At 70.6% G+C, this 56639-nt stretch carries 49 protein-coding genes and 2 pseudogenes; 22 read left to right on the top strand and 29 right to left on the bottom strand.

All coding sequences use genetic code 11. The features are described from left to right. From ACQKIP_RS03530 to ACQKIP_RS03550, 5 genes and pseudogenes are all read right to left on the bottom strand, one after another. Positions 1–793 (bottom strand): annotated as a pseudogene (locus ACQKIP_RS03530) (condensation protein); the annotation flags it as partial. Further along, positions 790–5331 (bottom strand): DUF3367 domain-containing protein, encoded by a 4542-nt coding sequence (locus ACQKIP_RS03535; RefSeq protein ID WP_365852189.1) that lies wholly within the window; start codon positions 5329–5331, stop codon positions 790–792. The pseudogene ACQKIP_RS03530 and the gene ACQKIP_RS03535, both read right to left, overlap by 4 nt. Then, a complete protein-coding gene (locus ACQKIP_RS03540) occupies positions 5328–6047 on the bottom strand; it encodes a class I SAM-dependent methyltransferase (RefSeq protein WP_365852190.1) in 720 nt (239 codons plus the stop codon). Before ACQKIP_RS03540 ends, ACQKIP_RS03535 begins: the two co-directional genes overlap by 4 nt. Further along, positions 6044–7222 carry a glycosyltransferase family 4 protein gene (locus ACQKIP_RS03545; protein WP_365852192.1) on the bottom strand — a complete coding sequence of 393 codons (1179 nt, stop codon included), beginning with the start codon at positions 7220–7222 and terminating at the stop codon, positions 6044–6046. The genes ACQKIP_RS03540 and ACQKIP_RS03545 overlap by 4 nt, the downstream gene beginning before the upstream one ends. 237 nt (positions 7223–7459) lie before the next feature. Next, on the bottom strand, positions 7460–8494 hold the full coding sequence (locus ACQKIP_RS03550; RefSeq protein ID WP_365852194.1) for a DUF3068 domain-containing protein: 1035 nt from the start codon (positions 8492–8494) through the stop codon (positions 7460–7462). A 201-nt stretch (positions 8495–8695) separates the two neighbouring features. Between ACQKIP_RS03550 and ACQKIP_RS03555 the strand changes: the two genes are divergently transcribed. The 4 genes from ACQKIP_RS03555 to ACQKIP_RS03570 all read left to right on the top strand — a co-directional run bounded on the left by ACQKIP_RS03555 (position 8696) and on the right by ACQKIP_RS03570 (position 11910). Continuing rightward, complete coding sequence (locus ACQKIP_RS03555; protein WP_365852196.1) at positions 8696–8848, top strand: hypothetical protein; 153 nt, start codon at positions 8696–8698, stop codon at positions 8846–8848. Between the two features lie 12 nt (positions 8849–8860). Then, entirely contained in the window at positions 8861–10165 is a 1305-nt protein-coding gene (locus tag ACQKIP_RS03560) for a helix-turn-helix domain-containing protein (RefSeq protein ID WP_365852198.1), read from the top strand. 27 nt (positions 10166–10192) lie between these two features. Next, entirely contained in the window at positions 10193–11041 is an 849-nt protein-coding gene (locus ACQKIP_RS03565) for an SMP-30/gluconolactonase/LRE family protein (RefSeq protein WP_365852200.1), read from the top strand. Between the two features lie 149 nt (positions 11042–11190). Next, entirely contained in the window at positions 11191–11910 is a 720-nt protein-coding gene (locus tag ACQKIP_RS03570) for an SCO2400 family protein (protein WP_365852202.1), read from the top strand. 64 nt (positions 11911–11974) lie between these two features. Here ACQKIP_RS03570 and ACQKIP_RS03575 read toward each other — a convergent pair whose 3' ends face one another. Beyond that, positions 11975–12433 (bottom strand): MarR family winged helix-turn-helix transcriptional regulator, encoded by a 459-nt coding sequence (locus ACQKIP_RS03575; RefSeq protein ID WP_365852204.1) that lies wholly within the window; start codon positions 12431–12433, stop codon positions 11975–11977. A 127-nt stretch (positions 12434–12560) separates the two neighbouring features. Between ACQKIP_RS03575 and ACQKIP_RS03580 the strand changes: the two genes are divergently transcribed. Both ACQKIP_RS03580 and ACQKIP_RS03585 read left to right on the top strand, forming a co-directional pair. Beyond that, a complete protein-coding gene (locus ACQKIP_RS03580; RefSeq protein WP_365852206.1) occupies positions 12561–13607 on the top strand; it encodes an NADP-dependent oxidoreductase in 1047 nt (348 codons plus the stop codon). 117 nt (positions 13608–13724) lie between these two features. After that, entirely contained in the window at positions 13725–14153 is a 429-nt protein-coding gene (locus ACQKIP_RS03585) for an organic hydroperoxide resistance protein (protein WP_365852208.1), read from the top strand. A 97-nt stretch (positions 14154–14250) separates the two neighbouring features. On the opposite strand, the gene ACQKIP_RS03590 is transcribed toward ACQKIP_RS03585, so the two are convergent. Both ACQKIP_RS03590 and ACQKIP_RS03595 read right to left on the bottom strand, forming a co-directional pair. Beyond that, positions 14251–15408 (bottom strand): serine hydrolase domain-containing protein, encoded by a 1158-nt coding sequence (locus ACQKIP_RS03590; RefSeq protein WP_365852210.1) that lies wholly within the window; start codon positions 15406–15408, stop codon positions 14251–14253. 274 nt (positions 15409–15682) lie between these two features. After that, entirely contained in the window at positions 15683–18286 is a 2604-nt protein-coding gene (locus tag ACQKIP_RS03595) for a M14 family zinc carboxypeptidase (protein ID WP_365852212.1), read from the bottom strand. 124 nt (positions 18287–18410) lie between these two features. Here ACQKIP_RS03595 and ACQKIP_RS03600 point away from each other — a divergent pair, with 124 nt between their 5' ends. Continuing rightward, positions 18411–19232 (top strand): EI24 domain-containing protein, encoded by an 822-nt coding sequence (locus ACQKIP_RS03600; protein ID WP_365852214.1) that lies wholly within the window; start codon positions 18411–18413, stop codon positions 19230–19232. On the opposite strand, the gene ACQKIP_RS03605 is transcribed toward ACQKIP_RS03600, so the two are convergent. Both ACQKIP_RS03605 and ACQKIP_RS03610 read right to left on the bottom strand, forming a co-directional pair. Continuing rightward, the gene (locus tag ACQKIP_RS03605) at positions 19213–20478 is read right to left on the bottom strand and encodes a pyroglutamyl peptidase (RefSeq protein WP_427742057.1); all 1266 of its coding nucleotides are present in this window, start codon (positions 20476–20478) and stop codon (positions 19213–19215) included. The genes ACQKIP_RS03600 and ACQKIP_RS03605 overlap by 20 nt on opposite strands. Positions 20479–20545: 67 nt before the next feature. After that, positions 20546–21550: a LysR family transcriptional regulator gene (locus tag ACQKIP_RS03610; protein WP_427742059.1), complete on the bottom strand. Its 1005-nt coding sequence runs from the start codon at positions 21548–21550 to the stop codon at positions 20546–20548. 49 nt (positions 21551–21599) lie between these two features. Between ACQKIP_RS03610 and ACQKIP_RS03615 the strand changes: the two genes are divergently transcribed. Then, entirely contained in the window at positions 21600–22412 is an 813-nt protein-coding gene (locus ACQKIP_RS03615; RefSeq protein WP_365852219.1) for an NAD(P)-dependent oxidoreductase, read from the top strand. Positions 22413–22440: 28 nt separating this feature from the next. Continuing rightward, complete coding sequence (locus tag ACQKIP_RS03620) at positions 22441–22824, top strand: RidA family protein (protein ID WP_365852221.1); 384 nt, start codon at positions 22441–22443, stop codon at positions 22822–22824. Here ACQKIP_RS03620 and ACQKIP_RS03625 read toward each other — a convergent pair whose 3' ends face one another. Continuing rightward, positions 22825–23430: a TetR/AcrR family transcriptional regulator gene (locus ACQKIP_RS03625; protein WP_365852223.1), complete on the bottom strand. Its 606-nt coding sequence runs from the start codon at positions 23428–23430 to the stop codon at positions 22825–22827. Between the two features lie 158 nt (positions 23431–23588). Between ACQKIP_RS03625 and ACQKIP_RS03630 the strand changes: the two genes are divergently transcribed. Next, positions 23589–26042: a beta-glucosidase family protein gene (locus ACQKIP_RS03630; RefSeq protein ID WP_365852225.1), complete on the top strand. Its 2454-nt coding sequence runs from the start codon at positions 23589–23591 to the stop codon at positions 26040–26042. 57 nt (positions 26043–26099) lie between these two features. Here ACQKIP_RS03630 and ACQKIP_RS03635 read toward each other — a convergent pair whose 3' ends face one another. Both ACQKIP_RS03635 and ACQKIP_RS03640 read right to left on the bottom strand, forming a co-directional pair. Further along, entirely contained in the window at positions 26100–27089 is a 990-nt protein-coding gene (locus ACQKIP_RS03635; protein ID WP_365852227.1) for an aldose epimerase family protein, read from the bottom strand. A 44-nt stretch (positions 27090–27133) separates the two neighbouring features. Beyond that, a complete protein-coding gene (locus ACQKIP_RS03640) occupies positions 27134–28042 on the bottom strand; it encodes an SGNH/GDSL hydrolase family protein (protein WP_365852229.1) in 909 nt (302 codons plus the stop codon). 320 nt (positions 28043–28362) lie between these two features. On the opposite strand from ACQKIP_RS03640, the gene ACQKIP_RS03645 reads away from it, so the two are divergent. Then, positions 28363–28857, top strand: a complete 495-nt coding sequence (locus tag ACQKIP_RS03645; RefSeq protein ID WP_365852231.1) for a DUF3145 domain-containing protein — start codon at positions 28363–28365, stop codon at positions 28855–28857. Between the two features lie 87 nt (positions 28858–28944). Here ACQKIP_RS03645 and fabF read toward each other — a convergent pair whose 3' ends face one another. The 5 genes from fabF to fasR form a co-directional block, all read right to left on the bottom strand. Further along, complete coding sequence (gene fabF / locus ACQKIP_RS03650) at positions 28945–30207, bottom strand: beta-ketoacyl-ACP synthase II (RefSeq protein WP_365852233.1); 1263 nt, start codon at positions 30205–30207, stop codon at positions 28945–28947. 101 nt (positions 30208–30308) lie between these two features. Further along, a complete protein-coding gene (locus ACQKIP_RS03655; RefSeq protein WP_055531551.1) occupies positions 30309–30557 on the bottom strand; it encodes an acyl carrier protein in 249 nt (82 codons plus the stop codon). Between the two features lie 98 nt (positions 30558–30655). Next, complete coding sequence (locus ACQKIP_RS03660; RefSeq protein WP_365852235.1) at positions 30656–31657, bottom strand: ketoacyl-ACP synthase III; 1002 nt, start codon at positions 31655–31657, stop codon at positions 30656–30658. Positions 31658–31674: 17 nt separating this feature from the next. Then, positions 31675–32622, bottom strand: a complete 948-nt coding sequence (locus ACQKIP_RS03665; RefSeq protein ID WP_365852237.1) for an ACP S-malonyltransferase — start codon at positions 32620–32622, stop codon at positions 31675–31677. Positions 32623–32711: 89 nt separating this feature from the next. After that, positions 32712–33851, bottom strand: coding sequence for a fatty acid biosynthesis transcriptional regulator FasR (gene fasR, locus ACQKIP_RS03670; RefSeq protein WP_361189739.1), 1140 nt, complete (start codon positions 33849–33851; stop codon positions 32712–32714). A 185-nt stretch (positions 33852–34036) separates the two neighbouring features. Between fasR and ACQKIP_RS03675 the strand changes: the two genes are divergently transcribed. Beyond that, complete coding sequence (locus ACQKIP_RS03675; protein ID WP_365852240.1) at positions 34037–34705, top strand: pirin family protein; 669 nt, start codon at positions 34037–34039, stop codon at positions 34703–34705. A gap of 73 nt (positions 34706–34778) precedes the next feature. Here the strand turns inward: ACQKIP_RS03675 and ACQKIP_RS03680 are convergent, their stop codons facing one another. Together ACQKIP_RS03680 and ACQKIP_RS03685 are read right to left on the bottom strand one after the other, a co-directional pair. After that, a complete protein-coding gene (locus ACQKIP_RS03680; protein WP_365852242.1) occupies positions 34779–35594 on the bottom strand; it encodes a serine hydrolase domain-containing protein in 816 nt (271 codons plus the stop codon). 19 nt (positions 35595–35613) lie between these two features. Beyond that, positions 35614–36102 (bottom strand): GNAT family N-acetyltransferase, encoded by a 489-nt coding sequence (locus ACQKIP_RS03685; protein ID WP_365852244.1) that lies wholly within the window; start codon positions 36100–36102, stop codon positions 35614–35616. Between the two features lie 174 nt (positions 36103–36276). Here ACQKIP_RS03685 and ACQKIP_RS03690 point away from each other — a divergent pair, with 174 nt between their 5' ends. Next, the gene (locus ACQKIP_RS03690; RefSeq protein ID WP_427742071.1) at positions 36277–36843 is read left to right on the top strand and encodes a MerR family transcriptional regulator; all 567 of its coding nucleotides are present in this window, start codon (positions 36277–36279) and stop codon (positions 36841–36843) included. A 218-nt stretch (positions 36844–37061) separates the two neighbouring features. Next, positions 37062–38003, top strand: coding sequence for an aldo/keto reductase (locus tag ACQKIP_RS03695; RefSeq protein WP_365853400.1), 942 nt, complete (start codon positions 37062–37064; stop codon positions 38001–38003). Positions 38004–38111: 108 nt separating this feature from the next. Here the strand turns inward: ACQKIP_RS03695 and ACQKIP_RS03700 are convergent, their stop codons facing one another. The 7 genes from ACQKIP_RS03700 to ACQKIP_RS03730 all read right to left on the bottom strand — a co-directional run bounded on the left by ACQKIP_RS03700 (position 38112) and on the right by ACQKIP_RS03730 (position 45978). Then, complete coding sequence (locus ACQKIP_RS03700) at positions 38112–39341, bottom strand: acyltransferase family protein (protein WP_365852248.1); 1230 nt, start codon at positions 39339–39341, stop codon at positions 38112–38114. Then, on the bottom strand, positions 39338–40561 hold the full coding sequence (locus ACQKIP_RS03705) for an alpha/beta hydrolase (RefSeq protein ID WP_365852250.1): 1224 nt from the start codon (positions 40559–40561) through the stop codon (positions 39338–39340). Before ACQKIP_RS03705 ends, ACQKIP_RS03700 begins: the two co-directional genes overlap by 4 nt. 149 nt (positions 40562–40710) lie before the next feature. Further along, positions 40711–41382: a response regulator transcription factor gene (locus ACQKIP_RS03710; protein ID WP_365852252.1), complete on the bottom strand. Its 672-nt coding sequence runs from the start codon at positions 41380–41382 to the stop codon at positions 40711–40713. Continuing rightward, positions 41379–42743, bottom strand: a complete 1365-nt coding sequence (locus tag ACQKIP_RS03715) for a sensor histidine kinase (RefSeq protein ID WP_365852254.1) — start codon at positions 42741–42743, stop codon at positions 41379–41381. The genes ACQKIP_RS03710 and ACQKIP_RS03715 overlap by 4 nt, the downstream gene beginning before the upstream one ends. Positions 42744–42859: 116 nt before the next feature. Beyond that, positions 42860–43744, bottom strand: coding sequence for a DUF4429 domain-containing protein (locus ACQKIP_RS03720; protein ID WP_365852256.1), 885 nt, complete (start codon positions 43742–43744; stop codon positions 42860–42862). A 75-nt stretch (positions 43745–43819) separates the two neighbouring features. Next, positions 43820–45031, bottom strand: a complete 1212-nt coding sequence (locus tag ACQKIP_RS03725; protein ID WP_365852258.1) for an alpha/beta hydrolase — start codon at positions 45029–45031, stop codon at positions 43820–43822. Positions 45032–45273: 242 nt separating this feature from the next. Next, positions 45274–45978, bottom strand: coding sequence for a TetR/AcrR family transcriptional regulator (locus ACQKIP_RS03730; protein ID WP_427742068.1), 705 nt, complete (start codon positions 45976–45978; stop codon positions 45274–45276). Between the two features lie 116 nt (positions 45979–46094). On the opposite strand from ACQKIP_RS03730, the gene ACQKIP_RS03735 reads away from it, so the two are divergent. Then, complete coding sequence (locus ACQKIP_RS03735; RefSeq protein WP_365852260.1) at positions 46095–47705, top strand: MFS transporter; 1611 nt, start codon at positions 46095–46097, stop codon at positions 47703–47705. 222 nt (positions 47706–47927) lie between these two features. Then, entirely contained in the window at positions 47928–48344 is a 417-nt protein-coding gene (locus ACQKIP_RS03740) for a peptidase inhibitor family I36 protein (protein WP_427742074.1), read from the top strand. Positions 48345–48441: 97 nt separating this feature from the next. Here the strand turns inward: ACQKIP_RS03740 and aceE are convergent, their stop codons facing one another. Then, positions 48442–51174, bottom strand: a complete 2733-nt coding sequence (gene aceE, locus ACQKIP_RS03745) for a pyruvate dehydrogenase (acetyl-transferring), homodimeric type (protein WP_365852262.1) — start codon at positions 51172–51174, stop codon at positions 48442–48444. A 413-nt stretch (positions 51175–51587) separates the two neighbouring features. Between aceE and ACQKIP_RS03750 the strand changes: the two genes are divergently transcribed. The 6 genes from ACQKIP_RS03750 (at position 51588) to ACQKIP_RS03775 (ending at position 56226) form a co-directional block, all read left to right on the top strand. Beyond that, positions 51588–52025: a DUF3052 domain-containing protein gene (locus tag ACQKIP_RS03750; RefSeq protein WP_361827694.1), complete on the top strand. Its 438-nt coding sequence runs from the start codon at positions 51588–51590 to the stop codon at positions 52023–52025. A 187-nt stretch (positions 52026–52212) separates the two neighbouring features. Further along, a complete protein-coding gene (locus ACQKIP_RS03755) occupies positions 52213–52680 on the top strand; it encodes a peroxiredoxin (protein ID WP_365852265.1) in 468 nt (155 codons plus the stop codon). A gap of 153 nt (positions 52681–52833) precedes the next feature. Then, entirely contained in the window at positions 52834–53409 is a 576-nt protein-coding gene (locus tag ACQKIP_RS03760) for a TerD family protein (protein ID WP_190081432.1), read from the top strand. A gap of 145 nt (positions 53410–53554) precedes the next feature. Further along, positions 53555–54130, top strand: a complete 576-nt coding sequence (locus tag ACQKIP_RS03765; RefSeq protein ID WP_365852267.1) for a TerD family protein — start codon at positions 53555–53557, stop codon at positions 54128–54130. Between the two features lie 64 nt (positions 54131–54194). Next, complete coding sequence (locus tag ACQKIP_RS03770; protein ID WP_365852269.1) at positions 54195–55343, top strand: DUF475 domain-containing protein; 1149 nt, start codon at positions 54195–54197, stop codon at positions 55341–55343. 148 nt (positions 55344–55491) lie between these two features. Further along, positions 55492–56226, top strand: a complete 735-nt coding sequence (locus ACQKIP_RS03775) for a TerD family protein (protein ID WP_361189506.1) — start codon at positions 55492–55494, stop codon at positions 56224–56226. 30 nt (positions 56227–56256) lie between these two features. On the opposite strand, the pseudogene ACQKIP_RS03780 reads toward ACQKIP_RS03775, so the two are convergent. Next, positions 56257–56639 (bottom strand): annotated as a pseudogene (locus ACQKIP_RS03780) (TerD family protein); the annotation flags it as partial.

Genomic DNA, 56639 nt, shown 5'->3' on the forward strand with positions numbered 1-56639 from the left:
CGCCCGACCCGGCGGTTGCGTCACCGCCGTTCGGGGTTGGTGCGGCGCCGGTGGCTGTCGTGCCGGTGGTGGGTGCGTCGCCCGGGCTGATGCTCGCGCCCGACCCGGCGGTTGACTCGCCGCCGTTCGGGGTTGGTGTGCCGCCGGTGACGGGTGGGGCGCTGTTGGTGGCCCCCGCCCCCTCGTCCCCCGGGGTGGCTGGCGCGCCGCCCCGGCTGGCGCCCTCGTCGGACCGGGCGTCTGCGTCAGCGCTGCCGGGGGCCACTGTCCCTTCCCGGCCGGGGGCGGGGCCCCTACCGGCCGCCCCGCCGAGAGCCGCGTTCGCGTGGCCGTTCTGGGAGGTGGCTGCTCCTACCGCGCCGGAGGCGACCGTGCCGGAGGCGTCCTCGGCGGCGATCACCTCCAGGCGGATCGGTGGGGAAGCCGACAAGGGCGGGGCCTGGGACAGGGAGCGGGTGCGGGCCTTCTTCAAGGCGTCCCGTTCCGCGGGCGGGAACGTCACCACCTCCACGTCAGGCTCCGCCGTCAGCTCCCACTCGTAGCGCCGCCGGTACCAGGGGCCCCGCGCCTCCCGCATCAGGATGCGCGGGTGGCGGCGCAGGGCCTCGGCGAACGCGGCCTTCAGGCGGGCCGGGTCCGGGGTGCCGGGCAGGTGGACCTCGATGTGTACCGTCTCCGGCTCCTCCTCCTGGAGGCAGTGCCGGGAGACCTCGTCGACGACGGGGAACGGCACGCGCTCCGGGGGCTGCTCGGGTCCGTCCGCGTGACGTGCCGGGTGATCGAGTGCGGTCATCGGTTGGTGTCCTCCCCGGGGGCGGACGGCGCCGAGGTTCCCGCGAGCCCCTCCGTCGTCCTTGGCCTGCGCCGCCTGAAGCGCGTGGTCCGCGAGGGCCGCGCGCCCGGCGGCGGAAGTTCCGGCTGCGCAGCCGCGGGACCCCTGGCGGAGATGGTCGAACTCGCGGCCCGCGGCGCGCCACCCGCGTCCATGCTGCCGCCACCGCCCGCGTCCGCACCCGGCCCGCTCTCCCCGCGTTTGCGGCGGGGCAGCGGAGTCGTACCCGGGTCCACGTCCGGCCCGGGGCGCGGCGCGGTGGGCGGCATCACCGGGGGCGCGGCAGGCGGCGGCTGATGCGGAGGCGGTTCCCAAGCGGCGGTCCCGCCACTTTCACCGGAGCCCCCGGCATCGGTGCGTGCCCCCGCAGCGGCACCCCGCACGCTCACGAGCGCCGCGAACAGCGCGATGAGGGCCAGGAGTTGAGCGGCGGGACTGAACGCGCCCGCGTCCGACGTGGTCGGCTCACCGGCATTCACCGCCGCCACGATCCCCGCCGCCGCCATCGAAAGGAAGGCCAGCGGGACGAGCAGCGCGTGACGGCGCCAGGCCAGCAGCGCGAGCGCGGGCACAAGGAGCGCGAACCAGCCCGCGATCACGACACCCACCAGCGTCAGCGCCACCGTGCCCAGGATCAGCCCCGGCGCGGGCGGCGCCACGTCCGGACCGTCCGGGTTCGGCTCGCGGCGCCGGATCAGGACCAGGGCGATCAGGGCGAGGACGCCGATACCGCCGCCGATCAGGCCGATCTCGTAGATCCGCGAGGGCTCGTACGACAGCTTGACCGTGCCGCCCTCGCCCTCGGGGATCAGGAAGCCCTGCTGCCAGCCGTCGAGCCGTACGGACGACAGCTCCTTGCCGTTCAGCGTGGCCTTCCAGCCGTCGTTGATGTTCTCGTACGTCGTGAGGTACGAGGCCGCGCCCGAGCCCACCGACAGCTCGCGCCGGTCGCCCAGCCAGTCCTTGATGTCCAGGGACCGGGACTCCTTGTCGACCGACCCCGGCGCCCCCTGCGTCAGCGAGACGTCCATCAGGGAGAGCGGGCCCGCGTCACCGGCCTCGACGGTGTGCTCGCCGGAGCCGAGCGACATCGTCGTGTTCTTTGAGCCGCGCGAGCAGAGCGTCACCTCGACGGGCCGCCGCTCGACCAGATCCCGTACGGAACCCTTCGCGCTCGTCGCGTGCAGCTTGCCGTCGACGGCGAGATCCGGGCCCTCCCCGCAGGCGAGCTCGAACTTCTCCGAGGCCGGCGGCTGCTCCGTGCGGAACTTGTCCAGGACCGGGACATAGACCTCGGTGAGGCCCACCGGCAGCTGCAACTGGGCGTCCGCCACCGGGTTGTGGACCGTGAGCGGCGCGGTCTGCGTGATGGTGATGGTCAGCTCGTCCGTGGTGATCGGCGTGAACCGCGCGTTGCCGTTCTCGTCGACACCGGCGACCGCCGCGCCGTCCGGCGAGCTGATCTCGATCTTCTCGGGGCGGGTCGAGAGACCGCCCGCCGCAGGCAGGACGATCTCGCCGATCGGCTGCTTGCCCTTCCACTTCAGATGGACCACCGGACTGTCGCCGGCGATCCACGCCGTCGTCAGGTCGCCGTCCGTGAGATTGCGCGGGGACAGACCGCCGCCGAGCTTCGACGTGGAGTCGGCGCTCGCGATGATCTGGTCCTTCTGCTCCGGAGCCACCTTGTACAGCAGTTCGTCGAGCTCGGACCCCGGCACGGCGAGCGCGCTCGCCTTCACCTCGTACTCGCCGTCGGCGGGCGTCGTGAAGCGGCGGTGCAGCCCCGACTCCGCGTTCACCGCGTTCAGCGCGCCCGGGTCGGACGAACGGTGCATCGAGTACGTCGTCGCGTCGGCGCCCGCCGCGGCGTCGCGGCCCGCGTCGGCCCCGGTGTCCTTCGGCAGCTGAAGCAGCTTCGTCACACGCACACCCGGAACGGTGATCTCCGAGAACCCGGCGCCGGTCAGACCCTCCTTGCCGATCTGCGCGTCCAGGATCGTGACCTTCAGCCAACTCGACTCACCGGCGGGCGCCTTGATGCGCTGCCGCATGCCGTTGGGCTGGAGGAAACTCGTGCGGCTGCCCTGCTCCGTCTCCACCCGCACCCGCGTCGGCGCGGCCCGCATGCCCTCCTGCGGCAGCGGTATGACCCGGATCGAGGACGGGATCGACTCCTTCGACCTGAACTCCGCCTTGATCCAGGCGCCCTTCGGCTTTCCGGGGCTGCCCTCGGCCCAGGCGGTGGCCGGGTTGCCGTCGAAGGCGTTCACGGGGTCGTACTGCGGCAGGTGGAAGAGCCAGTTGCCGTAGCTCGACGCCGTCACGGACTTCGCGCCGCGCAGCACCGCCGTCGTCTGGTGCTCGATCCCGTCGGTGGGCAGGATCTGGTGCGGCTTCTTGCCGGGCTCCTGGAGGGCGCCGCTCGCGTTGCGTTCGCCGGGTGTGTACGTATAGGAGGTGTTGGAGCTGACCAGGCCGAAGCGTGTGTCGGCGCGGCGCAGACCGTCACCGACCGCCTGGAGCGCGGGAGTTCCGACTCCGGGGTGGTTGTCGCCCGTCAGGACGGAGGGGCGGTCCCGCATCGAGGGGTCGGCGGAGAGCTGGAGCAGCGACTCGGGGCCGCCGCTCACCACGGCGGTGTTCGAGACCGGCTTGATCCCGGCCTGGCCGGGCCGCACGGCGCCCGACTTCGGGGCGTAGATCTCCACCGCGCGCTCGCGCGGGTAGAGGCCCTCGACCTGGAGGGGCGTGTCATCGGGGATGATCCCGCCGGTCTCGGTCGGACCGAGGCCTTTGACGCGGTCGTAGCCCGACTCCTCAAGGGTCCGCTTCACGGTCGAGGTCGGCACGTTGCCGATCTGGTCGGGGTCGAGGTCGTTGCGTACGACGACGTAGTAGAGGCCCGCGCGCGTCAGGTAGTCCTGGAGGCCGGGGACGGCGCCACCCGTGGCGAGCGCCTGCTCCACCGCGTCCATCGCGCGCCGGTTGCCGGGCGTGCCGAACGGCACGTAGTCCCGCTGCGCCCAGCGCGAGTCGGCGAGCACGTCCAGGGGCTGGTCGATGGGCGAGCCCCAGGTGTAGATGCCGTGCGCGGTGGCGGGCACCACGAGCGCGCGCGAGTCCGGGGAGTACTTCTGAAGCCAGTCGGCCGTCGCCTGCCAGTACGTCGGCAGCTTCTTGAACGAGCCGGGCTGGAGGATCGAGCCGTTCAGATAGGGGAAGGCGAGGCCCGGAAGCACGAGCAGGGCCGCGATCAGCGGGGCGTAGCGCCGCCCGCGCACCGGCCGTGCCCCGCGCGACTGCGCGGCCACGCCCACGAGGTGCATCAGGCCGAAGACCAGGGCGAGCGCGAGGCCCGTCTGGAACTTGTAGATGTTGCGGAAGGGGACGAGCCCGCCGTTCAGCCACGACTGCACGGTCTCGTGGAAGGGCGCGCCGAACGCGCCGCCGTACCCGGCGAGCGTGACGAGCACGACCGAGAGCACGGTCAGGACGAGCCAGCGCCGCTCGGGCAGATCGCGCCGCGCGAGCCCGGCAAGTCCGAGGGCGGCGGCGAACGCCGAGCAGATCACGACGATCGCGGACGTGGCGACCGCCCACCCGGCGGGCAGCCACGCCTCGCCGAAGTTCAGGTACGCGACCCAGTTACCGGCGCCGCGCAGTGTCTCCGTGGCCGACATGGTGCCGGTCGTGGTGGCCGAGGTCTCGATGAACGGAAGGAAGTTCTCGCCGTAGATGCCGAGCATCAACAACGGCACCACCCACCAGGCGGTGGCGAGGATGACGCCGGGCACCCACCAGAGGATCAGCTTCCGCTTGCGCGGTCCGTTGGGTCTCGACAGGAGGTACAGGCCCACCGGGAGGAGGGACGCCAGCGTCGCGGCCGCGTTCACGCCGCCCATGAAGGGGATGAAGAGCGCGGAGCGCAGGGCGGCAGAGCGCGCGCTGACGCGGTCGTTCGTCAGCGGGAGCAGCACCCACGGAAGCAGCGCGCCGGGCAGCGCCGCCGCCGACGTCGACCCGACGACCACGGTGAACGTCGGCCACAGGGCGTACGCCGTCGCGCCGAGCAGCCGGCTCGCGCTGCTGCCCATCCGCAGACGCTCGGAGAGCCGGAGCACACCCCAGAACGCGGTGGCCACGATCAGCGACAGCCAGAGCCGCTCCGCGAGCCACACCGGCAGCTGGACGAGGTCCGCGAGGCCGTAGAACGGCAGCATCGGCCACGCGTATCCGACGTACTGGTCCTGGATCCCGCCGAAGCCGCCCCGGTCGTGCCAGAGCTGGCCAAGGTCGGAGAGGAACTGCCAGGGGTCGACGGCCACACCCAGCTTGGTGTCGAACGTCATCCGCCCCGGCTGCACGACCAGGAAGAGGACGAACACCACGGCCCAGAACCCGAACAGCCAGCGCTTGGAGCGCGGCCCCCGTCCGGGCTCGGGGGCGTCAGCCGTGGGCCGGACCGACGCCGGGGGTGGGGCCTGCACCGTGGTCATGGACACCGCCTGAGGATGAGGAGGAGATTCCAGGTGGCGAACTCGCGTACACCCGGCACTTTGGTGATGGCACCGGCCAGGAAGGGCCAGTAGCGGGACCGTGCGGACACGACGGACACGTCGTCCCTGGCCCGCACCTGGCGCAGGGTCGGGCCGACGTGGTGGGCGAAGAGGTTCGCGCCGAGCGTGTGTTTGGCTGGTTTTCCGGTACGCCGTTCATAGCGGGCCCGCCCGCGGGCGCCGCCCAGGTAGTGCCAGGGCGCCCACTCGTGGCCGCCCCACGGCGAGTACCAGTTGGTGAAGGAGACATAGATCAGGCCGCCGGGCCTGGTCACCCGCACCATCTCGCTGAGGAACGTCTGCGGATCGTCCACGTGCTCGAGGACGTTGGAGGAGAACGTGACGTCGGCGACGCCGTCCGCCAGCGGCAGGAGGTACCCGTCGGCGACGACGGAGCCCTCCGGCGGCTTGGCGCCCAGCTCGGCCGGGTCCGGCTCGAAGAGGAAGCTGTGCGCGCCGCGCCGCCGGAACTCCTCGGTGAAGTAGCCCCCGCCGCCGCCGATGTCGACGACGACGCGGTCCCTGACCGGTCCGTAGGCCTCGACCTGGTCGGCGGCGTCACGTGCGAGCAGGGTGTAACACCGCTCGGGCTCCTGCTGCTCGCGCAGGAAGGCCCGGAAGAGGGTGACGGAACGGCGCAGGGACGGGTCCTTCACACGGACCCCTGGGGTGCCTGCTGTGTGGCCTGGTGCGTGGCGATCGCCTCGTTGGCCACCGCCTGGAACTCGCGTACGGAGTTGGCCCACCGGTAGCCGGTGGCCCGCTCACCGGCGGCCTTGCCGAAGGCCCTGCGGCGCTCGGTGCTCAGCGCCAGCGTGCACCAGGCGGCGGCGAAGGAACTCTCGCCGCGGGCGAGCAGCCCCGTCACGCCGTCCTCGATGGAGTCGCGTACGCCCGGTACGTCGAAACCGATGGCCGGCGTCGAACGGGTCGCCGCCTCGGTGATCACCAGGCCCCAGCCCTCCACGGCCGAGGGATGGAGCAGCATCCACGCCTCGCAGAGCAGCCGGTGCTTCTCGGCCTCGGAGACATGGCCCCTGAACTCCACGCCGGGACCGGCGAGTTGTTCCAGACGCTCCCGTTCGGGACCGTCGCCCACGATCACCAGACGGCCTCCGGTGACGGGTCTGACGCGCTCCCAGAGGCGCAGGAGCAGATCGATGCGCTTGTACTCGACGAGGCGTCCCATGGCCAGGAACAGCGGCTCGTCCGAGCGGGGGTGCAGTGTCCCCGGCTCCTCGACGCCGTTGTGGACTATCCGTATGCGCTCGCGCTCGACGCCTATCGCGCGCAGGGCGGTGGCCGTCGACGGCGAGACGGCCACCAGGAGATTGCCGCGCTGGGCGCCGGAGAGCGACCAGTGTTCGAGTCTTCGGCCGAGCCGGGCCGCTGGGGCGAGCGCGCCCTGGAAGCGCATCCCCCACAGATCGGTGTGGACGTGGTTGACCAGGCACAGCGTGGGCCCGCGGTGCCACAGCGGCGCCAGGTAGGGCATGCCGTTGCAGACCTCGACGAGGAGGTCGCAGTCGCCGACCTGCCGGGTGAAGGCGGAACGCGAGCGCAGATAGTGCCCGAGGTCGCCGCCCGCCGACACGACGCGGTAGTCGCGGAACGCGGCAGGGCCCCCGCACAGGAGGGTGACCTGGTGGCCGAGCTTGCTCAGGCCGTCGGCCAGTCGGTCGACGAGCAGTTCGGACCCGCCCGCGGCCGGGTTCGCGAGATCGCGGCGGGCGAGAAAAACGATCCGGCGCGGCTGCGGGGGAAGTGCCGGAAGCCGTTGCGCGACCCGCGGGGCGGCGGCGCGCAGCGGAGAAGGCACGTGCTGGGGCATGCGTGCTCCAACTCGTCAGGGTGCGGAACCGTGAGGCGCTTATGGGGGGTTGCACCGTTCGGGGGTCGCTTGCGGACGTGCTGTGCTCGGGCTGTGCGCGGTGCTGTGACTGTGCGGGGGCGGTGCGGGGGTGGTGCGGGGACTGTGCTCGGGTGGGAACGTTAGTTTTCGCCGCAGTCTTCGACGCGGCTACTCACCGAAGTGACAAGTTCTGGGCTTTCAACGGCTGACGTCTCATCACATCGTGCTGGGTTGCAGGGTGGTTGGGGACGTATCGCCATTCGGACCGTTCGGCTCCGCGGCATTGCCCGGCCCGTTCGTCCCTTGTGTCCCGCTGTCGGACCGCCGTCCCCGCAGTACCAGAACGCCTCCGGCGATCGCGAGCAGCCCGCCCAGCACGGCCGCCCCCACCGGAAGCGTCCCGCCGACCAGCGCGAGCCGGCTGCTGTCGTCGTCGGCGAGTTCGACCTGCGCCTTCTGCGTCTTGGTCGTGAACGCGATGCGCTTGCTGTCGAGCAGCACCGTGGCGTCCTTGTCCGAGCCGGGGGCGCGCAGCGTCTTGCGGGGGCCGATGGCCGCGTAGATGATCCGGCCCGTGCGCTTGTCGGCGACCAGCTCGACGCCGTGGTTGGCGTACCACTCCTCGGCGAGCACGTTGCTGCGCTTGGGCTGTCCCACCAGACGGCCGGGGACGAGGCGTGTTCCGGTCTTGGCGGGCTTCACCTTCGCGGTGAAGCGGTAGCCCTCGTACCCCTGGATCTTCTTGGTGCCCCGGAAGGTCAGCGGGACGGTCGCGCCCAGGGTGTTGTCCCACCAGATGTAGGAGCGTTTCTGCACGTCGAAGGGGAACTTGAGGTAGGCCTCGCCCTCGAAGTACGGCTTCTCGCCGCAGCAGTGGACCGGCCGGTTCGTCTCGCGGTCGGTGACCCAGCGCTCCGTCGTGAACTGGAGCGAATCGTGCGGGTCGGAGGCCGGAAGCGACGAGTCCGGGTCGACGGACGTGACCACGTCCCAGACCGCGTGCTCGTCGTTGCTGTCGGCCACGTCACCGCGCACCTGACGCGTGATCGTCAGGTTCTTGCCGTGCACGGTCTTGATCTTCTCGGTGTCGAAATAACTGCCTTTGCCCTTGAAGACCGTGGTGGTGTCGATGTCGACGGGAGTGCGTTTCGCTTGCGGTGCGACGTACCAGGCAAGCATCGGGGCCAGGACGAGCAGAAACACGCCCAGACCGAGGAGGATCAGCGAGAGGGGTGAAGCTGTGCGGCGCATCCGGCACTCCTGGGGGCGGGTGAGAAGTGTTACCGAGCCGTATGGGGCCGTGACGCTAGGCGGACCCTTGACGAAGTGTCAATGCCGTGATGAGACTGTGCACTTGCCGGGCGGGGCCGGTAGGGGGCTGTGCGCCAGACGTCAACTGACATCCGTACGACCAGGGTGGGGACGACCTCCAGCAGAGAGGCTGACCCTGACATGCACCGATTGCTAGCCGCCGGTCTGACCGTCGTGGCCGCAGCGGCACTCGCCGTGGGCGCCGCGTTCGGCATCGTCGCCCTCCTGAACGCGACACCGGACCAGCCCAACACACCACTCGTGCACTATGAAACTGCCCCTCGGGGACAGTGAGTGGCCGTACCCGTGACCGAGAGCCAGGGTTCGCTGTCCGTCCGCTCGGCCTGGCGCGACGTGCCGCCCGTCCTCGTCCGCCGGTTCGCGGCGCTCGCCCTGGACGAAGTGCCCGCCCTGGCCCAGGACATACTCCGCGAGATCCGCGCCGAATACCCCGGCCTGCCGGTCGTCCTCGACGACTCCGGCGAGCCCATGGCGCTCATCGGCATACGCCGTGCCCTGGAGGGGTTCGTCCAGCAGATCGCGTCCGCCGAGGGGCGGCCCCGCTATCCGCTGGAGGTCTTCCAGGAATTCGGCAGGGGCGAGGGCCTGCACGGCCGCAGCCTCGACTCGCTCCAGGCGATCTACCGCCTCGGCGTACGGCTGGCCTGGCGCCGCCTGGCCGAGATCGGCCAGCAGATCGAGATCCCGCCACCGGCCATGTACGAACTCGCCGAGTCGGGCTTCGAGTATCTGGACGGCCTGGTCGACCAGTCCGTCCGCGGATACGCCGAGGCCGCGGCCCGGCAGGCGGGTGAACGCCTGCGCCTGCAACGGAAGTTGATGGAGCTGCTGCTCTCCGAGCGGCGCGGCGAATCGGGGTCGGGAGCGCCGGCCGATTCCGGTCCCGGTCCGGGTTCCGGTTCGCACTCCGGGCAGCGGCGGCCCGGTGTCCGCAGCGCGCTCGACGAACGGGCCGCCCGCGTCGGCTGGCAGCTGCCCGAGCGGGTCGCCGTCGGCGTACTGCTGCGCCCGGCGAGGGAAGCCGTGGCGCCCGCCGTGGGCCAGGGCGTCCTGCTCGACATGGAGACCGAACAGCCCCGCATGGTCGTCCCCGACCCGGAAGCGGCGGGCCGTCCCGAGCTGCTCCGGCGCACCATGGCGGGCTGGTCCGGCGCGATCGGTCCGCCCGTGCCGCTCGCGGACGCCGCGAAGTCGCTGCGCTGGGCCGAGGCCGCGGTCCGCCTGATGGAACGCGGACTGCTGCCCTCCGGTGAGGTGCTGCACTGCACCGAGCACACCGAGGCCCTGGTCCTGCTCCAGCCGGAGGAACTCATCGAGGACCTGGCCCGCCGCTGCCTGGCCCCGCTCGCGCACTGCGGCCCCGCACACGGCCGCCGCCTCGCCGAGACGCTGCTCGCCTGGCTGGAGACGCGGGGCGGAGCGCCGGAGGTCGCGGCCCGCCTCGGGGTGCATCCGCAGACGGTGCGCTACCGCCTGCGGCAGATCAGGGAGCTGTGGGGCGACGAGGTCGACGATCCCGACCGCCGCTTCGAGCTGGAACTGGTGCTCAGGGCCCGGCGGTTGCGCGGCGAACTCGGGCGGGTGGGCTGAGCGGGGGTGTGCGGGTAGCCTGCGGCAATGGACATAGCGGTACGCGCGCAGGCAGCACTCGGCGAGGGCCCCACCTGGGATCATGCCGCCCGGCGGCTGATCTGGGTCGACATCCTCAGCTCCCGCGTGCACACGTACGACCCGTCGACCGGGCGCCGCTCGGTCATGGCCACCGAGCAGCACGTCGGCGCCGCGAAGCCGCGCGCGGGCGGCGGCCTGGTGGTCAACCTCCGGGACGGCGTGGCTCTGTACGACTCCATGGCCGACGGCGGCGCGTTCCGTTGGCTGCACCACGAGCCCGTGCCGGGCCGCCGGGGCAACGACGCGGCGGTCGCCCCCGACGGCTCGCTCTGGGCGGGCACGATGCGCTACGACGAGGCGACGGGCGGCGGCAACCTGATCCGGCTGACCGGCGACGGCACCGTGACCGAGGTCTTCGACGACGTGTCGGTCAGCAACGGCACGGGCTGGAGCCCGGACGGCCGCTCCATGTACTACATCGACACCCTCACCCGGCGCATCGACGTACTGGAGGTGGGCGAGGACCAACTCCCGGTATCGCGGCGCCCCTTGGTGGCCGTAGAGCCCGTGGCCGGATACCCCGACGGGCTCGCCGTCGACGCCGACGGCTGTATCTGGGTCGCCCTGTGGGACGGAGCGGCCGTGCGCCGCTACACCCCCTCCGGCGCCCTGGACCGGGTGATCGAGCTCCCGGTGGCCCGCCCGACCGCGTGCGCGTTCGGCGGTGCGGGACTGCGCGACCTCTACATCACCTCCGCCCGTACGGGACTTGAGGCACCGCACCCCTTGTCCGGATCCGTACTCGTGGTGCCGGACGCGGGACAGGGCGTGGAACAGGCGGCGTTCGCGGGCTAGGCCCGAGCAGGCAGACGTCCGTGACCGGCGCGGAACAGGCGGATCGCCCCATAGCGGAAGCGGGCGCCGCTGGAACATTCGATTCCGCACACAACCTTCACGGCAGCGGCTTCCTCTGTTACCCGCGCCTCACTTAGCCTCCATGCCTCATGGACTACTGCCACCCGTGCCACAGGCACCTCAACGGCGCCCTGGCCTGCCCGGGGTGCGGAACCCCGGCCGAAGCCTGCCGTGAGTACGCGGAGGCGGTCGCCGCACAGAACGAACCGGGCGGTTCCGAGGGCGCGTACGACGACGAGGCGCCGCGCGGCAGAGGCAGAGGCCGCCGCCGGGAGCGCGGTCGCCGGGCGCACCGCCGCAGACGCCGCAAGGTCCTGCTGATCACCGCGGGGCTCGCGCTGGCGGCCGGCGGGCTGAGCCTGGCCGAACTCGGCATCGAGGGCCCTTCGGACGAACCCACGGCGTCCTCGTCGCCGGACGGCGCCGCGGACGGGTCCGCGTCACGGACACCGGGCGACTCCCCGAGCGGCGCGGCGGCGGACGCCGAGGCCGCCGCGGACCAGTCGGCCGACCCCTCGGCATCGGCTTCGGCGTCCGGGTCCCCCAAAGACAAGGCAGGCAAGGCGGACAAGGGGGACAAGGAGACGCGCAACGCCAAGGGCGGCAAGCAGACGGAGGCGACGGACGAGTCCGGCGAGTCCGCCGGTTCGACCGCCCCGGCCACGACCTCCGCACCCGGCACCCCGGACTCACCGGACGCTCCGGACACCCCCGGAACCACGCCCCCGCCGACCACACAGCGACCGGACCCGACGCCCGATCCGGAGCCCTCGGAGACCTGCGACCGCTTCCTGTGGTGGTGCACCTGACGGTCGGCTGAGGCCGCCTGCCCGGAGCGGTCGGCCAAGGCGGGGCGAGGGTCAGGCCCGAGGGTCAGGTCCCGTCCCCGCCGCCCTCGCCGATCATCCTGCGCAGCAGCGCGCGCAGCGAGAGCCGCTCCTCGCGGGAGAGCTCGGCGAGCGGCTCCCTGGCGAAGTCCAGCGACTCGCGCAGGCTGCGGGCGACCGCGAGGCCCTCGTCCGTCGGCGCGGCGAGCTTCACGCGGCGGTCGGCCGGATCGGGCCGCCGCTCGACGAGTCCGCGCGCCTCCAGACGGTCGATGATCCCCGTGATGTTCGACGGCTCGCACTTCAGCTTCTGGGCTATGCGCCGCATGGGCAGCGGTTCGAGGGAAAGCAGCCCGAGGACGCGTGCCTGCGCGCCGGTGAGGGCGTGCTTGCCCGCCGCGGCGTCGTACTCCTCGTAGTAACGCGCGACGACCGTGCCGATGAGCTCGACGACTTCGAGCGTCAGGGGGTCGGTGCGCGGGGTGCGGGAGCTGGTGGTGGCCATGAGCTCCAGGCTACCCGGTTACTTGACATCATGAAATATGTAGGAGCATGGTTGTTTCATAACCTGAAGCATTTTCGAGACACCAGCCTGCCGGCGACGGCAGCCTGAGCAGGAGGAGGACGCCCGCATGTCCGTCACCCCCGAGGCCCCCGGGTCCGCGCAGCTCCCCGACGTCAGCCGCGAATGGCACCTCGTGCGCCGCCCGCACGGCTGGCCGGTCCCGGAGGACTTCGCGCTGCGCGAGGCCCCTGTCTCCGCCCCGGCCGACGGCCAGATCCTGGTCCGCAACCTGCACTTCTCCGTGGACCCGTACATGCGCGGCCGGATGAACGACGTGAAGTCGTACACCCCGCCGTTCAAGCTGGACGAGCCCATGCAGGGCGGTGCGGTCGGCGAGGTCGTCGCGTCGAACGCCGAGGGGATCGCGGCGGGCGACCACGTCCTGCACTTCGCCGGCTGGCGCGAGTACGCGACCGTCCCGGCCAAGCACGCCGTCAAGGTGGACGCGCAGGCCGCGCCGCTCTCGGCGTACCTCGGCGTGCTCGGCATGCCCGGTCTGACCGCCTACGCGGGCCTCTTCGAGGTCGCCTCCTTCAAGGAGGGCGACGCCGTGTTCGTCTCCGGCGCCGCGGGTGCCGTCGGCTCGCAGGTCGGCCAGATGGCCAAGCTCAAGGGCGCCTCGCGCGTCATCGGCTCGGCGGGCTCCGACGAGAAGGTGAAGCACCTCGTCGAGGAGCTCGGCTTCGACGCCGCGTTCAACTACAAGGACCCGCGTCCGGTCGTCGAGCAGCTGAAGGAGGCGGCCCCCGACGGCATCGACGTCTACTTCGACAACGTCGGCGGCGAGCACCTCGAAGCGGCCATCAGCCGCATGAACGTGCACGGCCGCGCCACGATCTGCGGCATGATCGCCGGCTACAACGACACCGAGCCGACGCCGGGCCCGCGCAACATGGCCATGATCATCGGCAAGCGCCTGCGCCTCCAGGGCATCCTCGTCGGCGACCACGAGAACCTCCAGCCGCAGTTCGTCAGCGAGGTCGGCGCCTGGATCCGCTCCGGCGAGCTCAAGTACAACGAGACGTTCGTCGAGGGCGTCGAGAACGGCGTGGAGGCCTTCCTCGGCATGCTGCGCGGCGAGAACACCGGAAAGATGGTCGTTTCCCTGGCCTGAGGCGAGGGCACGCGAGACGCACCGCCGGAAGTTACTTTCCGGCATCCGATAAAGTGATTCCACATTGTCGCGACTGTGGGCGCGCATCGCGGAACATCTCAGGAGGAACCGGCACTTATGTCCATCCAGCAGATCGACGTCAAGTACACCGCCGTCGCCACCGCCGAGAACGGCCGTGACGGCCGCGTCGCCACCGATGACGGCAAGCTCGACGTGGTCGTGAACCCGCCGAAGGAGATGGGCGGCAGCGGCGCGGGCACCAACCCCGAGCAGCTCTTCGCGGCCGGCTACAGCGCCTGCTTCCAGGGCGCGCTCGGCGTGGTCGCCCGCAAGGAGAACGTCGACATCACGGGCTCGACCGTCACCGCCAAGGTCGGCATCGGCTCGACCGAGGCCGGCGGCTTCGGCCTGGAGGTCGCGATCAGCGCCTCCATCCCGAACGTGGACGCGGCCACCGCGCAGTCCCTGGTCGAGAAGGCGCACCAGGTGTGCCCGTACTCGAACGCCACGCGCGGCAACATCAAGGTGGAGCTGGCCGTCGCCTGACGCTCTCCCCTGGATCCGCACGCAGGGCCGCACCCCGGAACGCCGGGGTGCGGCCCTGCGTCGTGCGGTCCTGCGACCCTGCGGTCCGTCGTGCGGATCAGCGGCTGACGGTCGCCGTGTGGATGGCCCGCACCAGGGGCTCGTCCTCCGGGACCGGACCGGCGGGGAAGGGGAAGCGGCGCCGCGTGTAGCCATAGGCGAGCCCGCTGCGCGGATCGGCGAACGCCTGCGAGCCGCCCACGCCCTTGTGCCCGATGGAACCCGCGCCGAGGAAGGGATACCAGGCCTCGGCGACGTTCTGGAACCCCACGCCGAACGATTTGCGGGCCCTGGCCACCAGGTCGAACCCATGGGAATGGATCTGCCCGAACTCGGCCACGGTGTCCGGCTTCAGCAGAGGCTCCCGGCCGTCGAGCCCGGTGACCGCCGCCGCGTACATCCCGGCGAGGCCGCGCGCCGAGCCGACACCGCCCGCGGACGCGGGCCCCTTGGCACGCACCAGGCGCGAGTTGGGGAACGCCTCCAGGTCGGTGGGGTGCGCGCCGTTGCGGTTGAAGGCGATGGAGGCCAGGGTGCCGGGCTGCGGCGGCTGCGCGTCCAATGCGGCTTGTTCCGCGGGGGTCGGGATCATCGGAAGGACGGACCGGAACCGGGGCTCCAGTTCCTCGGGGAGCCCGAGGTAGAGGTCGAGCCCGAGCGGGGCCCGGACCCGCTCCTCGTACAGCTCGTGCAGGGTCTGCCCGGTGGCGCGCAGGACGACCTCGCCGGCCAGGGCGCCGATGGCGAGGGCGTGGTAGCCGAAGGCGGTACCGGGGCGCCAGTAGGGGCGCTGGCCCGCCAGGCGCGCGGCGACGGCGCGGTCGTCGGCGACCTCCTCCGGCGTGAACCCGGAGTCGGCGCCGACGATGCCCGCGCGGTGCGAGAGCAGTTCCCTGAGGGTGATGTCTGCCTTGCCCTCGGCGGCGAACTCCGGCCAGTAGTGGGCCACTTTTTGATCCAGGTCCAGGACGCCGTCCTGGACGAGGAGGGCGATGACGAGGTAGGCGGCGCCCTTCGTGGAGGAGTAGACGCCGAACAGCGTCTCGGGCCCGGTGTCCGGCCCGACCCAGAGGTCGACGACGTGCTTTCCCTGCACGTACGCGGAAAGCTGCGCGGCGTGATCGGGCTTCTCCGCGGCGAGCAGCGCGGTGAACGCGTCCCGGACGGCTTCGTATCCGGCTGCGGTGGTGCCTTGCACCTTGATCTCGCGGGTCATGGGTTCTCGGTACCTCCCTGCGTGGTGCAACTGCGTGCAAAGCCAGGAGAATTCCCCAACCCCGCCCCTTCCCGAAAACCGGCTGCGCCGGGGCGTCCTCAAACGCCGGACGGCTGAAAGATTTCAGCCCGGCCCGGCAGGAATTTCAGCCCGTCCGGCGTTTGAGGACGAACTCGGCGCAGCCGGTGATGACGGTACGTACAAGGCCCCCGCGCCGAGCGGGTTTTCGGGAAGGGGCGGGATTGGGGAGAGCCCCGCAGGGACCGCCCGGACCTCAGCCCCGGCCCACGCTCAGCAGCGCCCGCCCCACCTGCGGGAACACCCCCTTGGGGTGGTCACGGAACAGGGGCTCGGTGCCGAACAGGACCACACGGGACTTCGCGGCGGCGCCGCTGACGACGGAGGCCTGACCTGCGGCGTCAGAGGGGCCACCGGCGCCACCCTCCACCGCACGCCAGTGGCCGGACAGCAGCGGATTCCCGCCCCCGTACGACTGCTCGACCCGCACCCCACTACCCAGCCCGGTGAACCACATGGGCGCGTAGACGAACGAGTGCTCCGGCGCACCACCGGTGACAGGACCACCGGAGTTGACGACCCGCACCACACCGTTGGCATCCCCGTTCCCGGAAACCGCCCGCACGGAGAGCAACTTCGCGTCGGAGTTCAACGCGGCCCCCTCCGAACCCCGCCCGACAAGACCACCGCCCCCGGCGAGAAACGCGTCGAGCCCGGCCTTCGCCCCCGCGTTCAGCTCCCCGTACGAAAGCCCAGCCGACACGAACAGCGCGCTCGCCCCCGACTTCTTCCAGTCGAACCCGGCGTTGAGGACATCCGTCGACACCGGCACCACGTCGAAGTTCATCTCCCGCAGCGCGAACAGTTCACCCGGAGTGACGGCGGCAGCGACCCGCGTCGAGCGGACGGCAGGACCGCCCTTCGCCTTCGTCGCGTCGAAAGCGACGTCGTACCTCTTCGCCGCCGCGGCCGCGGCGCCCCGCGCGGACGACGGCAGGATCACGCTCCCGTCATCGGCCCGGCGCACGGAAGTACCGCGCGCGAGAAGCCAGTTGAGGGCGGCCACCTCCCGCGCGTCATCGAGCCGCAGCCGCAGATCCCCGCGCGACGCGACATACCCGACCCGCGACGCGGAGTCCACGGCACGCGACCGCACCCCGGACAGCGAGCCGCCCTTCACGGAGTCCACCGTCGCGCCCCACAGCCGCCCGAGGCTCCACCCCGAGATGTCGTACATGGTGGACACCTTGTCGCTGATGTCGCGCCCGTCGGCGAGCATCACATTGGCGAGCCCGCGCTTGGGCTGGCGCATGTCGACGACGTACGAACCCTCGGCGTACGAGGCCCCGCCCAGTCTGAAGTCACGCGTCGCCCTGCGGACACGGACGTCGTTGTCGAGCAGGTGCTCCACGAGCCGCGAGGCGGCCGCCGCCGAACGCTGGCCGCGCTCGCCCTTCTCCTTGCCCCGCGGAATCACGTACGCGCGGGGGAAGTCGGTCGTATAGACGTCCTCCGGACCGATGCCGGGCACCCCGGGCACGGTCTCCGGCGACACCGGCACCTGCTTCGCGCCCGCCGCGCCGCGCCGGAACGTCTCGATCTGGTCGGCGATCACCGAGGTCCGGTGCTCCTGCGTGTAGGCGAGGGTCGCCGACATCGCCGCTCCCGCGATGTCCACGTTGATCGCGGAACGGCGTCGCAGCTCGGGCACCGGGAGTTCGTCGTACTCGTCGTTGTTGACGGTCATCGGGAACTCGATGGTGTGCGCGGCGACCGCGCCGTGGAACGGCATGTACTGCGGGGTGAAGATCGGCGGCCAGTCGTCCCAGCCCTCTTCCTGGTCGCGGAAGGGGATGATCGCGGGCTCCACGCCGTCCTTCTCGGGGGTGTAGCCGAGGCCGTTGACCGCGGCCTCCATGCCCAGGGCGTTGGCGTAGGTGTTCTTGAGGAAGAGGTCGTACTCGTAGTTCTCGCCGTGCGGGGGAGTCGTCGGCTCGATCAGGGTGCCGTTGACGTACCCGTGCAGGTCGATCATGACCGCGGGCTGCTTGTCGACGGCTATCTGCCGCATCGCGCGGACCTCGGGCTGCGAGGCGGTGATGAAGTCGCGGTTGAGGTCGAAGCCGTTGGCGTTGGCGCGGGTGCCCGCGATCCGTCCGTCGGGGTTGGCCGTGACGTTGAAGTACAGCCGGTTGTGCGCGAGGAGGTCCTTGGTCTTGCCGTCCTTGGCCTTCGCGAGCTTCTCGATGAGCTTGAGGGCGGCGTCCGTGCCCTCCCACTCGTTGCCGTGGATGTTGTTGTTGACGAAGACCGGTGTCTTGTACGAGGACTTGACCGCCGGGTCCTTCGCGGCGGTGCCGGGCGCGTTCTCGATGAGGTCGCGCATCCGCTCCTGGCGTGCGGTCTCCTCGGCGGACTCGGGGGAGGTGACCGTCACCAGGTAGAGCTGGTGGCCGCCCGCCGAACGGCCCGCGATCTCGACGCTGACCCGGTCGCCGATGCCTTGGATGTCATTCAGCTTCGGGGCTATGGAGTGATAGGGCGCCAGGCCCAGTTTTATCGACTTGTCGTCAGGGTTGGCCGGCGGCGGAGTGAGCTTCTGCTCGCGGGGATAGCCGCGGTTCTTGCCGCTCGCGAGGCCGGCCCCGGCGGATGCTCCCAGCGCACGGTCGGCGGCGCTCTCCGGGTTCCTGGCGGCCCGTTCCGTGCTGCTGAGCGGCGAGCCCTCGCGCAGGATGTCGCGCCCGCCGGGACGGGGGTCGGCCGTCGCGCTGCCGGGGGCGAGCGTGGTGAAAAGGAGCGCTCCCGCCGAGGCGAGGGTGGTGAGCAGAACGGGTCTTGATGGCCGGGATATCCCCATACGTACCTCCGGTTGAGAATCAGTACGCGTGGTCTACCGTCTCAACCCCCGCGCAACAAGAGGGCCTTCGGCCCCACGCGTCCCGTGGACCGCGGGCCCGCGACCGGCGGATAGGCTGTGCCGCATGCGTGATCTGGGACGAGGCTTCGGCTACTTGATGAAGGGCCAGCGCTGGGTCGCCCAGCACGGCAAGCAGTACGGAGTCGGCCTGCTGCCCGGCTTGATCACCCTGCTCCTGTACGCGGCGGCGCTCGTGGCGCTCGCCCTGTGGGGCGCGGACTTCGTCGGCTGGGCGACGCCCTTCGCGGACGACTGGTCATCGCCCTGGGGCGGCCTGTTCCGAGGTTTCCTCACCGCGCTGCTCTTCGCGCTCGCCCTCCTCCTCTCGGTGATCACGTTCACGGCCGTCACGCTCCTGATCGGCCAGCCCTTCTACGAGTCGCTGTCCGAGAAGGTCGACATCTCCGTCGCCGGGTACGCCCCCGAGTCGGGCCTGCCGCTCTGGCGCGAGCTGTGGATCTCCGCGCGCGACAGTCTGCGCATCGTCGTACGGGCCGTGATCTGGGGCATCCTGCTCTTCGCCCTCGGCTTCATCCCGGTCGTCGGCCAGACCGTGGTGCCGGTGCTCGGCTTCATGGTGACCGGCTTCTTCCTGGTCGAGGAGCTCACCGCGGTGGCGTTGCAGCGCCGGAACGTCCAACTCCGCGAGCGGCTCACGCTGCTGCGCGGCCGCAAGATGCTGGCCTGGGGCTTCGGAACGCCGCTCGCCGTGGCCTTCCTCGTGCCGTTCGTCGCGGTGTTCCTGATGCCGGGCGCCGTCGCGGGAGCGACGCTGATGGCGCGGGAACTCGCGGGCGAGGACAGCGGGGACGACGACCCGCAGGGACCGGACGGTTCGTCCGGCCCCGGCGGCCAGGTGCCGTCCGCTACCGGCGGGCGTCCATAGCGGTCGTCAGGATCTTCCGCACCTGCGCGATGATGTCGAGGCGGTTCCGCACGAACTCCGGATCGGTGATCTTGCCCGTGGCCGGGTCCGTGTTGCCCGCCCCGAACTGAAGGATCGGCGTGTGCACATGGCCGCCGGGCAGGCGGTCGTGCAGGCCGAGGCGGTCACGGAGCAGCGTCGCGCGGTAGGCGATCTCGTTCGACAGGTAGTTGCCGCCGCCGCCCTCACGCGCCGTCGAACCGGCGGTGGGCCCGTCCGGGCGGACCACGGGAGCGCTCTGGCCCGCCGGGATCTCGGTCACCGACGTGTTGTCGTACACCGGGAAGCGGCCCGTCTGCGCGCCCACGATCTCCTTGTACGGGAGCGTCGTGGACGTCCACTGGGGCTGCGAGGCCGGATCGGCCACCGGGACCGTCTCCGTGCGCGAGAGGTTCTCGTTGTCGGGGAAGCCGCCCCGCCAGGCGCCGTTGGTGCGCTCGATGTCGAAGCGGCCCGCGCGGCCCTGGCTGATGGTCGTGAAGAGGTCGACGCGGGGGAGGTGGGCGCGCAGGGTGCGCTCGACCGTGCCCTCGGCGAAGTCGTCCCAGCGGACGGGGAAGACGGCGGTCTCCACGCGCGCGGGACCGTCGGCGGTCTCGATGACCGTGCCGTCGAGCGCGAGGGCGCTCGCCCCTGACGGGTTGCTGATGCGGACGTCCCGGTCGAGCGTGAAGGGATCGAAGCCGGTGACGAGGATGCGCTTGAGGCGGTGGCCCGCGGCATCCTTCTTCGGGTAGCTGATGGAGTCGTGCCCGCGGGACGCGTCCTCAAGGGCCCGTATGAGAAGCCTTTGGCGGGCCTCGCTCACCCCGAAGCGGGCGGGCTCCCACTGCCGCAGCTCACGCGTCATCCCGAGCCGCGCCCAGTACAGCGGCCGGTCGTCGTCCCGGCTCAGCTCACCGGCGGGGCCGCGGCCCTGCGCCCGGTCGACGGCACGCCGCCACAGCGCCTCTCCCTGCCGTACGACGACGCGCTTGGCCTCGCCGTACGAGTGGGCGCGCTCCAGGGCCCGCGCGAACTCCGGCGCCACGGTGTCGAATCCGCTGCTCCGCAGGATCTCCTGCGGCGCCGCACGGTCGAGGCGCTGCTCCTCGGTGGTGGCGGCGGGCGCGGTGGTCGCCGACGCGGGCGGCACGGCGGCGAGGGAGAGCAGGAGGGTGACACCGATCGCGGCGAGCCGCGGGGGGACGTTGGGCGAGAGTGACACGGGAGTCCTTCCGTGGCCGGTGGGGTGATCGCAGTATTCCGGCAGGAAGGCGGCGCCCGCTAGCGGTTCACCCCGGCATGATCCGCGAGGACCGCCTCGATCGGTCGGCGGCCCGCAGTGCCGCCAGGAACGGCTGCACCGCGGGCGGAGCCGCCCTGCCCCGCGCCGTCGCCGCGTACACGGCGCGCGGCGGTGCGTCCTCGTCGTGCACCGGGACCAGGGTGATGTCGGGGCGGACCGACTCGGCGGCGAGGGCGGGCACGAGCGTGACCCCGAGCCCGGCGGCCACATAGCCCTGCTTGGCGGTCCACTCGGCGACCACGTGAGCGACCCGGGGGCGGAAACCGTGCCGGTGCGCCTCCTCCAGGAGGGTTCCCTCGGCCTGCGCGCTGCCGGAGATCCAGTCCTCGTCGGCGAGTTGGTGCAGGCGTACGGAAGCGTGGTCCGCCAGGGGGTGCCCGGCCGGAACGGCGACGTACAGCGCCTCGTCCAGGAGGTGATGCAACTCGTACGCGTCTGTGCCGCCGCTGTCGGCGCTCAGCGCCCCGCCCGTCGACGAGACGATCGCGAGGTCGAGCTCACCGTCCCCGAGGCGGGCCAGCAGCCGGGGCGTCAGGCCCTCCTCGCGGGTCAGCGTCACGCCGGGATGCCGGGCGCGGAACGCCGCGATGGCCCGCGGCACGAGCGCCGCGTCCGCCGTCGCGAACGCCCCGAAGCGCAGTGTTCCGCCGGTCACGTCCCGCAGGGCCGTCAACTCCCGCTGCATGGCGTGCAGTCGGGCCATCGTCGCCTCGGCGTGCGGCAGGAGCGTACGGCCGTGCGCGGTCGGGCGTACGCCCCGCGGCAGCCGGTCGAAGAGCGGATCGCCGCCGAGCGCCGCTTCCAGCGAGGAGATCTGCCGCGAGACGGCGGACTGTGTCCAGCCGAGATCACGGGCGGCCACCGTGAAGGAGCCGTGCCGCGAGACGTCCAGGAACACGCGGAGCCAGACGGTGGAGAGGTCGGGCGGCGAGGCCTGCGCCGGGGTGGCGGGGGCCGCCCGTCCGGTATGCGAATTGGGCATGGCTCGCATGCTAGACCTTCGCTTGTCGCATCGCGCGGGCAGGCCTAGCGTCGGAGCCATGGAGAAGATCGCGTTTCTTGGACTCGGCCACATGGGTGCGCCGATGGCCCGCCGACTCCTTTCGGCAGGGCACCCGTTGACGGTCTGGAACCGGACGGCGGGGAAGGCCGCGCCGCTGGTGCGGGAGGGCGCCCGGCTCGCCGCCGGCCCCGCGGAGGCCGTGCGTGACGCCGATGTCGTCATCACGATGCTGACGGGCCCCGAAGCGGTGTGTGCCGTCGCCGACGCCGTCGTGCCCGGGTTGCGGCCGGGCGCCCGCTGGGCGGAGATGTCCACCGTCGGCCCCGACGTCGTACGGGAGTTGGCGGCGAGGCTGCCGGAGGGCGTGACCCTCGTCGACGCACCCGTCACGGGCAGCACCGACAAGGCGGCGGCGGGGCGGCTCGGCATTCTCGCGGGCGGCGACGCGGACGGCCTCGCGCATGTACTCGCCCGCTTCGGCGCGGTGACCCGCACCGGGCCGCTCGGCTCGGGGGCCGCGCTGAAGCTCGTCGTCAACACCGCCGTCATCGGGGGAGTGGCCCTGGTGGCCGAGGCGATGAAATTGGCGGACGCCCTCGGCCTCGACGAGGAGACCGCCAGGGGCGCACTCGCCGGAGGGCATCTCGGAGGCGCGGTGGGCCGTGCCTTCGCCACGGACGTGCACTTCGGCAGCGACCTCGCGGTGAAGGACGTGGTGCTCGCGACACGAGCCGCCCGCCTCCCGGCCATGGAGGCGGTCCTCGCCCACTACGAGGCGGCCGCCGCGGACCCGCGGATCGCCCACGAGGACATCGCACGGGCAGCCGCCCACATCCGGAACACCAAGTAGCCGCACCCCGAAAGGAGCACCCCGCCCCATGCGCGTCACCCTCGACAACCCCGCATCAGCGCCCCGGCCGCTCGGCCCCTACTCCCAGGTCGCCCGCGTCGAACTCGACGACGGGAGCGCCCTGTTGTACCTCTCGGGCCAGATCGCCGAAGGCGACGACACCGCCGCGCAGAGCCGCGGGATCTTCGAGACCCTGTCCGCCCTGCTCGCGGCGCACGGCGCGAGCCTCGACGACGTCATCAACATCCGTACGTTCATGACGGACCTCGGCGACCTGCCCGCCTACGCCGCCGTACGCGCGCGGTTCCTCACCGCGACCCCGCCCACCAGCACGACGGTCGAGGTGCCCCGGCTCTTCCGCCCCGAGGCGCTCATCGAGATCGACGTCGTGGCGGCCGTCCGGGCCGCCTGATCACTCGCTGCCGCCGTGCAGGAGGGCGAGGAAGTCCCTGAACGCCCCCGCCATGTCCACCGATCCGGGGTCCAGGAGCCACTGGTACTGGAGCCCGTCCATCACCGCGACGAGCAGCGGCGCCGCGGCCTGCGGAGTGAGCCCGCCGGGCAGCCGCTCCCCGTACTCCGCGCGCAGGACCGCCGCGAACTTCTCCCGCACCGATCCGTACCGCTCGGTGAAGTACTCCCGTGCCGGATGCCCGTCCGTGACGCTCTCGCCGAGCAGCGCGGAGAAGGTCTGGATGATGCCGGGGCGCATCGCGTTGTACTCGACGAGCGAGCCGAGCAGATCGAGGCGGATCTCGTTCGACGGGACCGCGTCCCACTGGTCGCGGGCCTCCAGGACGGCGACCAGGAGGGCGTCCTTCGTGGGGAAGTAGTGCAGCAGGCCCTGCTGGGTGAGCCCGACCCGCTCGGCGACGGCGCCCAGGCTCGCGCCGCGGTAGCCGCGCTCGGCGATCACCTCCAGGGCGGCCCGGAGGATCTCCGCACGCCGCTCCTCGCTCCTGGCCCTGGTGGTGGCCTTGGCCGTCGCCTTCGCCGTGGTCCTGGTCTTGGGAGCCATCGCGTCTGCCTCTTCACGTTCTCGGTCCTGCCCGCGGGACGACCGTACGCCATACCGATCAAAATATAACGTCCAGGTTACGAAATCTACCGGTCTACAGGTAGGCCAGGCAGGATGGAGGGCAGATACGGAACGGACTTCAACCAGGAGGTACCGCCATGGCGGGAACCCGGGGCCCCGGAGCCACGCAGGCCGACCAGGCGCGGGAGGCGGTCGTGGAGGCCGCGCTCGGCAAGCTGGACCTGGACGACAAGGCCCGGCTGCTCGGCGGGCGCGACATGTGGTCGCTGCACCCGCTGCCCGCCGTCGGCCTGGCGTCCCTCGTGATGTCGGACGGCCCGATCGGCGTGCGCGGCACCCGCTGGACCGCCGACGACCCGTCCATCGCGCTGCCGTCCCCGACCGCGCTCGCCGCCACCTGGGACCAGGACCTCGCCCGCCGCGCGGGGGCCCTGCTCGCCCAGGAGGCCCGCCGCAAGGGCGTCCACGTCCTCCTCGCGCCCACCGTCAATCTGCACCGCTCGCCCCGCGGCGGCCGGCACTTCGAGGCGTACAGCGAAGACCCGTATCTGACCGGCGTCATCGGCACCGGCTATGTCCGGGGCGTGCAGTCCGGCGGCGTCGGCACGACCGTCAAGCACTTCGTGGCGAACGACGCCGAGACCGACCGCTTCACCGTCGACAACAAGGTGGGGGCGCGCGCCCTGCGCGAGCTGTACCTCGCGCCCTTCGAAGCGATCGTCGCCAACGCCCACCCCTGGGGCATCATGACCGCGTACAACCAGGTCAACGGCGTGACGATGACCGAGCACCGCTACCTGGTCGACGAAGTCCTGCGCGGCGAATGGGGCTTCGACGGCTACAACGTCTCCGACTGGATGGCCGCCCGTTCGACCACCGGCGCCATCGAGGGCGGCCTCGACGTCGCCATGCCGGGACCGCGGACCGTCTACGGCGACGCGCTCGCGCAGGCGGTGCGCGGCGGGCAGGTCGAGGAGTCGACGGTCGACGACGCCGTGCGCAGGGTCCTGCGGCTCGCCGCGCGTGTCGGCATCCTCGAAGGCGCCGAGCCCGCGGTCACCGAGGCGCCCGCCGACATCGACGGCGAGGCGCTGGCCCGCGAGATCGCCCGCCGTGCCTTCGTCCTCGTACGCAACGAGAACGACGCGCTGCCGCTGAAGCCGACCGCCTCCGTCGCCCTCATCGGCGCCGCCGCGATCGACGCCCGGGTCCTGGGCGGCGGCTCCGCCACCGTCTTCCCCGCGCACGTGGTCTCCCCGCTCGACGGCCTCACGGCGGCGCTCGGCGAGGACCAGTTGACGTACGCGGTCGGCGCCGACCCCAGCGACGAACTGGCCCCCGCCGACAAGGGGTTCGAGCTGCGTGCCGTCTGCCGCGATGCGGACGGCAACGTCCTGGGCGAGGGCAGTCTCCCCTCCGGCCAGGTCCAGTGGATCGGAGACGACCTGCCCGAAGGCGTCACCCACGAGACGATGGCCTCCATCGAGGTCGTCGGCACGTTCACGCCGCGCGTGAGCGGCGAGCACTCCTTCGGCACCCGGGGCCTGGGCGCCTTCACGCTGAGCGTCGGCGGCGACGTCGTCTTCGACGGGTCCCAGGTGATGGGCCCCGAGTCCGACCCCTTCGAGGCGTTCTTCGGCTCACCGGTCGAGCGCGCCAAGGTGAGCCTGACGGAGGGCGAGACCGTCGAGGTCTCCCTGCTCCACCCGCTCGACAAGCAGTACGCGGCCCCGCTTCCCGGCGTCGTGTTCTCCTTCGTGCACCTGGAGCCGCGGCGCGACCCCGACGAGCTGATCGCCGAGGCCGTCCGGGCGGCCCGCGGCGCGGAAACGGCGGTCGTGGTCGTCGCCACCACCGAGCGCGTCGAGTCCGAGGGCTTCGACCGCAAGGACCTGCGGCTGCCCGGCCGCCAGGACGACCTCGTACGCGCGGTGGCCGCCGCCAACCCCCGTACGGTCGTGGTCGTCAACTCCGGCTCACCGGTGGAACTCCCGTGGCGCGACGACGTGGCGGCGGTGCTGCTGAGCTGGTTCCCGGGCCAGGAGGGCGGCGCCGCGCTCGCCGACGTGCTGCTCGGCGCCGGGGAGCCCGGCGGGCGGCTGCCCACCACCTGGGGCGCCCTCGCGGACGCGCCGGTCACCGAGGTCACCCCCGCCGACGGTGAGCTCGCTTACACCGAGGGTGTGTTCATCGGCTACCGCGCCTGGGAGAAGGCGGGCGCCACTCCCGCCTACCCCTTCGGCCACGGCCTCGGCTACACCGACTGGACGTACGAATCCCTCGACGTGCAGGGCACGACGGCCACGGTCCGCGTGCGCAACTCCGGCAGCCGCCCGGGCCGCGAGGTCGTCCAGGTCTACCTCGCCCCTGCCGCGGACGACGGCCACCGCCCGGCCCGCTGGCTCGCCGGCTTCGCGGGCGTCGAGGCAGGGCCCGGCGAGAGCGCGGAGGTCCGGATCGAACTCCCGCGCCGGGCCTTCGAGACGTGGGACGAGGACAGCGACTCCTGGGCCTACCAAGGCGGTTCGTACGAGGTCCAGGCGGGCCGCTCGCTCACCGACCGCAGGCTGAGCGAGACGATCGCCGTCTGAGGCGGGGCGACCGCCGTCTGACGCGGGCCGATCGCCGTCTGACGCGGGCCGATCGCCCTATCGGACCGAGAAGCCGTACACCGTCTCCGAGCGGTACACCTCACCCGGCCGCAGCACCGTCTGCGGAAACTGCGGCCGGTTGGGGGAGTCGGGGAAGTGCTGCGTCTCCAGGGCGACCCCGTCGCCCGGCGCGAACGGCAGCGGCTTCGCGAAGTGGTCCGCCGTGTAGAGCTGAAGGCCCGGCTCCGTCGTCGCGACGCTCAGCACACGCCCGGACGCCGGGTCGCTCAGCTCCGCCACCTCGACCGGCCGCGCGGTGACGCCCTTGTCCAGGACGTAGTTGTGGTCGATGCCGTCACCGACCTTCCGGGCCGCCCGGAAGTCGAAGCGCGTCCCCTCGACGTCCTCCAGCACCCCGGTGGGGATCTGCGTCCCGTCCGTCGGCGTGATGCGCGCCGCGTCGATCCGCAACTCGTGACCCCCGGCGCCGCTCCCGCTGCGGGCGCCGGCGAGATTCCAGTACGAGTGGTTGGTGAGGTTCACGACGGTCGGGGCGTCCGTCGTCGCCTCGTAGGCGATCCGCAGCGCGCCCGTCCCGTCCAGGGTGTACGTCGTCGACACCGCGAGCCGTCCGGGATACCCCTCCTCGCCGTCCGGGCTCACCCGTGTGAGCCGCACCCCGTGCTCGACCTCCGCGGCCTCCCACACCCGCTTGTCGAAGCCGGCGGTGCCGCCGTGCAGCGCGTTGGGGTCGTTGTTCCGCGCCAGGCGGTACGTCCGCCCGTCCAGCGTGAACTCGCCGCCCGCGATCCGGTTCGCGTACCGGCCCACCAGCGCCCCGAAGTACGGCCCGGGGTGATCGAGATAGCCCTGGAGATCGTCGAAGCCGAGGGCCACCGTCTCGCGCCGTCCCGCCCGGTCGGGAACTTCCGCCGACTGGATGATCCCGCCGTACGTCAGGACGCGTACCCGCACCCCGCCCCTTTCCAGGGTCCAGCGATGGACGGAGGTGCCGTCGGGGAGCGTCCCGAAGAGTTCACTGCGCATGATCGTGACCCTACGCCGGGCCGCGGCGCCCGCGGCCTCCGGTATCAACTCTCGGGATCCTTGGCCTTCACCTGCCGGTAGGCCAGTTCGGCTAGGCGCGACTGGCCGTTCTTGCTGGGGTGGAACCAGTCCCAGTGGCTCAACTGGTCGCCGTCGAAGCGGTAGTCGAAGACGGCACCGCCGTCGTACCGGCAGCGCAGATCCTTCGCGCACACATCCTTGAGCACCTTGTTGTACGCGATCACCCGGTCCTGCACGGACTCCCGCCGCTGCGTCGCCGCCGCGTCCCGCGCGTCCGGGTCCGCCAGCATCGAGGAACAGATGCCCAGCTTCCAGATCTGCTTGCCAAGGGGATTGGTGCGCCCCTGCGACCAGAGCCGCATCAGATCCGGCACCGAGCTGACATACACCTGGGTCTTGGGCAGCTCGCGCCGCAGCGTGCGCATCGCCTTCTCGAAGTCGGCGCGGAACTCGGTGACCGGGGTCATGGAAGCCGCCGAGGGGCGGCAGGCGTCGTTCGCGCCCGCCATCACCGTGAGCAGTTCGGGGCGGTTGGCCACCGCCTGCTCCACCTGGCCGGGGAGATCCGCCATGCGCGCGCCGGTCTTGGCGTGGTTCCAGCTGTGGTCGGCGGCCCGCTCCTTGCCGAGCAGGCGCGTCGCGAGGCTGCGCACCTCGGAGTCCGTGCCGGTCGCCCAGGACGCCTCGGGGCAGTCGGCGAGCACCGCGCAGGCGTCGAAGCCGCGGGTGATGGAGTCGCCGACGGCGGCCAGGGAGTCCGGGCTCGCGTCCCAGGTCGGGGTGGGCTTGGGAGAGGGCTTCTGTGCCGATGGTCCCCTGGGCGCGGGGGAGTCGCCGCCGGAGGCGTCGCACGCGGTGAGCGCGCCGGCGCCGAGAAGAACCGCCGTGGCCATGGCGACGGCGGCACGCGGGCGGTGGCTTCGGTTCCGCATCCTCGGGTCCCCTCTGTTGCCGTAGGCCGTCCGCTCTGTCGCCGTGGGCCGTCCGCTTGCCGTAGGCCGACCGCACCGTTTCGGCGCACCTGCGAGTGAATGGTGAGAATCCTGGCCTTGGGACCGACGGTACGTCACACTCCTTGCCCCGCCGCACGGTAGCCTCGCCACCCAGTGGCACCCAGCCTTTTCGGTTCCGCTAAATTACATCACGTCACATCTGTCCCGTTTCGGGAGTTTCCCGGATTCGGGGCCGCAACGCTCGGCACGGGCGCGAGGCCGCTGGGGAAGGCGAACCTCGACCCACACTGGAGGTCCCGGTGACGACACGTGGAGTCCTGTACGTGCACTCCGCACCGCGCGCGCTGTGTCCGCACGTCGAATGGGCCGTCGCGGGCGTCCTCGGCGCGCGCGTCAACCTCGACTGGATCAGACAGCCGGCGGCGCCCGGCAGCTGGAGATCGGAGTTCTCCTGGCGCGGCCCGGTGGGCACCGCCTCCAAACTCGCCTCCGCCCTGCGCGGCTGGCAGCTGCTGCGCTTCGAGGTCACCTCCGAGCCGTGTCCCACGGCCGAGGGCGAGCGGTACAGCGCCACGCCCGAGCTCGGGATCTTCCACGCGGTCACCGGCATCCACGGCGACATCCTGATCCCGGAGGACCGGCTGCGCGCCGCCCTGGCCCGCTCCAAGGGCGGCGAGAGCGATCTGGAGGACGAGCTCGCCAAGCTGCTCGGCAAGCCCTGGGACGACGAGCTGGAGCCCTTCCGGTACGCGGGAGAGGGCGCCCCGGTGCGCTGGCTCCACCAGGTCGTCTGACGGGCACAAGACCCGCACGGCGAAGGGCCCCCACCAGACGGTGGGGGCCCTTCGTCACGTACAGCCGGTTGGCTTGCGGCCGGTCGCTCAGACGGAGCGGAACGCGAGGACCACGTTGTGGCCGCCGAAGCCGAACGAGTCGTTCAGGGCCGCGATCCTGCCCTCGGGCAGCGGGCGGGCCTCGTCGCGGATGACGTCCGCGTCGACCTCGGGGTCGAGGTTCTCGATGTTGATCGTCGGCGGGGCGATGCGGTGCTTCAGCGCGAGGACCGTGGCCACGGTCTCCACGCCGCCCGCGCCGCCGAGCAGGTGGCCGGTCATCGACTTCGTGCTGGCGATCGCCATGTGGTCGACGTCGTCGCCGAAGGCCTTGCGCAGCGCCTTGATCTCGGCGACGTCACCCTGCGGCGTCGAGGTCGCGTGCGCGTTGACGTGCACGATCTCGGCGGGCTTGAGGTCCGTGCCGTCGATGAGGTTCTGCAGCGCCGCCGCGATGCCGTTGCCGGAGGGCTCGGGCTGCGTGATGTGGTGGGCGTCGGCCGAGATGCCCTGGCCGACGGCCTCCGCGTAGATCTTCGCGCCGCGGGCCTTGGCGTGCTCCTCGGACTCCAGGATGATCACGCCCGCGCCCTCGCCGAGCACGAAGCCGTTGCGGTCGACGTCGTAGGGGCGCGAGGCGCCCTCGGGGTCGTCGTTGTTCTTGGACATCGCCATCATGTTGCCGAACGCGACGATCGGCAGCGGGTGGATCGCCGCCTCCGTGCCGCCCGCGACGACGACGTCGGCGCGGCCGGTGCGGATCATCTCGATCGCGTAGCCGATGGCTTCCGCGCCCGACGCGCAGGCCGAGACGGGGGTGTGCACACCCGCGTGGGCGCCCAGCTCGATGCCGACGTTGGCCGACGGGGAGTTGGGCATCAGCATCGGCACGGTGTGCGGGGAGACGCGGCGTACGCCCTTCTCCTTGAGCACGTCGTACTGGTCGAGCAGGGTGGTCACGCCGCCGATGCCGGAGGCGATGACCGCGCCGAGGCGGTGCGGGTCGACGGAGGTGTCCTCGCCGGCCTTCGCGGTGTAGCCCGCGTCGGCCCAGGCCTCCTTGGCCGCGATCAGCGCGAACTGCGCCGAACGGTCCAGCTTGCGGGCCTGCGGGCGGGGAATGACCTCGCCCGGCTCGACCGCGATCTGGCCCGCGATGCGGACCGGCAGCTCGGCCGCCCAGTCCTGCTCGAGAAGACGGACACCGGAACGGCCCGCGAGCAGACCCTCCCAGGTCGAGGCTGCGTCGCCACCCAGCGGTGTGGTTGCGCCGATACCGGTGACGACCACGGTGCGATTGGTCGGGTTCACAGGAAATTTCTCCACGGTGTTGAGGGGATCAGCGGCGCCACCGCCGGGTGGCGACAGCAGTACAGCCTTGTCAGGCCTGTTGCTTCAGCAGTGCGGCCTGATCAGGCCTGGTGCTCGAGGATGTACTTGGTCGCGTCGCCGACCGTCTTGAGGTTCTTGACGTCGTCGTCGGGGATCTTGACGTCGAAGCGCTCTTCGGCGGCGACGACGACCTCGACCATGGACAGCGAGTCGACGTCCAGGTCGTCGGTGAAGGACTTGTCCAGCTGGACGTCCTCGACCGGGATGCCGGCGATCTCGTTCACGATCTCGGCGAGACCGGCGACGATCTCTTCCTGAGTGGCGGCCATGTTGGCGCTCCTTCTATGTATCCAGAGGGTGTGGCGCCCGCCGCGGCAGCGGCAGGTTGGTTTACAGCCGTACGGACCGAATGATCCGGACGTGATGCCTAGGGGAGGGTAACGACCGTAGCGGCGTACACGAGACCCGCCCCGAAGCCGATGACGAGCGCAGTGTCGCCGCTCTTCGCCTCGCCGGTCGCCAGGAGCCGCTCCATCGCGAGCGGAATCGAGGCTGCCGACGTGTTGCCGGTGGTGCGCACGTCACGGGCGACCGTGACATGAGCCGGCAGTTTGAGAGTCTTCACCATCGAGTCGATGATCCGCTCGTTGGCCTGGTGCGGAATGAAGACATCCAGGTCGTCCGCGCTGATTCCGGCCGCGTCCAGCGCCTGCTGTGCGACCTTCGCCATCTCGAACACGGCCCAGCGGAAGACCGCCTGGCCCTCCTGCGTGATCGCAGGGAACTTTTCGGGGGAGCCCGCGCGGTACTCCTCCCAGGAGATCGTCTGCTTGATCGTCTCGGACTTGTCGCCCTCCGAGCCCCAGACCGTCGGGCCGATCCTCGGCTCCTTGGAGGGGCCGACGATCACGGCACCGGCGCCGTCACCGAACAGGAACGCCGTCGCGCGGTCGCTCAGGTCGGTGAGGTCGCTGAGCCGCTCCACGCCGATGACCAGCACGTACTCGGCGGAGCCGTCGGTGACCATGCCCCTGGCGAGGGTCAGGCCGTAGCCGAATCCGGCGCAGCCCGCGGAGATGTCGAACGCGGCGGGCTTGCCCGCGCCGATCTTGTCCGCGATCTCGGTGGCGATGGCCGGGGTCTGCTTGAAGTGCGAGACGGTCGAGACGATGACCGCGCCGATCTGCTCCGGAGCGATGCCCGCGTCGGCGATCGCCTTGCCGGACGCCTCCACGGACATCGCCGCCACGGTCTCCTCGTCGGAGGCCCAGTGCCGGGTCGCGATGCCGGAGCGGGAGCGGATCCACTCGTCGGACGAGTCGATCGTCTCGAGGATCACCTCGTTGGGCACGACACGAGTCGGGCGGTAGCCGCCGACACCCATGATGCGCGCGTACGGGGCGCCCTTACTGGGCTTGATCTTCGACATGCTCTCCTGGCTCCTTCTCAGGCACCCGCCGCGTCGGCGGCGGATGCGGTGTCGGCGATGAGCTCACGAGCGGCGTCGAGGTCGTCGGGTGTCTTGAGTGCCACCGTCCGTACGCCGGGCAGGGCGCGCTTGGCGAGACCGGTCAGCGTGCCGCCGGGGCACAGCTCGATCATCGCCGTGGCGCCGAGGTCCTTGAACGTATCCATGCACAGGTCCCAGCGCACCGGGTTGGCCACCTGGCCCACCAGGCGGGACACGACCTCCGCACCGCTCGTGACGGCCCGGCCGTCACGGTTGGAGACGTACGTCAGCTGCGGGTCGGCCGGGTCCAGGGACTTGGCGGCCTCCTCCAGCGTGGTGACCGCGGGAGCCATGTGGTGCGTGTGGAACGCGCCCGCCACCTTCAACGGTACGACGCGGCGCACGCCTTCGGGCTTGTCCTGCGCGAGCGCGGCGATCTGCTCCGCCGTGCCCGCGGCGACGATCTGACCCGCGCCGTTCACGTTCGCCGGCGTCAGGCCGAGCTTCTCCAGGTGCGGGACGGTGACCTCGGGGTCGCCGCCGAGCAGCGCCGCCATGCCGGTCTCCGTGACCGCTGCGGCGTCGGCCATGGCCAGGCCGCGCGTACGGACGAGGGAGAGCGCGGCGTCGTCGCCGATCACACCCGCGTACGCGGCGGCGGTGATCTCGCCGACGCTGTGTCCCGCGACCGCGCCGGGCTTGTTCGCGGCGAGGGCGTCACCCAGTGCCGCGGCGGACAGCAGACCGGCGGCCACAAGGAGGGGCTGGGCCACGGCGGTGTCACGGATGGCGTCCGCGTCGGCCTGCGTGCCGTAGTGGGCAAGGTCGAGCCCGATGGCGTCCGACCAGGCGGCGATGCGGTCTGCGGCGCCGGGAAGGTCGAGCCAGGGGGTCAGGAAGCCGGGCGTCTGGGCGCCTTGGCCGGGAGCGACGAGTACGAGCACTCTCACACTCTCTCTTGTGGACGGTGGGAGCCGCCCGTGGGGACAGGGACGAAGAACCGCTGGGGGAATTGTAGAGGCCCGACAAAATCCTATGGTTGGAGATCCCCGTCGGCCAGACGCCCCAGGATCAGCGCGATCCGCAGAGTGAATGCCGAGCGCACATCGGAGGGTGACCAACCGGTGACGTCTGTCACACGTCGCAGCCGGTAGCGCACGGTGTTCGGGTGCACGAAGAGCATCCGCGCGGCACCTTCGAGGCTGCTGGCCTGCTCCAGGTAGACGCTGAGCGTCTCCAGGAGCGCGGAGCCCGCTTCCTCCAGTGGTCTGTAGATCTCCTCCACCAACTGCTCGCGCGCGGCGGGATCGCTCGCGATCGCGCGCTCCGGCAGGAGATCGTCCGCCAGGACGGGACGCGGGGCGTCCTGCCAGGCGGCGCAGGCCTTGAGCCCGGCGGCCGCCGCCTGCGCCGAGCGGGTGGCGGCGAGCAGGTCGGGAACGATGGGGCCGGCCACGACGGGCCCGGCCGCGTACGGGCCGATCAGGCCCTTGGCGACCTGCAGCGGATTGTCGCTGCCGCCCGCGATGACGACCAGACGGTCGCCGAGCACCCCGGTCAGGACCTGGAGCTTTGCGTGCCGTGCGGCGCGGCGGATGGCCTCGACGGTGAGCTCGCTGTCGCCGTCCGGAGCGGTGCCGAGGACGACACAGACGTGCTCGGGGGAGTTCCAGCCGAGCGCGGCGGCCCTGCTCACCGCCCCTTCGTCGGCCTCTCCGGAGAGCACGGCGTTCACGACGAGCGATTCGAGGCGGGCGTCCCAGGCACCGCGTGCCTCGGCGGCCTGCGCGTAGACCTGCGCGGTGGCGAAGGCGATCTCGCGGGCGTACACGAGCAGTGCCTCGCGCAGGACGGACTCGTCGCCGGGGGCCGCGACCTCGTCGATCGCCGACTCCATCACCTCGATCGTCGTACGCACCATCTCCACGGTCTGGCGCAGGGTGATCGCCCTGGTCAGCTCGCGCGGGGCGGTGCCGAAGACGTCGGTCGAGATGGCCTGGGGGGCGTCCGGGTGACGGAACCACTCGGTGAAGGCGGCGATGCCGGCCTGCGCCACCAGGCCGATCCAGGAGCGGTTCTCCGGGGGCATCGCCCGGTACCAGGACAGCGTCTCGTCCATGCGCGCGATGGCCTGCGCCGCGAGGCTGCCGGATGACTGCTCGAGGCGCTTCAGCGTGGCTGAGTGCGCGTGAGCCTTCCGGTGCGCGTCCTGGCGGGCGGCTTCCTCGTGGCGCGCGGCTTCCTCGTGGGCTGCCTGATGAGCGTCCTGGCGGGCTTCGTTCGCAGAGGGTTCGGGCACGGGGACAAGACTGCCTTATCGGGACGGGGGTGTGCGGTGCCGGGTCTAACGTGGGGTGTGTGATTGATGTACGGCGCTCAGGCGACCGGTACCGCGGCGGGGAGCCCGGCGCCGGTATCGAGTCCTTCCACGCCTTCTCCTTCGGGCCGCACTACGACCCGGACAACGTCCGCTTCGGCGCGGTCCTGGCCTGCAACGAAGAGCGTCTGGCGCCCGGCGCGGGCTTCGACGAACACCCGCACAGCCACACCGAGATCGTGACGTGGGTGACGGAGGGCGAGCTGACCCACCGCGACTCGGCCGGGCACGAGTCGGTCGTGCGGCCGGGGGACGTCCAGCATCTGAGCGCGGCGGGCGGTGTCCGCCATGTGGAACGCAATGACGGGGAGGGCCCCCTGGTCTTCGTCCAGATGTGGCTGTCCCCTCTCTCGCCGGGCGGCGAGCCGTCCTACGAGGTGGTCCACGGCATCGCGGACTCCACCCCGTACGCGGTCCCGGCGGCGGGCGCGCTCCTCCACGTCCGCAGACTCGGCGCGGGCGAACGCACCGCGATCCCGGACGCCCCCTTCGCGTACGTCCACGTCGTCCGGGGCGAAGTCGACCTGGGCGGCGAGACGTTGCTGTCCGGCGACGCGGCGCGCATCACGGGGTCCGAGGGCCTGGAGGCGGTGTCGTCGCCGGGGAGCGGTGGCGCGGAGCTGCTGGTGTGGGAGATGGCGGGGGGCTGAGCTGCGGCACCTCGCGCCCGTCGGGTCGGCGCGAGGGAACGGAACCCGCGCCGGGCCCGCCCGGGGGACAGGCCTACAGCTCGGCAAGGACCGCGTCGGTGAACGGCGGCCACGCCTCGACGGCCCACGGCCCGAACGCCCGGTCCGCCAGAGCGACACACGCCGCCCCCGCATCGGGATCGACCCAGAGGAACGTCCCCGCCTGCCCGAAGTGCCCGAACGTCCGGGGCGAGGACGAACTCCCCGTCCAGTGCGGCGACTTGGAGTCCCGGATCTCGAACCCGAGCCCCCAGTCGTTGGGACTCTGATGCCCGTAACCGGGAAGCACGCCCTTCAGCCCCGGATGTACCACGGACATCGCCTCGGCCACCGTCTGCGGATCGAGCAACCGCGGCGCCTGCACCTCGGCGGCGAACTTCACCAGGTCGTCGACGGTGGACACCCCGTCCTTGGCGGGCGACGCATCCCCGTCGAGCGAGGTGGCCCCCATCCCCAGCGGTTCGAGCACGGCCTGCCGCAGATACTCCCCGAAGGGAATGTCCGTCGCCTTGGCGATGTGATCCCCGAGGACCTCGAACCCCGCGTTCGAGTACAGCCGCCGGGTCCCGGCGGGCGCCGTCACCCGGTGCTCGTCGAACGCGAGCCCACTGGTGTGCGCCAGCAGATGCCGCACCGTCGACCCCTCGGGCCCGGCGGGTTCGTCGAGCTCGACGGCACCCTCTTCGTACGCCACGAGCACCGCGTACGCCGCCAGCGGTTTGGTGACCGAAGCGAGCGCGAAACGGTGCCCGGTGGGTCCGTGCGCCCCGAGCACCGTTCCGTCCGCGCGAACGACGGCGGCGGCAGCGGTGGGGACCGGCCAGTTCTCGATCAACGCCAGGCTCTGCATGTGTACGAGACTAAGCGGCCTACAGGCTCAGCCGCATCGAGGGGTCGGGCTTGCGGACAAAGCCCAGCGAGGCATACAGCGGCTCCGCCTCCGCCGACGCGTTGAGATCCACGCTTCCCGCCCCCCGCTCCCGGAACCAGTCGAGAAGCACCTCCATGCAGGCCCGCGCGTGCCCCCGCCGCCGGTGATCCGGATCAGTGGCGACGCTGAACACATGACCGATGAGCCCCCGCGGATTACCGGCCCGCCCGATGCGGTAATCCAGCGTCCCCACCACCAGCGCCGCCAGCTTCCCCGGCCTGCCGGGCTGGTCGACGACGAAGGCGGCGAAGTCGCCCTCCGGATCGGCCAGCTTGTCCCGCACCACGCAGAGGGACTCGGCATGCCACCCGGTGTCGGATTCGGCGGCCCCGGCGGGGCGGGTGGCGAAGATCGAGTCGATCATCACCTGCCGCAGCCTCATCAGTTCCTCGGCATCCTCTGGCGTGGCACGACGTACAGCACTCATGATCGGCACCGTAACCACGACCCGCGGCGGCGTCCCCCGATTTTCCGAGGATTTGTTTCCGTCACATATTTCCTCCCGGTTCTGCTTGCTTGGAGCGCACTCCAAGGTTCTAGCGTGGTGGTCATGACGGTGATGGAGACCGAGACCACCCGCACACAGGGCCCCGCGCGTGGCGTGACCAAGACGCCCCCCGGTTCCGCCGAGCCCACGGACAGCACCGCAGGCCCCGGCACTGGCACAAGCCCCGGCCCTGGTACTGGCACGGGCCCCGGTACCGGCGCAGCCACGGAGGCCGGCGCCGAAGCCGCCACCAAGGCGGACAGCTGCGCCTCGGCACCCTCCGCGCACCCCCGCCCCAACGGGCAGGACCGCTACACGATCAGCGAGGTCGTCGCCTTCATCGGCCTGACCGCACACACCCTGCGCTGGTACGAGCGAATCGGCCTGATGCCGCACATCGACCGCTCCCACACGGGCCAGCGCCGCTACCGCAACCGCGACCTCGACTGGCTCACTTTCGTCGGCAAGCTCCGCCTGACCGGCATGCCGGTGGCGGACATGGTCCGTTACGCCGAGTTGGTGCGCGAGGGCGACCACACCTTCACCGAGCGCCAGGAACTCCTCGAGCAGACCCGCCGCGACGTCCGCACCCGCATCACGGAGCTCCAGGACACGCTCGCCGTCCTCGACTACAAGATCAACTTTTACGCTGACGCCCGCCCGGCGTCGGAGAGGCTCTGAAACTGATGACCGCCAAGACGCCCGACACCCCCGACACCTCCGAGACGGCTACGACGACCGGCTCGACCAGCACCACCGGCTCGACCAGCACCACCGGAATGACAGGCACCGGTGGGACGGCCGGTACCACCGGGTCCGCGGGCCAGAGCCCCGACCCGATCGCGAAGGTGCAGCTCGGGACAGGCGGTCCCGAAGTCGGCGTCCAGGGACTCGGCTGCATGGGCATGAGCTTTGCCTACGGTCCCACCGACGCGCAGGAGGCCCGAGCGACCTTGGAGCGCGCCCTCGAACTGGGCGTCACCTTCTATGACACCGCCGACGCCTACGCCGCCGGCGAGAACGAGAAGTTCCTCGCCCCCTTCCTCAAGGCCCACCGCGACGAGGTGGTCATCGCCACCAAGTTCGCCCTGTCCATCGACCCGAACGACTCGACCAAGCGGATCATCAACAACGACCCCTCCTACATCCGCGCCTGCATCGACGCCAGCCTCCAGCGCCTCGGCGTGGACACCATCGACCTCTACTACATGCACCGCCGCAACCCGCAGGTGCCCATCGAGGAAACCGTCGGCGTCATGGCCGAACTGGTCGCCGCGGGCAAGGTCAAGCACCTCGGCCTCAGCGAGGTCACCGGCCCCGAACTCCGCGCCGCCCACGCCGTCCATCCCATCGCCGCCCTCCAGTCGGAGTGGTCGCTCTTCAGCCGTGACATCGAGCAGGGCGTGGTCCCTGTCGCCGCTGATCTCGGCGTCGCTCTCGTCCCCTACTCTCCGCTCGGCCGCGGCTTCCTCACCGGCTCGTTCGTCAGCGCCGAAAAGGAACTCGGCGCGGACGACTTCCGCCGCCAGCAGCCCCGCTTCACCGGCGACAACGCCGCCGCCAACGCGGCCCTCCTCGAACCCGTCCGCACCGTCGCCGCCGCCCACGGCGCGAGCCCCGGCCAGGTCGCTCTCGCCTGGGTCCAGCAGCAGGCCCGGGCCCATGACCTGGCCGTCGTCCCGATCCCCGGCACCCGCAAGCGCACCCGCGTCGAGGAGAACACCGCGGCCACCCGCCTCGAACTCACCTCCTCCGAACTCGCCCTCCTCGACCCCATCGCCTCGCGGGTCGCGGGCGACCGCTACGCCGACATGACCTTCACCTCGGCCGGCGGCGAGTAGCGGACCCCGGGCCCCTCCGCCGGGTGGGAACCGTGCCGCAACGGCCCCACCCGGCGAGGCATTCGGCGAAGCATCCGGCGAGCCACCCGGACTCCGGGCTGCTTCCGCTCACGCCAGACCCAGTGCGAAGACCGCGAACCCGGCCGCCAGGAGCCCGGCGAGTGCCCGTCGCGCATGTGTGGCCCGCTTCCACGGTGCCTCGAAGCCGCGGGTGTACCGGCCTATCAGCAGCAGGAGCGCTCCGAAGACCGGGAGCCACGCGACCCGGGCGGCTATCCAGCCCCAGGTGTCCGGCCCCGCCGTCAGCCCCGGCAGTGTGCCGTCCAGGAACGAGCCGGGCACGGCCGCCGCGAGCATCGCCGTCTGATGCCAGCACAGGACGGTCATCGCCGACAGGTTGATCACGACGACCGGCGCCCACAGAGCGGGCCTGCGCAGCAACGCGCCGATGCGCTCGTGCAACAGGATCGCCGCACCGCTCTGCGCGGCCGCCAGCGCCAAGACCAGCAATGACGGTGGGTGTGAATTCGTCCGGGCCTCGCCCGGAACGCCGACCATCGACGCCGGATAATGGAAGACGAGCAGCAGAGCGGCGAAGAGGACCGTCCCTCCGGCCAGCAACAGCCACGCGCCGCGCCTGCCCAGCTTCTTCTCGCCCCAGCTGACGCCCAGTTGGTAGGCGAAGAGCCAGCCGGGCAGCAGATTGAGCAGGCTCAGCCAGGACGGCATGGCGTCGGAGAAGGGGCCGTAGCGCAGGAAGTCGACGACGGCGACCGAACCGAGCAAGGGCACCGCGGCCCCGGCACCGAACCGCTCGGCCGCCCTGATGCACCACGGGGTGAGCGCGGTGACGACCGCATAGATCCCGACGAACCACAGTGGCTGTATCACCAGCGTGGACGCCGTGCGCAGCGTCGCACCCGGCACACCCGCCGCGTAGAGCACCGGGATCAGCGCGGCCCAGACGGCCGTCACTCCGAGGACCGGACGGCCCAGACGCGCCACCCGTCCGCGCAGCCAGCGCCTCGTCGACTCGCCGCGCGCCACCGCCCGGCGATACGAGAGTGCGGAAGCATGGCCGCCGACCAGGAAGAAGATGCCGAGCATCTGCAGCACCCAGCTGAGCGGCGCGAAGAATCCGAACGAGGCCAGAGGGCTGGCGTTGTGCAGCGCGCCGCCCGTGTCGAGCGTGAATCCGCCGAGCAGCCAGTGCCCGGTCGGCACGGCGAGCAGAGCGAGCGCGCGCAGCCCGTCTATGGCCCGGTCACGGTGTGCGGGCGTCTTGGCGTCGATCTCCGATGCCGTCCTGCGCAGGGTGGTCAGTGGGGTGAGGCTCATGACTGCTTCTCTCCGACGTGCCGGGCGTCGGCGGCAGGTGCGCTGCCGCCGGTTCCGCTGTCCGGTGTGCTGGGGGACGTGGTGTGAGCCGCGATGGCGGCGAAGGCCCGGAGGGAATCCGTCCCCGGCGCGAAGTAGCCGGTGTGGCCTTCGGCTCGCTCCGCGGGGACGCGGCGGGCGCCGAATCCGGGGTCGGCCGGATCCTCGCCGTGGCCGAGGCCGAACAGCTCGACGTTCGGCACGTCACCGATCCAGTCGCTGTCGTCCTTGGCCGCCCAGACGCGGGCGGAGGTGTGCAGATCGGCCACGCTGTCCGCGCGCATGCCCGGGGAGCCGAGCACCACCAGGTCGGAAGCCGTCAGCCGGGGAGCCGCCAGGCCGCACACCACCGAGCCGTAGCTGTGGCAGAACACGGCGGGGCGTGGTACACCCGATGCCGTCAGGCCCTGCACGAACCGTGCGAGCCGGGGAGCGCCGGCTGCCGCGAGCCGTCCCGTCGCGGCATCGGGACCGAGGCCGACCGGTGTGGTGTACCCGACCCAGGCGACCACGGCGGTGTCCTTGCCCGCCGCGGCACGCAGGGAACGGGCCATGCCGACGGGTGTGCCGTACCTGTCCTTCGAGCGGTCGAAGGTGCTCAGATCGATGTCGGAGCCCGGCACGACCACGGATACGTGTCGCGCACCCGCCAAGTCTCCGTACACCTCAGCCACTTGGCCCCTGCCGCGTAGGTCGAAGGCGAGTATCTGCCGACCGGGCCGCAGGAGTTCTTCATAACGCGCGACGAGAGACCGGGCCCGCTCGTGGTCCTGCGAGGTGAGGTCCGGGTCGCTCTGGCGGGCCTGCTCCCGGGCGCGCTCGGTTTTGAGGGAGAGGGAATTCGCCTCGTACCGCAGGGCGGTCGGTGCGCCGTCCAGATTGCCGACCACCGAGGGGTGCCGCCTGGCCAGCCTCTGCTGTTCGGCCTCGCTCAACGAGTCGAAGAACGCGGCGACCCGGGCGGGTGCCGTGGCGGCCGGATCCGGCAGCCGCACTCCCCACGTATGGTCCGCGCGCCAGGCTTGTGTGCCCGGAGGCGGGCCCGTCAGCGGCTGCTGTTCGTTGCCGACGGCCCATCCCGTCGTACCGGCCACGATCGTCGTCGTGAGCGCCGCGGCGATCAGCGTCCGCTTGCTGCGGTTCTTCCAGCTCCTGCGGGCTTTCCAAGAACGAAGGCGCATGGCCCGTCTCCCTCCCCAACTCGTGGCACGCTCTGGCGTGACGAGGGAAAAGTAGGGAGACGGTGCCTGTCGGCACCTCACACTGGGGTGCCAACTAGCGGCTGATACCTGGGTATGTGGTGGCCATACCGCGGTAGGGGAGTGAGGGCCTACTGCTCTCCGGGCGTGATGAGGCCCGACTCGTAGGCGAAGATCACGGCCTGCGCGCGGTCCCGCAGGTTCAGCTTGGAGAGGACCTTGCCGATATGGGTCTTCACCGTCTGCTCGGCGAGCACCAGGCGTTCGGCGATCTCCTGGTTGGACAGGCCGCGCGCGATCAGCCCCAGTACCTCGGTCTCACGCGGTGTCAGGCCGTTCAGTCGCACTGACTGGCCGGTGCGCGGCCGCCGTTTGATGAAGTCCGTGATCAGACGGCGCGTCACCGTCGGAGCGAGGAGCGCCTCTCCCGAGGCCACCACGCGTACCGCCGAAATGAGGTCGGCGGGCGGGGCGTCCTTGAGGAGGAAGCCCGAGGCTCCGTTGCGGAGCGCCTCGTACACATAGTCGTCCACGTCGAAGGTGGTGAGCATCAGCACCTTCGGCACGTGCACCACGCCGGGCGGCGGCTCCAACAGGGCGCGGGCCGCGGCGAGTCCGTCCATTTCCGGCATGCGGACATCCATCAGGACGACGTCGGGGTGGGTCTTGCGGCTCACCTCCACCCCCTCCTTGCCGTTCGGCGCCTCGCCCACGACGTCGATGTCGCTCTGGGACGCGAGGAGTGCGGCGAAGCCGGCCCGCACCATGTTCTGGTCATCGACGATGATCACGCGGATGGTCATGCGCTGCCGGAATCCTTCTTGAGGAGGGGGAGTTGGGCCGCCACACGGAAACCGCCGTCGGGCAGCGGCCCGGCGTCGACCGTGCCGCCGACCAACCGTACGCGTTCGCGCATGCCGACGAGTCCGTGACCTGTGCCGCTGTGCTCCAACGAAGCGGGTGTTCCGGTGGGCGGGCCGTTGACCACCAGAATCAGCAGGTGTTTCTCGTCCAGGCTCACGGTGATGGAGGTGCGCGCTCCCGGCGCGTGCCGCATGACGTTCGACAGGGCTTCCTGGACGATGCGGTAGGCGGACAGGTCGACGGCCGGTGTGACCTCGGCCAGCTGCGTGAGCACCGTCAGCTCGGGGCGCGAGAGATCGATGGGGATACCGGCGCGCACCGTCGCCTCGACCAGATGCGGCAGTCGGCTGAGACCCGGCTGAGGGGCCCGCTCGCCCGGAGTGTCCTCGCTGCGCAGCACCGCCAGCAGCCGTCGCATCTCGGTGAGGGATTCACGGGCGCTGGCGGCGATGCTCCCGAACTCCTCACGAGCCGCTTTCGGAAGACCGTCGAGGCGGTAGGGCGCGGAATCGGCCTGCACGGTGATCACGGACATGTGGTGAGCGACGACGTCGTGCAACTCCCGTGCGATGCGGGCCCGTTCCTCCAGGAGGGTTCGCTGGGCGCGCTCGGCCTCGCTGATCGTTTCCTGCTCGATGAGTCTGCGCTGTGCGTCGCCGCGCTCGCGCAGCAGCGCGCCGAGCAGCAGCGCGACACCGCTCAGCACGATCAGCAGCACGCTGGTGTCCTGGCTGCCGTCGTCCTGGAACGCGCCGAGGGCGAGGCTCACGACGACGGTGACCAGCCAGATGCCCAGAAGGGTGCGGCGGCTTTCGCGCAGGGAAAGCAGAAGGCACACCAAGACATAGCCAACGATGATCATGGCAGTCCAGGGGGCGGGCCGGTCGCCGCCCATGGACAGCGTCACGATCGCCCCGACGACGTCCGCGACGATCACGATGCACCAAGCGGCCAACGGGCGGCTGACCGCCAGCAGCAGCGGCGCGGCCTGGGCGACGCCCAGGGCGCCCGCTAGGCCGCCGCCCACGCCGTAGTCGTTCGCCAGTACCTGGGTGGTGACCGGGATCAGTGCCGCGACGAAGGCCAGCGCGATGACCAGGGGCAGCATCCGCACCCAGCGCTTGGGCGCCCGGGCCAGGAGCGGCTCGGTCCGTCCCGCGGGCGTCGAAAGGAAGGCCCCCGCCCTGCCGAGTCCTTCGCGGACACCCGCGACGGCGCGCTGAAAGGTGATCCCGGGCCCGTCCGGCCTGTCGGCCGGTGGGCGAGGATCCTGGTCCGGTGGTGTCGATGCGCTGCTCATGGCCTGATCAGCGTAGGCAAGAAGCACGCCGTGCGGCGTCGTACCGCGGAGCTGACCTGCACCTCATACCCGGGTATGAACCGGGCCTGCGGCGATACCCCGGTATGAGCCGTGAGCTACAGCTCGGCCAGCAGCTCGGCCTTCTTCGTCGTGAATTCCTCGTCCGTGAGCAGACCGGCCTGGTGCAGCTCGCCGAGATGCCGGATGCGTTCCGCGATGTCCGCCGGGTCGCGTCGGGTCACCGTGGCGGCGCCGGGAACCGTGCCGGGCGTCATGCCGGGTGTCAGGGCCGGGCCCGATGCCCGCACCGCGGCGAGCACCGACGCCGCGAAGGGCAGCGACTCGTGGACGGGCCCGTACCCCAGACCGAAGACGACGGCCGCAGGGTCCTGGTCCGCCTGCGCGGGCTGGGCGAGCGGGGTCTCACGGCGCAGCAGCCGCAGATGGCCCTCGAAGACCTCCGGAGAGCGCCACTCGACGCCGCTGAGGTCTGTGACCAGGAAACTCTGGTCGCCGGCTTTCCACTTCGCGGACGAAGCGCCCGTCCAGAACCACCGGAAGGCCACCGACTTGCCGTCGAAGGACGCCTTGCCGTCGTACGCCTTGAACTGCAGCGGAGTCTCCGGAGGAGCCACCAGGTAGCGGTCCGGAGGCCCGCAGTCGTCTTTGGTGATCTGGGCCCGCAGCTCGTCCGCGTAGTACTCGGCAAGCGTCTCCCGCTCGGCGGGCAGCACCAGCCGATACGGGTCGCAGCCGTCCTTGAGCTGGCCCGCGGCCGCCTCCATCAGCGGATCCGCGCCCGGTCTCGGCACGGCGTGCAGGACCACCGTCCCTCGCTTGCCGGGAGTAAGTGTCACCGCCGCGATCGCCTCGTGGGGGATGCGGCGTTCACCGAGTGCCTGGAGGAGCTTCGGCGTGCGGATTCCCCGTTCGAAGCGGATGAGCACGGAGTCGGACTCGAACTCCCAGGCGGCGTGAAATCCGGCCAGTACATCACCCATGCGGCTCATCGTAGGCGGCACGCGCGCCTCCGTCCCTCCTGCGGCGTGCCGCTGTTTCGTCGATTTCTACGCGCGTCAGGCCACTGTCGTGCCGGGAAATTCCTTCCGGCAGGCGTCATCTCCGCTCGCACACCGCACCGAACGGTATGAACCGGTGCCGATGTCGGCGAAGTTCCTGAGGCTCTCCGTGCCCGGCTCGAAATAGCCGGTGTGGCCGATCGCGCCCCGTGCGGACAGCACGCGCGCGCCGAAGTCCCTGGAGACGGGGTCGGCACCGTGGCCGAGCCCGCCCACCTCCATGTTTGGCACATCCTGGATCCAGTCGTCGCCGTCCCTGGTCGCCCAGATACGGGCGCCCGTACCCAGCTGCGCGGCCGTGTCGGCGCGCATGCCGGGACTGCCCGCGACCGCGATGTCGGAAACACGGGAGGGCAGCTGTCGTGCGGCGACGCCACAGACGACCGAGCCGTAGCTGTGGCAGTACAGCGCGACGGGTGAGTGTCCCGGCAGCCCGCGTACCAGCGAATTGAGCCGGATCGCTCCTTCGTCCGCGCGCATGGACGTGGCCGCGTCGACACCGAGGCCGATGGGTGCGGTGTAGTCGGCCCAGGCGATCACGGCGGTACGCGCGCGTGGGCTCGCCGAGCGCTCCGCGCGGTACAGGGACTTGGCCATGCCGACAGGTGCGGAGTACTTGCGGTTCGTCCGCTCGAAGGTCAGCAGGTTCGTGTCCACACCGGGCACCACGACCGACACCCGGGAGGCCCGGTCGAGGTCTCCGAAGACTTCGGCGATACGGCCCGACCCCATGGGATCGAACGACAGGACATGCCGGTCAGGGCGCATCATCACGCCGAAACGCTTCATTCTGCGCTCCGCCTCCTGCTGCCCGATCGGGGAGAGGCGCTTGTCGTGCATGCGCTGTTGCTCGATCTTGCGCGCTTGCTCCAGGGCGATGCGGTTCGCGCGATATCGCAGCTCCACAGGAGCGCCGTTCATGTTGCCGACCGCAAGGGGATAGCGGGTGGCGAGACGAGTGCGCTGGTGTGCGTCGAGCGAGGCGAAGAAGTGGGCGAGCCTGCCGGCCGGGGCACCGGGGTCGGGCAGGGCCCGTCCGCTGATGTGCCCGCTCTGCCAGGCGGAGAGCGAGGCCGCGAGCGGCGATGCGTCGTCCTTGTGGTGGCGTACCGCGGTCCAGCCCGTGGTTGCGAGCATGACGAACACGACGGCGAGCGCAAGCAGTGCGCGCCAGGCGCTGAGTTGAGGGGAGGAGTCGAAGGAAGTCACTACGGGACACCCTAGGAGAATCGTGATGCCCGCCGCGCATCGGGTGAGGTAGATCACGTTTCCCGTGGGGTAATTGAGGCAAAGCGGGCGCACTCAGAGCACTTTCGTAACGCTCCGTATGTGGTGCGTGGGCGCAGTGCGCCTGGGGTGCGCGGCTACTGACGGTGCATCAATAAGCACTCGGTGTGTTGTTTGTTCGATGCGTCGATCTGCCGGGTGAACCGTGCGGAGTGCACGTGTCGTCACTCTGTGCGCCAGTTCTCCGCCAAGGCGGGCCCCAGTTGGTCGAGATAGGTCTCGGTGATCGCGCGGATGGACTCCACGCTGTAGTCCTCGCCCGCGCCCCACAGCCGTCCCGTCACGCGCATCACGCCGCTGAAGGCGGCCACCACCACGCGCGGTCGCGGGTCCGTGTCCAGGTCGAGCCCCTCGCGCTCGGCGATCACCCGCGCGATCTCCTCCTCCATCTCGATGGAGCGGCGCAGGTGGGCGGCGAGCAGGGAAGGGGTGGACTCGATCATCTGGTAGGTCCGCATGTGGAGTTCGACCGGGACCACCTCTTCGATGGACCTGCCCATCGCATCCCAGGCGTCCATGACGGCCCTGCGCAGGGCCACGAACGGCGTTTCCGCGGCGGGGCGTTCGCGCAGCACCTCCACGAACCGCTGCTCCACCATCTCCTGTACGGCGAAGGCGGTCTCCTGCTTGTTGGTGAAGTAGCGGAAGAACGTGCGCTGGGAGACGTCGACGGCTTCGGCGATCTCGTCGACCGTCGTCTCTTCGTATCCCTTGGTCGTGAAGAGCTCGAGCGCGGCGCGCAGGAGCGCGTCCCGGGTGCGCTGCTTCTTCCGCTCGCGCAGTCCGGGCCGGGAGGGCTCGCCGGACACGCCTCCGGAGGTCTCGGCCTGCGGTTTCGCGGGGTCCGCCGCTCGCTGCTCGGTCCTCACACCATGGCCCTCTTTCCGCCGATATGACCAGCTCAGCATACCTGTGAGCTACGTGACAGTTACCGACTTGTGAAATGGTTTGTCAACTGTCAGCGGCTGACACTAGCCTCGAACGTATGACTAGTCAGATCACCGTCGACAAGGCGGACAAGGCGCCGGAGCCATCGTCCGCTCCTGCCCCGGCCAAGGGGCTCCGCGGCCACCCTTGGCTGACGCTCTTCTCCGTCGCGATCGGCGTGATGATGGTCGCCCTGGACGGCACCATCGTGGCGATCGCCAACCCGGCCATCGCCAGTGACCTCGGCACCACGATGGCCGGCGTCCAATGGATCACCAACGGCTACCTCCTCGCGCTCGCCGTCGCGCTGATCACCGCCGGCAAGCTGGGTGACCGGTTCGGCCACCGGCAGACCTTCCTGATAGGCGTGGCGGGCTTCGCCGTGGCCTCCGGCGCGATCGGGTTTTCCAGCAGCGTGGGCCTGGTCGTCGCCTTCCGCGTGCTCCAGGGCCTCTTCGGCGCCCTGCTGATGCCGGCCGCGCTCGGCCTGCTGCGCGCCACGTTCCCCGCCGAGAAGCTGAACATGGCGATCGGTATCTGGGGCATGGTCATCGGCGCCTCGACCGCGGGCGGCCCGATCGTCGGCGGCCTGCTCGTCGAGCACGTCAGCTGGCAGTCGGTGTTCTTCATCAACGTGCCCGTGGGCGTCATCGCTCTCGCCCTCGGCCTGGTGATCCTCAAGGACCACCGCGCGGAGAACGCGCCGAAGTCCTTCGACATCCCCGGCATCGTCCTGCTGTCCGGCGGCATGTTCGCGCTGATCCTCTCCCTCATCAAGGGCTCGGAGTGGGGCTGGGGCGGCACCAGGACGCTGCTCTTCCTCGCGGGCGCCGTGGTTCTCTTCGCGCTCTTCGCCTTCTGGGAGACGAAGGTCAAGGAACCGCTCATCCCGCTGGGCATGTTCAGGTCCATTCCGCTGTCCGCGGGCGTGGTCCTGATGATCCTCATGGCCTTCGCCTTCATGGGCGGGCTGTTCTTCGTCACGTTCTACCTGCAGAACGTGCACGGGATGAGTCCGGTCGACAGCGGACTGCATCTCCTGCCGCTGACGGCCATGATGATCGTCTCGTCGCCGATCGCCGGTGCGCTCATCACCAAGTTCGGTCCGCGCGTCCCGCTCGTCGGCGGCATGGTGGCCACGGCCATCGCGATGTTCGGCATGTCCACGATGACGACGGACACCGCGACGCTGCCGATGTCGCTCTGGCTCGCCATGCTGGGCTTCGGCCTCGCCCCCGTGATGGTGGGAGCCACCGAGGTCATCGTCGGCAACGCCCCGCTGGAGCTGTCCGGCGTGGCGGGCGGTCTGCAGCAGGCCGGCATGCAGGTCGGCGGCGCGCTGGGCACGGCGGTGCTCGGCGCGGTGATGGCTTCCAGGGTCGACAAGGAGTTCCCCGCGAACTGGGCGGACGCCAAGCTGCCGCCCCTGACGCCGGAGCAGCTCGACCAGGCGTCCGGCGCCGTCGAGATGGGCGGGGCCCCGGTTCCGCCGAAGACGCCGGAGCCGGTCGCCGAGGCGATCACCAAGGTCGCGCACGACACGTTCGTGTCCGGCATGGGCCTGGCCTTCACCGTCGCCGGTGTCGTCGCGGTCGTCGCCGCCCTGGTCGCCACCTTGACCAAGCGAGGCGCCAACGCCGAGGCGGGCGCGGGGGTCGGACACATCTGAGCGCCGGCGTCCGGCCGCGCTCGCGTGCGGGCCACTGCTCCACGGGCTGCGGTCCGTGCGACTGCGGCCGCGTATCAGGGAAAGCCCCTCAGGGTTCAACTGGGGGGCTTTCGCCTATCTGGGTGACGCACATTCGTACCCCTTCCGACGGAGCTAGCGAGTGGGCCACAGTTCTCGCAAGTGACCGACACGAAACGGGAGTTGATGAAGATGCGTACGACCATGCCCGCGACCTTCGCCGCAGCCGCACTCGCCTCGGTGATCCTGGCCCCCGCACAGGCCGGAGCGGCGACACCGCTCGCCAAGGCCGATTCCGCGACGCCCGCGAAGCACGCGGGGGCCGCCGCGCCGCCAGGGCTCGCCCCTTGCGGGCCGGGAGAGCTCTGTCTGTGGGGGAAGGCGCAGTTCAAGGGCGCCCGACAGACGTATGAGCTGTCCGAGATCGACATCGAGAGCTGCGTAGCGCTGCCGGAGGGGGGCAGCGCTCAAGCTCTCGCCAACCGCACGGGCCGACCGGTCACCACGTATCAATCCGCGGAGTGCGGGGAGACCGGCGAGTTCGACACCTATCCGGGAGGTGGCACCTGGCTCCCCGAATCGCCCTACCGCGTAAGGGCGTTCAAGGTCTGGGAGAACTGACCTCGCAGGAAACGCCGGAGGGCGGCGGGAGCAACCGTCCCACCGCCCTCCGGGCGACCTACGTGCTGCACGCTGCCGCGCGCACGCGCCGCGCGGCCTAGGCATCGCCTCCGGCAACGCCCGGGTCGGCCGACGCGACGTCGAGCAGCTGGTAGCGGTCGATGGCCTGCTTCAGCACGGAGCGGTCCAGCTTGCCCTCACGGGCCAGCTCGGTCAGCACGCCGACCACGATCGACTGTGCGTCGATGTGGAAGAAGCGGCGGGCCGCACCGCGGGTGTCCGCGAAGCCGAAGCCGTCGGCGCCCAGGGACTGATAGGTGCCGGGGACCCAGCGGGAGATCTGGTCGGGGACGCTGCGCATCCAGTCGGAGACGGCCACGAACGGCCCCTCCGCGCCGGACAGCTTCTGCGTCACGTACGGGGTGCGCTGCTCCTCCTCGGGGTGCAGAAGGTTGTGGCGCTCCACGTCGACCGCCTCGCGGCGCAGTTCGTTCCAGGAGGTCGCCGACCAGACGTCCGCCTTGACGTTCCACTCCGAAGCGAGGATCTGCTGGGCCTCGACCGCCCACGGGACCGCGACACCGGAAGCGAGGATCTGCGCCGGGATGGCGCCCTGCTCGCCCGTCTTGAACCGGTAGATGCCCTTGAGGATGCCCTCGACGTCCACATCGGCGGGCTCGGCCGGGTGCTGGATGGGCTCGTTGTAGACGGTGAGGTAGTAGAAGACGTCCTCGCTGTCGGGGCCGTACATCCGGCGCAGGCCGTCCTTGACGATGTGCGCGATCTCGTAGCCGAAGGCCGGGTCGTAGGCGACGCAGCCCGGGTTGGTCGAGGCGAGCAGCTGCGAGTGGCCGTCCGCGTGCTGGAGGCCCTCGCCGGTCAGGGTCGTGCGGCCGGCGGTGGCACCGAGCACGAAGCCGCGGGCCAGCTGGTCGGCCATCTGCCAGAACTGGTCGCCGGTGCGCTGGAAACCGAACATCGAGTAGAAGACGTACACGGGGATCAGCGGTTCGCCGTGGGTGGCGTAGGCCGAGCCCGCGGCGATCAGCGAGGCCGTACAACCGGCCTCGGAGATGCCGTCGTGCAGCATCTGGCCGGTCGGGGACTCCTTGTAGGCCAGGAGCAGCTCGCGGTCGACGGCTTCGTACTGCTGGCCGAGCGGGTTGTAGATCTTCGCGCTCGGGAAGAAGGCGTCCATGCCGAAGGTGCGGTACTCATCGGGGGCGATCAGCACGAAACGCTTGCCGATCTCCTTGTCCCGCATGAGGTCCTTCAGAATGCGGACGAACGCCATGGTGGTGGCGATCGACTGCTGGCCCGAACCCTTCTTCGCGGTCGCGTACGTCTTGTCCTCGGGAAGCCGGAGGGGCTTGGAGCGGACGACGCGGGTGGGGACATAGCCGCCGAGACTCTGGCGGCGGTCGTGCATGTACTGGATCTCTTCCGAGTCACGGCCCGGGTGGTAGTACGGCGGAGCGCCGTCCTCCAACTGCTTGTCCGTGATCGGGATGTGCAGGCGGTCGCGGAAGCCCTTGAGGTCGTCGACCGTCAGCTTCTTCATCTGGTGCGTGGCGTTGCGGCCCTCGAAGTTCGGGCCGAGGGTCCAGCCCTTGACCGTCTGCGCGAGGATGACGGTCGGCTGGCCCTTGTGGGCCTTGGCGGCCGCGTACGCCGCGTAGACCTTCTTGTGGTCGTGGCCACCGCGGCCCAGGTGCAGGATCTGCTCGTCGGTCATGTTCTCGACCATGGCGCGCAGCCGCTGGTCGTCGCCGAAGAAGTGCTCGCGGATGTACGAGCCGGTCTCGGTGGCGTACGTCTGGAACTGGCCGTCGGGGGTGGTGTTGAGCCGGTTGACCAGCAGGCCGTCGCGGTCCTGGGCGAGCAGCGGGTCCCAGCTGCGGTCCCAGACGAGCTTGATGACGTTCCAGCCGGCGCCGCGGAACTGCGACTCGAGCTCCTGGATGATCTTGCCGTTGCCGCGTACCGGGCCGTCGAGGCGCTGGAGGTTGCAGTTGACGACGAACGTCAGGTTGTCCAGGCCCTCGCGGGCGGCGATGGAGAGCTGGCCGAGCGACTCGGGCTCGTCCATCTCGCCGTCGCCGAGGTAGGCCCAGACGTGGGACTTGGAGGTGTCGGCGATGCCGCGCGCCTCCATGTAGCGGTTCATCCGCGCCTGGAAGATCGCGCCGAGCGGGCCGAGGCCCATGGAGACGGTCGGGAACTCCCAGAAGTCCGGCATCAGGCGCGGATGCGGGTAGGACGAAAGGCCGTTCGGGGCCTTCGACTTCTCCTGGCGGAACGCGTCGAGCTGCTGCTCGGAGAGCCGGTCCAGGAGGAAGGCGCGGGCGTAGATGCCGGGTGAGGCGTGCCCCTGGAAGAAGATCTGGTCGCCGCCGTCGCCCTCGTCCTTGCCGCGGAAGAAGTGGTTGAAGCCCACGTCGTAGAGCGAGGCGGAGGAGGCGAAGGTGGCGATGTGGCCGCCGACGCCGATGCCGGGGCGCTGGGCGCGCGACACCATCACCGCGGCGTTCCAGCGGGTCGCGTTCAGGACCTTGCGCTCGATCTCCTCGTTGCCGGGGAAGAACGGCTCGTCCTTGGTGGCGATCGTGTTGATGTAGTCCGTGCTGCGCATTTCGGGCACGGCGACGCGCTTTTCGCGCGCGCGTTCGATGAGTCGGAGCATCAGGTAGCGGGCCCGCTCGCGGCCGCGTTCGTCCACCGCGGCATCGAGGGAGTCGAGCCACTCCTGGGTCTCTTCGGGATCGAAGTCCGGGACCTGACTCGGCAGGCCGCCAATGATGATCGGGTTGCGATCGGATCCGGAAGCCACGCTGTTCCTTCGCTGTTGGGGCTTTCGCCTGGGTTCTGCCTGGCTGTGAGACGTTCCCCATCGTGTACCGCGTAGGCCTAATCGTCATCTCTACTCAGAGGTAACCGAGGCGCCCGTCCGGCGGCCCTGGGGTAGGCTCGGCCAAATCGCAACGATACGCCCATCCCGCCTAGCCGGTTCGTAAGGCCGTTCGGAGCCCAGTTCCGACCGGCGTCGCGCGAGCGAAGTGCGAGCGGAGAAGGATCTGGCAGGTGGGCCTTGAGTTGCGGCGACACGGCCGGGAACGTCACCGTTTCAGCGGTCTTGACGGCCGGGTACTTGCGCGATCCGGTCCGCCCGTGTGGACTACCGCCAATGTCCCGCGCACGCGCGTGGATGAAGGCATTCCCGAAAACATGATCAGGAGGCAAGCCGTGAGCGCGACCGCGGACCACGCGGAGGAGCGGACCAACCCTGCCGCGAGGCTGGGATTCCAGCCCGAGCAGGTGGTCCAGGAGATCGGCTACGACGACGATGTCGATCAGGAGCTCCGCGAGGCCATTGAAGGGGTGATCGGCAGCGAGCTCGTCGACGAGGACTACGACGACACTGCTGACGCCGTGGTGCTGTGGTTCCGCGAGGACGACGGCGACCTGACGGATGCGCTGGTGGACGCCACCCAGCTGATCGAAGAGGGCGGCGACCTCTGGCTGATGACGCCCAAGACAGGCCGTGACGGCTATGTCGAGCCGAGCGACATCAACGAAGCAGCCACGACCGCCGGCCTCGCTCAGACCAAGAGCATCAACGCCGGCAAGGACTGGACGGGCAGCCGTCTGGTCACGCCGAAGGCGGCAGCCAAGAAGCGGTGAAGCTGCCGCTCAGGCAGCAGGAAGTCGACTGAGCCAAGCGCCGTGAGCCCCCGCCGCACATGCCGGTGGGGGCTCACGCGTATGTGCGGGGCCTGGGAGGCGCCCGTCATGGGCAGTGATCGGACGAAACGCCCGTTGCGTAGGGTGGTCGTCACCCGAACAGCCCCATCGAAGGGATGCTTAGCTCATGGCGCTCGCTGGAATCGCGACCGACACCGAGGCACCGGACTTCGAGCTGAAGGACAACCACGGCCGGACCGTGAAGCTGTCGGACTTCCGCGGCGAGAAGAACGTGGTGCTGCTCTTCTACCCGTTCGCGTTCACCGGTGTGTGCACGGGCGAGCTCTGCGCCCTGCGGGACGAACTGCCGAAGTTCGTCAACGACGACACCCAGCTGCTCGCGGTCTCGAACGACTCCATCCACACCCTGCGCGTCTTCGCCGACCAGGAGGGCCTGGAGTACCCGCTGCTCTCCGATTTCTGGCCGCACGGCGAGGCCTCGCGCGCCTACGGGGTCTTCGACGAGGAGAAGGGCTGCGCGGTGCGCGGCACCTTCATCATCGACAAGCAGGGCGTGGTGCGCTGGACGGTCGTCAACGGCCTGCCGGACGCCCGCGACCTCAACGAATACGTCAAGGCTCTCGACACCCTGTGACCGACCCCGGGTTTCCTCAGGGGTGACACCCTGTGATTCTTCGGGTGCAGAGCCTGTGTCGGCCGGGAACCGGTCACTAGGATCCATTCGTTGATCCGATGGCAAAGCACGACTGGGGCTCCCCGCCCCTGGACAATCAATTTGGGAGGACTTGTGGGAGTCAGCCTCAGCAAGGGCGGCAACGTATCGCTGAGCAAGGAGGCCCCCGGCCTGACCGCGGTTCTGGTCGGCCTGGGCTGGGACGTCCGTACCACCACCGGTACGGACTTCGACCTCGACGCCAGCGCCATCCTGACGAATGCCGAGGGCAAGGTCAGCAGCGACGGCAACTTCGTGTTCTTCAACAACCTGAAGAGCCCGGACGGGTCCGTCGAGCACACCGGTGACAACACCACCGGTGAGGGCGAGGGCGACGACGAGGCGATCAAGGTCGACCTGTCCGCCGTCCCGGCCGACGTCGACAAGATCGTCTTCCCGGTCTCGATCTACGACGCCGAGACCCGCCAGCAGTCGTTCGGCCAGGTGCGCAACGCGTTCATCCGCGTCGTGAACCAGGCGGGCGGCGCGGAGATCGCGCGGTACGACCTCTCCGAGGACGCCTCCACGGAGACGGCCATGGTCTTCGGCGAGCTGTACCGCAACGGAGCGGAGTGGAAGTTCCGCGCCGTGGGCCAGGGCTATGCCTCGGGCCTGCGCGGCATCGCGCAGGACTTCGGCGTCAACGTCTGAGCCGAGCAACACCCTCCGCCTTGTCGTCCGGCGCCGCACACCACGAGTGCGGCGCCGGACGTGCTCAAAACTCTTGTTCCCGGACAGGGGCGCCCGTACGGGGGGCCCGGGGATTTCTGCTCTCGAACCACGGGGAGGACACATCATGGGCGTCACGCTCGCCAAGGGAGGCAACGTCTCCCTCTCCAAGGCCGCACCGAACCTCACACAGGTCCTGGTCGGTCTCGGCTGGGACGCGCGCTCCACGACCGGAGCACCCTTCGACCTCGACGCCAGCGCGCTGATGTGCAACTCGGGCCGGGTCATCGGCGACGAGTGGTTCGTCTTCTACAACAACCTCAAGAGCCCGGACGGCTCCGTCGAACACACCGGCGACAACCTCACGGGCGAGGGCGACGGTGACGACGAGTCGCTCCTGATCGACCTCTCCAAGGTGCCCGCCAACTGCGACAAGATCGTCTTCCCGGTCTCGATCCACGAGGCGGACAACCGCGGCCAGACCTTCGGCCAGGTGAGCAACGCGTTCATCCGCGTGGTCAACCAAGCCGATCACCAGGAGCTCGCCCGCTACGACCTCTCCGAGGACGCCTCCACGGAGACCGCGATGATCTTCGGCGAGGTCTACCGCTACGGCGGCGAGTGGAAGTTCCGTGCAGTAGGGCAGGGGTACGCGTCAGGTCTGCGGGGCATCGCTCTAGACTTCGGGGTCAATGTTTCGTAAAGCCGGGGACCGGCGCGGGGGAGACCGCTAAACGGGAGCCCGTACACACACGATTGGGTAGCCAGTGCTTCTGAAAACCTTCGGCTGGTCGTTCGCGGTTACCGCGCTCGGCCTGGTCGCGGCGGTGTTCTACGGGGGGTGGACGGGTTTCGGGGTCGTGGCGATCCTGTCCATCCTCGAGATCTCGCTGTCCTTCGACAACGCGGTGGTCAACGCCGGGATCCTGAAGAAGATGAGTGCCTTCTGGCAGAAGATCTTCCTCACCATCGGTGTCCTGATCGCCGTCTTCGGCATGCGGCTCGTGTTCCCCGTCGCGATCGTGGCGATCAGCGCCAAGATCGGCCCCATCGAGGCTGTGCGTCTCGCGCTCAACGACAAGGACAAGTACCAGCAGCTGGTGACCGACGCTCACCCGTCGATCGCCGCGTTCGGTGGCATGTTCCTGTTGATGATCTTCCTCGACTTCATTTTCGAGGACCGTGACATCAAGTGGCTCGGCTGGCTGGAGCGCCCGCTCGCCAAGCTGGGCAAGATCGACATGCTGTCGGTCTGCATCGCCCTCATCGTGCTCATGGTCTCCGCGATGACCGTCGCCACCCACGCCCACCAGCACGGTGGGATGCATGTGGACAAGGCGCAGACAGTACTCATCTCCGGTATCGCCGGACTCATCACGTATCTGGTGGTGGGCGGTCTGTCCGGCTTCTTCGAGAACAAACTCGAGGAAGAGGAGGAGCGCGAGCACGAGGAGGAGGAAGAGGCCAAGAAGACCGGCAAGAAGGTTCCCGCGGTCGTCCTGGCCGGCAAGGCCGCCTTCTTCATGTTCCTCTACCTCGAGGTCCTGGACGCGTCGTTCTCCTTCGACGGCGTCATCGGCGCCTTCGCCATCACGAACGACATCGTCCTGATGGCGCTCGGCCTCGGCATCGGCGCGATGTACGTCCGTTCGCTCACCGTCTACCTGGTACGCCAGGGCACCCTCGACGACTACGTCTACCTGGAACACGGCGCGCACTACGCGATCGGCGCCCTGGCCGTGATCCTGCTCGTCACGATCCAGTACGAGATCCACGAGGTCATCACCGGCCTCGTCGGCGTCGTCCTGATCGCCTGGTCCTTCTGGTCGTCCGTGCGCCGCAACAAGGCACTCGCCGCCGCGGAAGGCAAGGGATCGGGTTCGGACGAGAAGGCAGAGGTCTCGTCGGGCGTGTGAGTTCCGGTCCGGCTCGTTCCCGGCGTGTGACCGGCGGATGAGTGAGGAACGCTTCTGAACGGGGCGGCCATCGAGGACGAGTCCTCCTGGCCGCCCCGTTGCCATACGTAACGGGCCCATGGGGCTCCGGGAACTTTTGGGGGCGGCGATGTCCTTCTGGGACGGTCTATTCCGTGGGCGCTCGATGGACTTCGAGTCGGGCAGCGCCGCGACCAACTCCATCGAACTCACCAAGCGGCACCCGACGGTCTCGCTCAACAAACAGGGCGCGGCCACCGGCAACCTCCGCGTCAACCTCTCCTGGCAGATGCGCACGTCCGACATCATCGGCAAGCGCAAGGGCGGCGGCCTGCTGCGGCACCCCTTCCGGATGTTCCAGCCCGACGTGGTGCAGGCGCACACCCAGGGCGTGGTCAACGTGGACCTCGACCTCGGCTGCCTGTACGAGACGGTGGACGGCGCCAAGGGCGTCGTACAGCCGCTGGGCAGCTTCTTCGGGGACCTGAACGCACCGCCGTTCGTGAAGCTCAGCGGCGACGACCGGTTCGGCTCACCGTCCGGCGAGACGATCTACGTGAACCTCGACCACCGTGAGTCGATCAAGCGCCTGCTGTTCTTCGCCTACATCTACGACCAGACGCCGGCCTTCGACCGCACGCACGCCAAGGTGACGCTCTACCCCAGCAACGGGCCGCGGATCGAGATCGACCTGGACGAGCGCCAGCCGCAGGCGCGCTCCTGCGCGATATTCACGCTGGAGAACGTCAAGGACGAGCTGGTCGTGCGCCGCGAGGTGAAGTTCGTCTACGGCTTCCAGGCCGAGCTCGACCGCCTCTACGGCTGGGGGCTGCAGTGGGGCCGCGGTTACAAGTCCAAGGTGTGAGCGGCCCCGCCCCGGCCCTTCACCGCGGGTTCAGCGCGCCAGGAACTGCGGGCCCTGGGGCGGCAGCCGGAAGTTCGGGTCGGGCATCGGCGCCACGGGCTGCGGATAGCCGTAGCTGGGCTGCGCGGCCGGTGCCGCATGCGCGGGCGCGTGCTGCGGGTAGCCGTAGGAAGGCTGCGGGGCCGGCTGGTGGCGCGGCGGCTCGGGAGGGTAGCCGTACGCGGGCTGCGGGGCCGGGGCGGGGAAGGGCTGGTGGGCCGGCGCCTGCGTGGCCGGGACCTGCGGGGGCAGCGCCTGCGTGGCCGGTTCGGTCAGCGGCTGGTGATGCTGCGGATAGGGCTGCGGCAGGGATGCCTCGGCCGTCGGCTCGGTCACCGCCTCCGATTCGTCCACGGAGATGCCGAAGTCACCGG

This window comes from Streptomyces sp. NPDC059900 (assembly GCF_050270335.1).
Lineage (GTDB): Bacteria > Actinomycetota > Actinomycetes > Streptomycetales > Streptomycetaceae > Streptomyces.

Bases quoted from the DNA above. Each gene is read 5' to 3' on its own strand.
- ACQKIP_RS03535 (WP_365852189.1), bottom strand. From the start codon at position 5,331: ATGACCACGGTGCAGGCCCCACCCCCGGCGTCGGTCCGGCCCACGGCT.
- ACQKIP_RS03545 (WP_365852192.1), bottom strand. From the start codon at position 7,222: ATGCCCCAGCACGTGCCTTCTCCGCTGCGCGCCGCCGCCCCGCGGGTC.
- ACQKIP_RS03550 (WP_365852194.1), bottom strand. From the start codon at position 8,494: ATGCGCCGCACAGCTTCACCCCTCTCGCTGATCCTCCTCGGTCTGGGC.
- ACQKIP_RS03555 (WP_365852196.1), top strand. From the start codon at position 8,696: ATGCACCGATTGCTAGCCGCCGGTCTGACCGTCGTGGCCGCAGCGGCA.
- ACQKIP_RS03565 (WP_365852200.1), top strand. From the start codon at position 10,193: ATGGACATAGCGGTACGCGCGCAGGCAGCACTCGGCGAGGGCCCCACC.
- ACQKIP_RS03570 (WP_365852202.1), top strand. From the start codon at position 11,191: ATGGACTACTGCCACCCGTGCCACAGGCACCTCAACGGCGCCCTGGCC.
- ACQKIP_RS03575 (WP_365852204.1), bottom strand. From the start codon at position 12,433: ATGGCCACCACCAGCTCCCGCACCCCGCGCACCGACCCCCTGACGCTC.
- ACQKIP_RS03580 (WP_365852206.1), top strand. From the start codon at position 12,561: ATGTCCGTCACCCCCGAGGCCCCCGGGTCCGCGCAGCTCCCCGACGTC.
- ACQKIP_RS03585 (WP_365852208.1), top strand. From the start codon at position 13,725: ATGTCCATCCAGCAGATCGACGTCAAGTACACCGCCGTCGCCACCGCC.
- ACQKIP_RS03590 (WP_365852210.1), bottom strand. From the start codon at position 15,408: ATGACCCGCGAGATCAAGGTGCAAGGCACCACCGCAGCCGGATACGAA.
- ACQKIP_RS03595 (WP_365852212.1), bottom strand. From the start codon at position 18,286: ATGGGGATATCCCGGCCATCAAGACCCGTTCTGCTCACCACCCTCGCC.
- ACQKIP_RS03600 (WP_365852214.1), top strand. From the start codon at position 18,411: ATGCGTGATCTGGGACGAGGCTTCGGCTACTTGATGAAGGGCCAGCGC.
- ACQKIP_RS03610 (WP_427742059.1), bottom strand. From the start codon at position 21,550: ATGCGAGCCATGCCCAATTCGCATACCGGACGGGCGGCCCCCGCCACC.
- ACQKIP_RS03615 (WP_365852219.1), top strand. From the start codon at position 21,600: ATGGAGAAGATCGCGTTTCTTGGACTCGGCCACATGGGTGCGCCGATG.
- ACQKIP_RS03620 (WP_365852221.1), top strand. From the start codon at position 22,441: ATGCGCGTCACCCTCGACAACCCCGCATCAGCGCCCCGGCCGCTCGGC.
- ACQKIP_RS03625 (WP_365852223.1), bottom strand. From the start codon at position 23,430: ATGGCTCCCAAGACCAGGACCACGGCGAAGGCGACGGCCAAGGCCACC.
- ACQKIP_RS03630 (WP_365852225.1), top strand. From the start codon at position 23,589: ATGGCGGGAACCCGGGGCCCCGGAGCCACGCAGGCCGACCAGGCGCGG.
- ACQKIP_RS03635 (WP_365852227.1), bottom strand. From the start codon at position 27,089: ATGCGCAGTGAACTCTTCGGGACGCTCCCCGACGGCACCTCCGTCCAT.
- ACQKIP_RS03640 (WP_365852229.1), bottom strand. From the start codon at position 28,042: ATGCGGAACCGAAGCCACCGCCCGCGTGCCGCCGTCGCCATGGCCACG.
- ACQKIP_RS03655 (WP_055531551.1), bottom strand. From the start codon at position 30,557: ATGGCCGCCACTCAGGAAGAGATCGTCGCCGGTCTCGCCGAGATCGTG.
- ACQKIP_RS03660 (WP_365852235.1), bottom strand. From the start codon at position 31,657: ATGTCGAAGATCAAGCCCAGTAAGGGCGCCCCGTACGCGCGCATCATG.
- ACQKIP_RS03680 (WP_365852242.1), bottom strand. From the start codon at position 35,594: ATGCAGAGCCTGGCGTTGATCGAGAACTGGCCGGTCCCCACCGCTGCC.
- ACQKIP_RS03685 (WP_365852244.1), bottom strand. From the start codon at position 36,102: ATGAGTGCTGTACGTCGTGCCACGCCAGAGGATGCCGAGGAACTGATG.
- ACQKIP_RS03695 (WP_365853400.1), top strand. From the start codon at position 37,062: ATGGGCATGAGCTTTGCCTACGGTCCCACCGACGCGCAGGAGGCCCGA.
- ACQKIP_RS03700 (WP_365852248.1), bottom strand. From the start codon at position 39,341: ATGAGCCTCACCCCACTGACCACCCTGCGCAGGACGGCATCGGAGATC.
- ACQKIP_RS03705 (WP_365852250.1), bottom strand. From the start codon at position 40,561: ATGCGCCTTCGTTCTTGGAAAGCCCGCAGGAGCTGGAAGAACCGCAGC.
- ACQKIP_RS03710 (WP_365852252.1), bottom strand. From the start codon at position 41,382: ATGACCATCCGCGTGATCATCGTCGATGACCAGAACATGGTGCGGGCC.
- ACQKIP_RS03715 (WP_365852254.1), bottom strand. From the start codon at position 42,743: ATGAGCAGCGCATCGACACCACCGGACCAGGATCCTCGCCCACCGGCC.
- ACQKIP_RS03720 (WP_365852256.1), bottom strand. From the start codon at position 43,744: ATGGGTGATGTACTGGCCGGATTTCACGCCGCCTGGGAGTTCGAGTCC.
- ACQKIP_RS03735 (WP_365852260.1), top strand. From the start codon at position 46,095: ATGACTAGTCAGATCACCGTCGACAAGGCGGACAAGGCGCCGGAGCCA.
- ACQKIP_RS03740 (WP_427742074.1), top strand. From the start codon at position 47,928: ATGCCCGCGACCTTCGCCGCAGCCGCACTCGCCTCGGTGATCCTGGCC.
- ACQKIP_RS03755 (WP_365852265.1), top strand. From the start codon at position 52,213: ATGGCGCTCGCTGGAATCGCGACCGACACCGAGGCACCGGACTTCGAG.
- ACQKIP_RS03765 (WP_365852267.1), top strand. From the start codon at position 53,555: ATGGGCGTCACGCTCGCCAAGGGAGGCAACGTCTCCCTCTCCAAGGCC.
- ACQKIP_RS03775 (WP_361189506.1), top strand. From the start codon at position 55,492: ATGTCCTTCTGGGACGGTCTATTCCGTGGGCGCTCGATGGACTTCGAG.